55 protein-coding genes and 1 riboswitch (2 of these 56 running past the window's edge) are annotated in these 57671 nt (G+C 41.9%); of the genes, 23 read left to right on the top strand and 32 right to left on the bottom strand.

The features are described 5' to 3' along the window. Positions 1–694, top strand: partial view of a TIGR01777 family oxidoreductase gene (locus DVB69_RS16320; protein ID WP_116020171.1) — the 3' portion only. 206 nt of this gene lie to the left of the window's left edge; the window shows 694 of its 900 coding nt (coding positions 207–900); the start codon falls outside the window, past its left edge; the stop codon is at positions 692–694. Positions 695–750: 56 nt separating this feature from the next. Continuing rightward, entirely contained in the window at positions 751–1557 is an 807-nt protein-coding gene (locus DVB69_RS16315) for a polysaccharide deacetylase family protein (RefSeq protein WP_199562888.1), read from the top strand. A gap of 71 nt (positions 1558–1628) precedes the next feature. On the opposite strand, the gene DVB69_RS16310 is transcribed toward DVB69_RS16315, so the two are convergent. Then, positions 1629–2804, bottom strand: a complete 1176-nt coding sequence (locus DVB69_RS16310) for an MFS transporter (RefSeq protein ID WP_116020170.1) — start codon at positions 2802–2804, stop codon at positions 1629–1631. A gap of 64 nt (positions 2805–2868) precedes the next feature. Between DVB69_RS16310 and DVB69_RS16305 the strand changes: the two genes are divergently transcribed. From DVB69_RS16305 to DVB69_RS16300, 3 genes are all read left to right on the top strand, one after another. Next, positions 2869–3255: an OsmC family protein gene (locus tag DVB69_RS16305; protein WP_116020169.1), complete on the top strand. Its 387-nt coding sequence runs from the start codon at positions 2869–2871 to the stop codon at positions 3253–3255. Positions 3256–3551: 296 nt separating this feature from the next. Then, complete coding sequence (locus DVB69_RS17730; protein WP_199562887.1) at positions 3552–3716, top strand: SE1561 family protein; 165 nt, start codon at positions 3552–3554, stop codon at positions 3714–3716. Positions 3717–3970: 254 nt separating this feature from the next. After that, positions 3971–5875, top strand: a complete 1905-nt coding sequence (locus DVB69_RS16300; protein WP_116020168.1) for a heavy metal translocating P-type ATPase — start codon at positions 3971–3973, stop codon at positions 5873–5875. A 110-nt stretch (positions 5876–5985) separates the two neighbouring features. On the opposite strand, the gene DVB69_RS16295 is transcribed toward DVB69_RS16300, so the two are convergent. Together DVB69_RS16295 and DVB69_RS16290 are read right to left on the bottom strand one after the other, a co-directional pair. Then, positions 5986–7017: a YihY/virulence factor BrkB family protein gene (locus DVB69_RS16295; protein ID WP_233505442.1), complete on the bottom strand. Its 1032-nt coding sequence runs from the start codon at positions 7015–7017 to the stop codon at positions 5986–5988. Positions 7018–7045: 28 nt separating this feature from the next. Beyond that, a complete protein-coding gene (locus tag DVB69_RS16290) occupies positions 7046–7411 on the bottom strand; it encodes a YtxH domain-containing protein (RefSeq protein ID WP_116020167.1) in 366 nt (121 codons plus the stop codon). Positions 7412–7653: 242 nt separating this feature from the next. On the opposite strand from DVB69_RS16290, the gene DVB69_RS16285 reads away from it, so the two are divergent. Together DVB69_RS16285 and DVB69_RS16280 are read left to right on the top strand one after the other, a co-directional pair. Further along, positions 7654–9030, top strand: coding sequence for an alanine/glycine:cation symporter family protein (locus DVB69_RS16285; RefSeq protein ID WP_116020166.1), 1377 nt, complete (start codon positions 7654–7656; stop codon positions 9028–9030). 41 nt (positions 9031–9071) lie between these two features. Next, positions 9072–9293: a DUF1128 domain-containing protein gene (locus DVB69_RS16280; RefSeq protein ID WP_116020165.1), complete on the top strand. Its 222-nt coding sequence runs from the start codon at positions 9072–9074 to the stop codon at positions 9291–9293. Positions 9294–9361: 68 nt separating this feature from the next. On the opposite strand, the gene motB is transcribed toward DVB69_RS16280, so the two are convergent. Beyond that, entirely contained in the window at positions 9362–10120 is a 759-nt protein-coding gene (gene motB, locus DVB69_RS16275; protein ID WP_116020164.1) for a flagellar motor protein MotB, read from the bottom strand. After that, positions 10104–10919 (bottom strand): flagellar motor stator protein MotA, encoded by an 816-nt coding sequence (motA, locus tag DVB69_RS16270; protein WP_116020163.1) that lies wholly within the window; start codon positions 10917–10919, stop codon positions 10104–10106. Before motA ends, motB begins: the two co-directional genes overlap by 17 nt. A 180-nt stretch (positions 10920–11099) precedes the next feature. Between motA and DVB69_RS16265 the strand changes: the two genes are divergently transcribed. The 3 genes from DVB69_RS16265 to DVB69_RS16260 all read left to right on the top strand — a co-directional run bounded on the left by DVB69_RS16265 (position 11100) and on the right by DVB69_RS16260 (position 13257). Continuing rightward, positions 11100–12341 carry an aminopeptidase gene (locus tag DVB69_RS16265; RefSeq protein ID WP_370452999.1) on the top strand — a complete coding sequence of 414 codons (1242 nt, stop codon included), beginning with the start codon at positions 11100–11102 and terminating at the stop codon, positions 12339–12341. Between the two features lie 101 nt (positions 12342–12442). Continuing rightward, positions 12443–12583: a hypothetical protein gene (locus tag DVB69_RS17625; RefSeq protein WP_158541116.1), complete on the top strand. Its 141-nt coding sequence runs from the start codon at positions 12443–12445 to the stop codon at positions 12581–12583. A gap of 92 nt (positions 12584–12675) precedes the next feature. After that, complete coding sequence (locus tag DVB69_RS16260) at positions 12676–13257, top strand: beta-class carbonic anhydrase (protein WP_116020161.1); 582 nt, start codon at positions 12676–12678, stop codon at positions 13255–13257. A 139-nt stretch (positions 13258–13396) separates the two neighbouring features. On the opposite strand, the gene DVB69_RS16255 is transcribed toward DVB69_RS16260, so the two are convergent. Beyond that, positions 13397–13942 carry a GNAT family N-acetyltransferase gene (locus DVB69_RS16255; protein WP_199562886.1) on the bottom strand — a complete coding sequence of 182 codons (546 nt, stop codon included), beginning with the start codon at positions 13940–13942 and terminating at the stop codon, positions 13397–13399. Between the two features lie 209 nt (positions 13943–14151). Between DVB69_RS16255 and DVB69_RS16250 the strand changes: the two genes are divergently transcribed. The 3 genes from DVB69_RS16250 to map all read left to right on the top strand — a co-directional run bounded on the left by DVB69_RS16250 (position 14152) and on the right by map (position 16209). Continuing rightward, positions 14152–14886, top strand: coding sequence for a hypothetical protein (locus tag DVB69_RS16250; protein WP_116020159.1), 735 nt, complete (start codon positions 14152–14154; stop codon positions 14884–14886). 127 nt (positions 14887–15013) lie between these two features. Then, positions 15014–15379 carry a magnetosome magnetite crystal formation protein family gene (locus DVB69_RS16245; protein ID WP_158541115.1) on the top strand — a complete coding sequence of 122 codons (366 nt, stop codon included), beginning with the start codon at positions 15014–15016 and terminating at the stop codon, positions 15377–15379. A gap of 83 nt (positions 15380–15462) precedes the next feature. Continuing rightward, a complete protein-coding gene (gene map, locus DVB69_RS16240) occupies positions 15463–16209 on the top strand; it encodes a type I methionyl aminopeptidase (protein WP_116020157.1) in 747 nt (248 codons plus the stop codon). 42 nt (positions 16210–16251) lie between these two features. On the opposite strand, the gene DVB69_RS16235 is transcribed toward map, so the two are convergent. The 3 genes from DVB69_RS16235 to fbpA form a co-directional block, all read right to left on the bottom strand. Beyond that, positions 16252–17415 (bottom strand): DEAD/DEAH box helicase, encoded by a 1164-nt coding sequence (locus DVB69_RS16235; protein ID WP_116020207.1) that lies wholly within the window; start codon positions 17413–17415, stop codon positions 16252–16254. A gap of 58 nt (positions 17416–17473) precedes the next feature. Continuing rightward, positions 17474–18943 carry an amidase family protein gene (locus DVB69_RS16230; protein WP_116020156.1) on the bottom strand — a complete coding sequence of 490 codons (1470 nt, stop codon included), beginning with the start codon at positions 18941–18943 and terminating at the stop codon, positions 17474–17476. A 76-nt stretch (positions 18944–19019) separates the two neighbouring features. Further along, positions 19020–19169 carry a Fur-regulated basic protein FbpA gene (fbpA, locus tag DVB69_RS16225; protein WP_116020155.1) on the bottom strand — a complete coding sequence of 50 codons (150 nt, stop codon included), beginning with the start codon at positions 19167–19169 and terminating at the stop codon, positions 19020–19022. Between the two features lie 176 nt (positions 19170–19345). Here fbpA and DVB69_RS16220 point away from each other — a divergent pair, with 176 nt between their 5' ends. Then, complete coding sequence (locus tag DVB69_RS16220; RefSeq protein ID WP_116020154.1) at positions 19346–20566, top strand: carboxylate--amine ligase; 1221 nt, start codon at positions 19346–19348, stop codon at positions 20564–20566. Between the two features lie 54 nt (positions 20567–20620). On the opposite strand, the gene DVB69_RS16215 is transcribed toward DVB69_RS16220, so the two are convergent. Beyond that, positions 20621–21340: a YebC/PmpR family DNA-binding transcriptional regulator gene (locus tag DVB69_RS16215; protein ID WP_116020153.1), complete on the bottom strand. Its 720-nt coding sequence runs from the start codon at positions 21338–21340 to the stop codon at positions 20621–20623. Positions 21341–21506: 166 nt separating this feature from the next. Then, a riboswitch (TPP riboswitch) is annotated at positions 21507–21612 on the top strand. A gap of 80 nt (positions 21613–21692) precedes the next feature. Here DVB69_RS16215 and DVB69_RS16210 point away from each other — a divergent pair. From DVB69_RS16210 to DVB69_RS16195, 4 genes are read left to right on the top strand one after another with little or no spacing between them, the layout of a single operon-like run. After that, positions 21693–22688 carry an ABC transporter substrate-binding protein gene (locus DVB69_RS16210; RefSeq protein WP_233505441.1) on the top strand — a complete coding sequence of 332 codons (996 nt, stop codon included), beginning with the start codon at positions 21693–21695 and terminating at the stop codon, positions 22686–22688. A gap of 13 nt (positions 22689–22701) precedes the next feature. Continuing rightward, positions 22702–22992 carry a thiamine-binding protein gene (locus DVB69_RS16205; RefSeq protein ID WP_116020152.1) on the top strand — a complete coding sequence of 97 codons (291 nt, stop codon included), beginning with the start codon at positions 22702–22704 and terminating at the stop codon, positions 22990–22992. After that, positions 22989–23774, top strand: a complete 786-nt coding sequence (locus DVB69_RS16200; protein WP_116020151.1) for an ABC transporter permease — start codon at positions 22989–22991, stop codon at positions 23772–23774. The genes DVB69_RS16205 and DVB69_RS16200 overlap by 4 nt, the downstream gene beginning before the upstream one ends. After that, positions 23755–24489 (top strand): ABC transporter ATP-binding protein, encoded by a 735-nt coding sequence (locus tag DVB69_RS16195; RefSeq protein ID WP_116020150.1) that lies wholly within the window; start codon positions 23755–23757, stop codon positions 24487–24489. The genes DVB69_RS16200 and DVB69_RS16195 overlap by 20 nt, the downstream gene beginning before the upstream one ends. A gap of 241 nt (positions 24490–24730) precedes the next feature. Here DVB69_RS16195 and DVB69_RS16190 read toward each other — a convergent pair whose 3' ends face one another. The 5 genes from DVB69_RS16190 to DVB69_RS16170 all read right to left on the bottom strand — a co-directional run bounded on the left by DVB69_RS16190 (position 24731) and on the right by DVB69_RS16170 (position 32341). Next, the gene (locus DVB69_RS16190) at positions 24731–26458 is read right to left on the bottom strand and encodes an AAA family ATPase (protein ID WP_116020149.1); all 1728 of its coding nucleotides are present in this window, start codon (positions 26456–26458) and stop codon (positions 24731–24733) included. Positions 26459–27002: 544 nt separating this feature from the next. Further along, positions 27003–28865, bottom strand: a complete 1863-nt coding sequence (locus tag DVB69_RS16185; protein WP_116020148.1) for an ABC transporter ATP-binding protein — start codon at positions 28863–28865, stop codon at positions 27003–27005. Next, positions 28862–30586, bottom strand: coding sequence for an ABC transporter ATP-binding protein (locus tag DVB69_RS16180; protein WP_116020147.1), 1725 nt, complete (start codon positions 30584–30586; stop codon positions 28862–28864). Before DVB69_RS16180 ends, DVB69_RS16185 begins: the two co-directional genes overlap by 4 nt. A 1-nt stretch (position 30587) precedes the next feature. Beyond that, on the bottom strand, positions 30588–31667 hold the full coding sequence (locus DVB69_RS16175) for a sensor histidine kinase (protein WP_116020146.1): 1080 nt from the start codon (positions 31665–31667) through the stop codon (positions 30588–30590). Then, positions 31664–32341, bottom strand: coding sequence for a response regulator transcription factor (locus DVB69_RS16170; RefSeq protein WP_116020145.1), 678 nt, complete (start codon positions 32339–32341; stop codon positions 31664–31666). Before DVB69_RS16170 ends, DVB69_RS16175 begins: the two co-directional genes overlap by 4 nt. A gap of 508 nt (positions 32342–32849) precedes the next feature. Here DVB69_RS16170 and DVB69_RS16160 point away from each other — a divergent pair. Next, on the top strand, positions 32850–33725 hold the full coding sequence (locus DVB69_RS16160) for an alpha/beta hydrolase (RefSeq protein WP_116020144.1): 876 nt from the start codon (positions 32850–32852) through the stop codon (positions 33723–33725). 63 nt (positions 33726–33788) lie between these two features. Here DVB69_RS16160 and DVB69_RS16155 read toward each other — a convergent pair whose 3' ends face one another. The 6 genes from DVB69_RS16155 to DVB69_RS16130 form a co-directional block, all read right to left on the bottom strand. Continuing rightward, entirely contained in the window at positions 33789–34247 is a 459-nt protein-coding gene (locus DVB69_RS16155) for a nucleoside deaminase (protein WP_116020143.1), read from the bottom strand. Positions 34248–34280: 33 nt separating this feature from the next. Beyond that, positions 34281–35732, bottom strand: coding sequence for a cytosine permease (locus DVB69_RS16150; RefSeq protein WP_116020142.1), 1452 nt, complete (start codon positions 35730–35732; stop codon positions 34281–34283). Between the two features lie 93 nt (positions 35733–35825). After that, on the bottom strand, positions 35826–36995 hold the full coding sequence (locus DVB69_RS16145) for a tetratricopeptide repeat protein (RefSeq protein ID WP_116020141.1): 1170 nt from the start codon (positions 36993–36995) through the stop codon (positions 35826–35828). Positions 36996–37089: 94 nt separating this feature from the next. Then, positions 37090–38514, bottom strand: coding sequence for a YlbE family protein (locus DVB69_RS16140; RefSeq protein ID WP_116020140.1), 1425 nt, complete (start codon positions 38512–38514; stop codon positions 37090–37092). After that, positions 38511–40064 (bottom strand): acyl-CoA synthetase FdrA, encoded by a 1554-nt coding sequence (gene fdrA / locus DVB69_RS16135; protein WP_116020139.1) that lies wholly within the window; start codon positions 40062–40064, stop codon positions 38511–38513. The genes DVB69_RS16140 and fdrA overlap by 4 nt, the downstream gene beginning before the upstream one ends. After that, on the bottom strand, positions 40061–40942 hold the full coding sequence (locus tag DVB69_RS16130) for an oxamate carbamoyltransferase subunit AllH family protein (protein WP_116020138.1): 882 nt from the start codon (positions 40940–40942) through the stop codon (positions 40061–40063). The genes fdrA and DVB69_RS16130 overlap by 4 nt, the downstream gene beginning before the upstream one ends. Positions 40943–41244: 302 nt before the next feature. Here DVB69_RS16130 and DVB69_RS16125 point away from each other — a divergent pair, with 302 nt between their 5' ends. After that, a complete protein-coding gene (locus DVB69_RS16125; protein WP_116020137.1) occupies positions 41245–42939 on the top strand; it encodes a PucR family transcriptional regulator in 1695 nt (564 codons plus the stop codon). 291 nt (positions 42940–43230) lie between these two features. Here DVB69_RS16125 and DVB69_RS16120 read toward each other — a convergent pair whose 3' ends face one another. The 7 genes from DVB69_RS16120 to DVB69_RS16090 all read right to left on the bottom strand — a co-directional run bounded on the left by DVB69_RS16120 (position 43231) and on the right by DVB69_RS16090 (position 51095). Continuing rightward, the gene (locus tag DVB69_RS16120; protein WP_233505440.1) at positions 43231–44046 is read right to left on the bottom strand and encodes a Cof-type HAD-IIB family hydrolase; all 816 of its coding nucleotides are present in this window, start codon (positions 44044–44046) and stop codon (positions 43231–43233) included. A 68-nt stretch (positions 44047–44114) separates the two neighbouring features. Next, positions 44115–44969 (bottom strand): STAS domain-containing protein, encoded by an 855-nt coding sequence (locus DVB69_RS16115; protein WP_116020135.1) that lies wholly within the window; start codon positions 44967–44969, stop codon positions 44115–44117. A gap of 114 nt (positions 44970–45083) precedes the next feature. After that, on the bottom strand, positions 45084–45866 hold the full coding sequence (locus DVB69_RS17900) for a 3D domain-containing protein (RefSeq protein WP_304466160.1): 783 nt from the start codon (positions 45864–45866) through the stop codon (positions 45084–45086). Between the two features lie 188 nt (positions 45867–46054). Next, positions 46055–46723 (bottom strand): peptide-methionine (S)-S-oxide reductase MsrA, encoded by a 669-nt coding sequence (msrA, locus tag DVB69_RS16105; RefSeq protein ID WP_116020134.1) that lies wholly within the window; start codon positions 46721–46723, stop codon positions 46055–46057. Positions 46724–47518: 795 nt separating this feature from the next. Then, positions 47519–49075 (bottom strand): ABC-F family ATP-binding cassette domain-containing protein, encoded by a 1557-nt coding sequence (locus tag DVB69_RS16100; RefSeq protein ID WP_116020133.1) that lies wholly within the window; start codon positions 49073–49075, stop codon positions 47519–47521. A gap of 142 nt (positions 49076–49217) precedes the next feature. Continuing rightward, entirely contained in the window at positions 49218–50558 is a 1341-nt protein-coding gene (locus DVB69_RS16095; protein ID WP_116020132.1) for an Nramp family divalent metal transporter, read from the bottom strand. Between the two features lie 183 nt (positions 50559–50741). Further along, positions 50742–51095, bottom strand: a complete 354-nt coding sequence (locus DVB69_RS16090) for a winged helix-turn-helix transcriptional regulator (RefSeq protein WP_116020131.1) — start codon at positions 51093–51095, stop codon at positions 50742–50744. Positions 51096–51236: 141 nt separating this feature from the next. Here DVB69_RS16090 and DVB69_RS16085 point away from each other — a divergent pair, with 141 nt between their 5' ends. Beyond that, positions 51237–51839 (top strand): nitroreductase family protein, encoded by a 603-nt coding sequence (locus tag DVB69_RS16085; RefSeq protein ID WP_116020204.1) that lies wholly within the window; start codon positions 51237–51239, stop codon positions 51837–51839. A 59-nt stretch (positions 51840–51898) separates the two neighbouring features. Here the strand turns inward: DVB69_RS16085 and DVB69_RS16080 are convergent, their stop codons facing one another. Then, entirely contained in the window at positions 51899–53116 is a 1218-nt protein-coding gene (locus DVB69_RS16080; RefSeq protein WP_116020130.1) for a helix-turn-helix domain-containing protein, read from the bottom strand. Between the two features lie 132 nt (positions 53117–53248). Here DVB69_RS16080 and DVB69_RS16075 point away from each other — a divergent pair, with 132 nt between their 5' ends. Together DVB69_RS16075 and DVB69_RS16070 are read left to right on the top strand one after the other, a co-directional pair. Then, positions 53249–54541: an MFS transporter gene (locus tag DVB69_RS16075; RefSeq protein WP_233505439.1), complete on the top strand. Its 1293-nt coding sequence runs from the start codon at positions 53249–53251 to the stop codon at positions 54539–54541. 110 nt (positions 54542–54651) lie between these two features. Next, the gene (locus tag DVB69_RS16070; RefSeq protein WP_116020129.1) at positions 54652–55248 is read left to right on the top strand and encodes a hypothetical protein; all 597 of its coding nucleotides are present in this window, start codon (positions 54652–54654) and stop codon (positions 55246–55248) included. A 73-nt stretch (positions 55249–55321) separates the two neighbouring features. On the opposite strand, the gene DVB69_RS16065 is transcribed toward DVB69_RS16070, so the two are convergent. The 3 genes from DVB69_RS16065 to DVB69_RS16055 all read right to left on the bottom strand — a co-directional run. Next, on the bottom strand, positions 55322–56341 hold the full coding sequence (locus DVB69_RS16065; protein WP_116020128.1) for a TolB family protein: 1020 nt from the start codon (positions 56339–56341) through the stop codon (positions 55322–55324). After that, positions 56338–56985 carry a hypothetical protein gene (locus DVB69_RS16060; RefSeq protein WP_116020127.1) on the bottom strand — a complete coding sequence of 216 codons (648 nt, stop codon included), beginning with the start codon at positions 56983–56985 and terminating at the stop codon, positions 56338–56340. Before DVB69_RS16060 ends, DVB69_RS16065 begins: the two co-directional genes overlap by 4 nt. A 545-nt stretch (positions 56986–57530) precedes the next feature. Next, positions 57531–57671, bottom strand: partial view of an ankyrin repeat domain-containing protein gene (locus DVB69_RS16055; protein WP_116020126.1) — the 3' portion only. It continues 447 nt past the right edge of the window; the window shows 141 of its 588 coding nt (coding positions 448–588); its start codon lies off the right edge, out of view; it ends in the stop codon at positions 57531–57533.

Here is a 57671-nt window from a genome sequence, read left to right as displayed (position 1 = left end):
ATCCATCAATGAGGGTAGCTGGTCAGAAGATCATCAAAAAAAGATCTATGAGAGTCGGATGGAAGCGACCGATGAATTGTTGCGTATACTTGGGACCCTCAATCAGAAACCCGATGTGTTCGTAAACGCCAGCGCAGTAGGAATTTATCCAACTTCTGAAACTCATGTGTACACCGAAAACTCGCCGGAAGTCGCTCATGACTTCCTAGGGAAAACCGTACATGATTGGGAGCAGAAAGCATCCAATATGAAAGAATATGGAACACGAGTTGTCTATACACGTTTCGGAACAGTCTTTGGTAAAGGTGGCGGTGCTCTACCTCTCATTGCCCTTCCATACAAACTGTTTGCAGGTGGAACAATCGGTTCAGGACAACAATGGATTTCTTGGGTTCATGTTGAAGATGTGGCGCGGGCAATCTACTTTGCAATTTCCACTTCTTCTCTAGAAGGACCCGTTAACGTAACTGCCCCTGCCCCTGTGAGGATGTCTGAACTAGGCAAAGCGATCGGATCTGTCATGCATCGGCCTCACTGGCTACCAGTGCCGAGCATTGCCATGAAACTCGCTCTAGGTAAAAAGAGTAAATTGGTTTTAGAAGGACAACATGTATTACCTGAAAAACTGAATGAAAGCGAGTTCACTTTTACGTATCCTGCCATTCGTCCAGCACTCGCAAACATTCTTGACTAAACGATGTATAGAACCTTCACATCAGCACACTCTATGAAAAAAGGAGTGTGCTCGATATGATGGAACAACATGGTCCTGGTATCTTAATGGCAGCATTCGTGATTGTTGTCGGTCTCGCTTTCAACCCATTTGCAGCTCATGCAGATGAATTCCATTGGGGATTTAAGAAAGCAGTAAACGAAGAGCCGCCAAACGCTGGTGGTGCCCTTGAATCGATGCTAAATGAGTACGGAGCCATATACAAAGGCAAGCCCGACAAAAAGATTGTTTACTTAACATTTGATAATGGGTATGAAAATGGCGAAACTGAAAGTATTTTGGATACGCTCGAAAAAGAAGATGCACCCGCCACTTTCTTTCTAACTGGACATTACTTAAAAAGCGCAGCGCCACTTGCAAAACGCATGGTCAAAGATGGACATGGAATTGGAAACCACTCCTTTGATCATCCTAATATGGCGAAACTAACCCCCGAAAAGATGAAAGACGAGTGGACACGATTTGATAAATTGCTCGAGGAGACGACTGGTATCAAAAGGACGGTTTACGCAAGACCGCCAGAAGGAATTTTTAACGAACAAGTGCTCGATGTTGGGAATTCACTTGGGTATCGCCATATTTTTTGGTCAGTCGCCTTTATCGACTGGTATGCAGATAAACCGAAGGGCCGCGATTTCGCCTACAACGAGCTGATGAATCAGCTTCACCCTGGTGCTGTCATTCTCATGCACACCGTTTCTTCTGATAACGCACAAGCACTGCCAGACTTCATAAGAGACGCTAAGAAAAAAGGCTATACGTTCGGTTCACTGGATGAGCTCGTGATGGAATATGAAGATATTCAATTAGGACTTGCTCAGTGAAACCCAGTAAAACGTAGTATACCAAAAAACAGAGACACCGATTCTACAAACGGCGTCTCTGTCTTTTTCTTTTACAACGCAACTCGTTTCACCGATTTCATTCCTATCAATGTTAACAAAAACAAAATGCCTAGAAACAAACCATATATGTACAAATAGTTTTGTTGCGACACTTCTAACACGAAGCCTCCAAGTATAGGTCCAGTCAAACTTCCGAAGCTAAAGAATATTCCACAGAGCAAATTCCCGGTAGGTAATAGATGCTTCGGAGTAAGATCCGACATGTACGCAACTCCGAGTGAAAAAAGAGAGCCAGAAAATATGCCTCCTATAAAAAACATGACCATGATTGAGATGGAAGATGCACTTAGCCATGCTGCGCCTGTAAATGCAAGCATTCCTCCCCCTAATCCAATTAGGAGAACCGGACGGCGTCCCATTTTGTCAGACAGGATACCAAGTGGAACTTGAGAAATGATCCCTCCGAAAGCAAAGGAAGGAATAATGATGGCAACCATACTTAAAGGGATTCCATTTCGAAGTGCATACACAGGAAACATGGCATTTAATGAAGATTCCAAAAATCCATAACCAAATGGTCCAAGGAACGCGATCCAAGCAACGATCACTGTCGCTTTTGCACGTTTACCAAAATGGCCGGCGCTTGCAGTCCCTGCCATCACTTCTGGAAGGTCATTTTTCAACGTAAAAACTAGTCCCCATGCGCACAACGTCAGTAACGCAGAGACGATGAATGGTAACCCTTCATTAATTGATACAAGAGGAACAAACATTGGACCAATGGCAAACCCAAAACCTACCGATAACCCATAAATAGAAATACTTCGTCCTAGACGGTGTGGTGAAACAGTACTCGTTATCCACGTTTGTGTTGCAAAATGGAGGGCATGATCTCCAATGCCGATAAATAAACGAAGCACAAACCAAAAAACTACACTCTTCCATAAAGGGAATGAAAGAAGCGATATCATGACGATTAAACCACCTGCGATAATGACTGGTTTGTAGCCAAATCTCCGTAGTGGTGCTTCCATGAATGGAGAGACTAAAAGTGTTCCTATGTATAGTCCTGTAGCATTTAATCCATTTAAAGTTCCTGAAATACCATCTTGCTCAAAAATAGCAGAGATTAACGGGAGTAACATCCCTTGTGAAAAACCAGAAATTGAAACAATAACGACCAGCACCAAAAAACGATGTTGTTGCTGGTTTCTTAGAATAGCCATTCGCCAAACACCCCTTATTCAACAAAAACCTTTATAATGATAGCATACAAAGGAGTGAATTTTAATGAAATTCGAAATGACAGAACACGGCTTCGAAACTGAAACAGAATTCGGTAAGCTCGAAATTTCTTCTAATGAAGAAAAAGGATTTCGCCCCTACCAGCTTATGGTCTCCTCGATAGCAGCCTGCACCGGAGGAGTAATGCGTAAAATCCTTGATAAGAAAAGGATGCCTGCCCAATCCATTAACATTGAAGTGAAAGAAGTAATTCGATCACAGGATGATGCCAGTCGCCTTGAGAAAATCCATCTCCATATTTCTGTGAAAGCAGATGGACTGACAGATGAGAAGATGCCAAAAATTCTCGAGTTAACAGATAAGAACTGTTCGATGTACCAATCTGTTGCGAATTGCATTGATATAAGAAAAACGTATGAACTGCTGAGCTGATTTTTTGCACATAAAAAGACCCGGCCTCTTGTTCTCCAATGAGGGCCGGGCTTTATGTTGTAAGTAATTTGTTCATAGATTTACTGCGAATTCGCCAATAGAATATCCATTTCCAGACGTCTTCGAATCGCCTCCTTCTGTTATAAAAACTTGTTCAACTGCCCTCCTTTTTTGGATTACATGTATCATAACACATTAACTTTCAATTGTGAATAGTTAAAATCAAATTTCTTTTTTACTAATTGTACTGACCATCTATTTCCGTTAAAATAGGTGTACAGAAAGAGGTGTACATTATGCAAAACTCACCATCTAACCAAGTTGATGATTTAAAAAATCGACTCAATCAGTTTTTGGAAACGCTCGATACAATTGAGCCTGAAACAGCTGATCTTGAAGAAATAGATCGTCTCATTAGCCTTGTTGACGATTTAGAAGTTCGCATGGGCAAGATGAAATAACATTTTTAAATTGAATACTTGTTCTATAGCAGAGGTGTCCGTAGCCTCTGCTTTTTTGGATGCAGGAACTCAACACCCCCCCCAAAATGAAACAACCTGTAACACTTTTTTCTCAACTATGATATACTACTATTAATAGTCATTATAAAGTAGTAACAGATATTATTTAAGTCGGATTCCCCTATGGGAATCCGACTTTATGACTTTTATAAGCTAAATGAAAGTGAATCTCATTCTCAATTAGGAGGGGTATTATGACAACACATTCAAATACTGAGCTTCAAAAGTCAGTGAATTGGAAAGAACATATTGAACTCACTTTGGCAATTCTTTCAGGTGTACTCATTTTGGGGGCTTGGTTAATTAGCAATAATGGAGATGAACTTTTTTCCATAGGACTCTATGTAACTGCCTTTTTGATCGGCGGTTATGCTAAGGCAAAAGAAGGAATTGAAGAAACGATTAAAAACAAAGAACTTAACGTGGAGATGTTAATGGTTCTCGCGGCTGTTGGTTCAGCGATTATCGGGTATTGGGCGGAAGGTGCGATTCTAATTTTCATTTTTGCGTTAAGTGGTGCGCTCGAAACGTATACATTGAATAAAAGCCATAATGAAATTTCTTCCCTTATGAAATTACAGCCTGAAGAAGCTTGGCTCATTCAGGAAGATGGCAGTGAAGTGAGTGTGCCGACGTCTTCCCTAGCAGTAGGTGCTCGATTGCTCGTCAAGCCGGGTGAACGAATTCCTGCAGATGGCATTGTGCAAAGAGGTAGTACATCTGTCGATATGTCAGCTATCAACGGCGAATCAGTTCCTGCAGATAAACGTCAAGGCGATGAGTTATTTGCAGGTACAGTAAATATTAGCGGCGTAATCGAAATGGAAATGACAAAACCAAGTAGTGAATCATTGTTCCAAAAGATTATTACCATGGTGCAGAATGCTCAAAGTGAAAAATCCCCTTCCCAGCAATTCATCGAACGTTTTGAAGGGAGTTATGTCAAAGTTGTCCTGGTAACAGTGGCACTGATGCTGTTCTTGCCTCACTTCATATTTGGTTGGGATTGGACAACAACATTCTATCGAGCTATCGTACTTCTAGTCGTGGCTTCTCCTTGTGCACTCGTAGCTTCAATCATGCCTGCTACACTCGCAGCTGTCTCTAATGGTGCTAAACGCGGTGTCTTGTTTAAAGGTGGTGTTCACCTCGAACACTTAAGCTCATTACGTGCCATTGTGTTTGATAAAACAGGGACGCTAACGACTGGTAAACCCGTTGTGACAGATTTCATCGTACGTGAAGGGACTTCTGTTGAAGACGCATTGTCACTTTTAGCAGGGATCGAGTCTCGTTCGAATCATCCTCTAGCGATAGCTGTTACAGCGTACGCACTCACTCAAGAAGTCTCGATGCGACGTGACTTTGACATTGAAGAAGTTCCGGGTAACGGCTTGCGAGCGTTTCCACCTGAAGGAGAAGTGATCGTTGGAAGCCCACGATTTGTCGGGATTGATGATGCTAAAGCATTTCATAGTGGATCCGCTTTTGCTCTTGCTGAAGAGGGGAAAACCGTACTTTTCATTAAAGACCAGGAGGGCATTCTAGCAGCAGCAGCGCTGCAAGACGTTCTCCGTCCAGAGGCGATAGAAGCGATTCAAGAACTCAAAAAGGCTGGGTTGAAAACGATTATGCTAACGGGAGATAACGAAAAAACCGCAAAAGCCATTGCTTCACAAGCGGGGATCGATTCGTATACAGCAGAATGTCTTCCAGATATGAAAGTTAAGAAGGTCAAAGAGTTGATGGAACAATACGGTGCAGTTGGAATGGTTGGAGATGGGATTAATGACGCTCCAGCACTTGCTACAGCAACAAGTGGGATTTCAATGGGTGAAGGAACAGACGTTGCATTGGAAACAGCAGATGTCGTTTTGATGAAGAATGACTTGACGAAGCTCCCTTATACAATTAAGCTTTCAAGAAAAATGCAACGTATTGTAAAGCAGAATGTATTCTTCTCTATCCTCATCATCGCGATGCTCATCATTTCCAACTTCATGCAAATCGTGGATTTACCCTTTGGTGTAATTGGCCATGAAGGAAGCACGATTCTTGTCATTCTAAACGGATTGCGAATGCTCAATACAACAAAGTAAAAGCAATGCTACGGTATAAGCTAAGGCATTGCTTCAGACTGTAGACAAAAGGGATGGAAATCTAATCGATTCCCATCCCTTTTGTCTATAGTCTAAAGCAATGCTACAGATTATACCGTGGTATTGCTTTTTAATACTTTTATTCGTTCTGCCCGTTCTTTCGCGACTGCATTTATTTGCCCACCTATCATGAGAATGATTGCTGAGAAATAGAGCCATAGCATAAGAATTATGATGGTTCCTATACTTCCATAGGTATTCGCATAGCTTCCAAAATTGGAAACATAGAATGAGAATCCAAGAGTAGTAATAATCCAACCTATCGTCGCAAACAAAGCTCCAGGAAGCGCAGTTTTAAATGGCAGTTTCACATCAGGCACTAACCAATAGATGAGTGTGAATACAACAGCAATTAGAACAGGTGGTAATATGAATCGTAACTGATTCCACAATGTATTAAATCCGTCCTCAAATCCTAAATATGAAAAGATGAATGAACCGATCTGTTCTCCAAAGACAGGTAAACCGAGCGCCACTATCACGACAAGTACAAGCATAATAGTGAAAACTATCGACATACCACGCTGGACAACAAACGATCGCGAGTCTTCTTTGAAATAGGACCGATTTAGCGCTTTCGTTAGTGCATTCATCCCTTTGGATGCAGACCAAAGTGTTGCCAAAATACCAACGGACAACAATCCGCCATTTTTGTTAGCCAACACTTGCTCAAGAATATCACTAATCATGGATGCCACTTCTGCCGGGGCATAATCCTTGATGAACAGAATGACTTCCGCCTGGTCAAGATTCATATAGGGCAACAACGTGAAAAGGAAAATAAGCAGTGGAAACATTGAGAACAAGAAGAAATAAGAGAGTTCAGCACCAAGACCAGATACATCGACTGTTTTAATGCGCAAAATCAATTCCTTCATAAATCCATCTTTTGTTGTCACATCAAATGTATGTATGTCTCCTTCTTTAATGTCTGTTACAAAACCGCCTACTTTTGAATCCGAAAATTTGTTTCCGCCCTCATTGGAACGGTGCGATAGTTCGTTTATGTACGGTTTGTCCTGATGGGCCTTTTTGAGTGAAGGCGACCCATCGGACAACTTGTTGTTTTTTTCTTCTTTCAAAGCGGTTCACTCCTTTTCGCTTCACGGTTTACGAAGTAGCTGTTTGTGGGTCCTTCATAATGGTTTCATACTCTTCTTTCGAATCGACAAATGTCTCCTTTGTATCTGTTACAAATTCTTTCACTTGTGGTGTTAATGCCTTAAGTTCTTCTACTTGTTCCTTAATATAAGATACATCCCCAGATAGCTGTTCATAGGCAGCTTGGAATTTGTCTTTCTGATCAACCAATTTTTGTTTCAAGCTTTCAGGGTTCTTTGCATAGAACGTAATTTCGTTTGCCGCTTTTTTAGAAGTCCCTACCACTGTAGTACGTGTTGAACGATCGAGCAAAGCAGCGACACCACCTCTTAATGCGCCTAACAAGATGAATTTACCAAGTTTACTATTCCCCATAAAAATTACCTCCAAATAGATTACTTAATTGCTTACCGTATTATACCCCAGTAAGTAAAAAACAAACAAATCAGCTCAAGCTTTAAAAAAGTACTTGACGTACGCACTGAAGTTTCGCAATATTAGTACTTAATAAAGACAATTCGTTTAACTAGTTTGAATTTTCTATTTCGAGGAGGTGGATGACTTCTTATTACGACCTTTTTAGCATATGTTAGCCAAACAACAAGGGGGGAATTGGGATGGAACAAGCACAAGCATTTTTAGGTAAATTAAGCGATATCATTTGGGGGCCACCACTACTGATATTACTTGTTGGAACGGGGATATTTTTAACCTTCCGACTCACTTTCATTCAGTTTCGATTATTGCCGTACTCATTGAAACAAGTATTCTCTAGAAATCATGACAAAAAAGCAGACGGCGATATCACTCAATTCCAGGCGTTGATGACGGCCATGGCTGCAACGGTCGGTGTCGGTAACATTGTAGGGGTTGCCAGTGCTGTTGCAACTGGTGGACCCGGAGCTATTTTCTGGATGTGGATCGCGGGTCTGTTCGGAATGGCAACTAAATATGGAGAAGCAGTCCTCGCAGTTAAATACAGAGTGAAAGATGCTAATGGACAAATGTCCGGTGGACCAATGTATTATTTGGAACATGGTCTTAAACAAAAATGGCTCGGTGTCTTGTTTGCCATCTTTGGCGCATTTGCTGCTTTCGGGATTGGTAATGGAACTCAATCTAAAGCCATTGCAGATGCTATGCATAATACGTTCAACGTACCTTTCTATGTTACAGGAATTGCCCTTGTCATTTTTGGAGCTCTTGTAATTTTAGGTGGTATCAAGTCAATCGGTAAAGTAACAGCATTCTTTGTACCGATTATGGCACTATTCTATTTCATAGCTGGAGCAATTATTATTATCTTAAACTATGACTTGGTACCCGCTGCATTCGGTCTGATTTTCAGCGATGCATTTTCTGGTCAAGCAATTGCAGGTGGAGCAATTGGTACAGTCATACGTTTTGGAGTGGCACGTGGACTCTTCTCAAACGAAGCGGGTCTTGGATCTGCACCAATTGCTGCAGCTGCAGCAAAGACAGACATGCCTGGACGTCAAGCGCTAATTTCTATGACTCAAGTACTGTTTGATACATTGATTATCTGTTCGATCACCGGGATTACGATTGTCATGTCTGGTCAGTGGGACAAAGGCATCGACAAAGGCGCGTTAACAGGAGTAGCGTTCGGTGAGTTCCTAGGTGGAGCTGGACCTATGATCGTTACAATTGGACTGATTTTCTTTGCATCCTCAACAATCCTCGGATGGAGTTATTACGGTGAGAAGTGCTTCCAATACTTATTCCCGAGTCCTAAGGCTGCATTCGCTTATCGAATCGTTTTCGTACTCTTCATCTTCGTTGGAGCTACTGCAACTCTAGACGTAGTGTGGTCACTTGCAGATGTTCTCAACGGTCTAATGGCAATTCCGAATCTAATTGGCCTTCTCGGCTTGTCTGGTGTCATTGTAATGGAGTCTAAACGTTTCCACGCAAAAATGCAGGAAGAGAAACGTCTAAAAGCAGGTCTTCCTGTTGACAGTGAGACTAAATAATGGAATGATTAAGTCCTAGATTGCGAAAGGCGGAAAAAACCATGGACTTAACTCAACCAACTACTGAAAATGTCTCGTATATGATTAATCAAATTAAAGAAAAACTTCGTATGGTGAATGTAGATGCGATGAAGTCAGAGAACTTCAGCACATCCAAATATGAAGACCTTCATTACATTTACAAAATGGTAATGAAACGCGAGACGATTACACCAAACGAAATGCAAGCGATTGTTGCTGAACTCGGTTCACTTCGCGGCTAACTCATAATAGGTCTATAACAAAAAGCAGCAGCTCCCATTCCGTGGAGCTGCTGCTTTTTGTTTAGTTATTATTCAAATGCTGTACCATCTTTTAATACAAGCGGTTGAATCAAGACTTCAACCCGTCTGTTTTTTGCACGATTGGCTTCTGTATCGTTTGCTGCAATTGGACGGAATTCTCCATACCCTTTAGCACTGAACGCCATCGGATCCACTTTATCATTCTCAGCAATTATGGATAGGAAGTTGACTGCCCGCATGACGCTGAGCTCCCAGTTCGTTTTGTACTGACCGCTAACCATCGGCACATTATCCGTATGACCTGCAATTACGATTTGCCTCGGCTTTTCAAATACCAGCAATTTTGCAATGTCAGATGCAATTGAACGATATTGTGTATCGATTTCTGCACTACCTGTTTTAAATAGTACACTGTCACGTATCGTGACCAGCAGTCCCTCTTCCGTGAGCTTTGTATCAAACTGACCTTCCAACTCATTTTCAGCAATATAATCTTCTAGACTTTCTTGGATTTCTCCAAGTGATCGCTGGTCCTCTAAATAGGAAGAATTATCGTTTTCAGCTCCTAAGTCATCCTTCGGCACAGGCACCGTAGTAGGAGAAGAACTTTCCATAACACCTTTACCCCCGTCAAAAATTTCATTGAACACTGAAGAGATTTGACTGAATTTCGCCTCATCTACTGAACTGGATGCAAACAATACGATGAACAAAGCAAGGAGCAATGTTAACAAGTCTGAATAAGGCAGAAGCCAGGATTCATCAACGTGGCCATCATCTTTTTTGCGCTTACGCTTCTTCGGCAACTTCTCCCGCCTCCTTGCCTTTCGGGCTTTCGTTAGCAAGCTTACGACGTTCCTCCATAGATAGATATGAAGATAACTTTTGTTCAATTACGCGTGGAGCTTCTCCTTCTAAAACAGAAAGTATTCCTTCAATCATCATGTTCTTCTGCCGCACTTCTTCTGCTGATTTCCGCTTTAGTTTGTTAGCAAATGGATGCCAGAGTACATACCCTGTGAAAATCCCTAGTAATGTCGCGATAAAAGCTGCGGAAATCGCATGACCGAGTGCTTCGGTATCGTTCATATTCCCAAGTGCAGAAATAAGTCCGATTACCGCACCGAGTACACCGAGCGTAGGAGCATATGTACCAGCCTGCGTGAAAATAAGAGCACCGGCAGAATGTCTGTCTGCCATTGCATCTACTTCTTCACCGAGCACATCACGGATATAATCTGCGTTCTGTCCGTCAATGGCAAGTCCTAAACCATTTTTCAAGAAAGGATCCTCGATAGAATCGGTTTGCGCTTCAAGTGATAGAAGCCCCTCTCTTCGGGCTACATCCGCCCAAGATGAAAACATTCGGATAATATTTGAGTCTGAAGTAAGTTTTTGTTCTTTGAAAATCACACCGAACAATTTCGGTATCCGTTTAATCTCGTTCATCGGAAATGCGATGACTATCGCAGCTACAGTACCAACTATGATAATAAGGAAAGCAGCAGGATTCGCTAAGTTTGCAAGTGGCGCACCTTTTAGTACCATTCCAACTAATACTGCTGCGAAACCGAGAATTAACCCAAATACTGTTGATAAATCCATGTAAAGACCTCCATGTCTTTCATTCTTCTATTTATTTCGTCATAATCTGTGATTTCTTTAGACAATCCGGTCGAGAAATCTCAGTAATCTTTTCTTTTCTTGCTGTAAGCGGATTCAAGTCATTCTTTTTGCACTTTTCAAACCAAAGTTGGTACTATTAGTATACATTGTGAAAGGGGTATGAATCTATTGAATACATTTGAACAGCAATTACAAAATTACGCAGAACTTGCCGTTAAAGTCGGCGTGAATATCCAACCCAATCAAAACCTCTTTATAAGTGCTTCTACAGACGTTCGTGAATTTGTACGAATCATCGTTGAAAAAGCTTATGCTGCAGGTGCTCGTCAAGTATTTGTCGACTGGAGCGATGATGTCATCTCCCGGATCCGGTACGAACAAGCTCCAGCAGATTCATTCTCTGAATTCCCTTCTTGGAAAATTGCAGAGCGCGAGGAACTTGCGAAAAATGGAACTGCCTTCATGAGCATCGTTTCCCAAAGTCCTGACTTATTCAAAAATGTAGATCCTTCGCGTATTCGCGATGCACAAAAAGCGAGTGGACAAGCTCTTGATGGATTCCGTCAAATGATGCAAGCAGACAAATTCAGTTGGACGGTCATTGCCGCACCTTCAGCTGATTGGGCAGCTCTTGTCTTCCCTGATCTACCAAAAGCTGAACAGGTTAGCGCGCTATGGAATGCCATTTTTAAGGCAGTGCGAGCGAACACAGGCGATCCAGTAGAAGAGTGGAAACAACATGACAAGAAACTACATGAAAAAGTGGACTATTTGAATAACAAACATTATCACACACTGCATTACACAGCTCCAGGCACTGATTTAACAATTGAATTACCTGAAAAACACACATGGTGTGGTGCGGGTAGTGTAAATGCTGATGGTGCGACATTCATGGCGAATATGCCAACTGAAGAAGTATTTACAGCACCTTTAAAGACCGGAGTAAACGGTGTCGTTTCAAGTACAAAACCACTAAGTTATGGCGGAACAATCATCGATGACTTTAAGATTACTTTTAAAGATGGAAAAATTACAGATATTGCTGCTGGTCAAGGACAAGATGTTTTGGAAAATATGATTGAAGCTGATGAAGGGGCCAAATATTTAGGTGAAGTTGCACTCGTCCCTCATGAATCTCCAATTTCAGCGTCTGGACTATTGTTCTACAACACACTTTTCGATGAAAACGCTTCGAATCACTTAGCGATTGGTAGCGCGTATGCATTCAATTTAGACGGTGGTAAAGAAATGGATCGCAAACAACTTGAACAAAATGGTTTGAACCAAAGTATCACTCATGTCGACTTCATGATTGGATCCGGTGAAATGGATATTGATGGTGTCCTTGCTGATGGGACAGTTGAACCTCTCTTCCGAAGAGGGACTTGGGCATTCTAAACTTGAATTATCCACAAAGTTGGTGCAGTCCTCTTAATTTTTTCGTGTAAATGAGGTATAATGGTAGTAGTCACTGATTATCAATAGAGAGGAGACTAATAATGGCCTTACTAATCGTTACTATCCTCGGTTTTGCAGTTACCTTTGGTACAGCTGCGATGTTCATGATTCACTATATGGGCGATTCTCTAGTGTCGCACGACTGTGAAGTAATTGATCCAAAACCAGATGTCACCTACTAATCATAATCCTATATTGGGTTCTTGAGAATATTAAAAGGGCTGCCAACTGGCGCCCTTTTTCTCTATATACTATTAAAATCGGAGGAATTTTTATGACACTTCTTTCAACAATATTAGAGCATAACGACCAGTTCGTAACTGAACAGCAGTATGAAAAATATGCAACAACAAAGTTTCCGAACAAACGAATTGTTATCTTAACATGTATGGACACGCGTCTTACAGAACTCCTTCCGAGTGCCATGAACTTGAAAAATGGAGACGCTAAAATCGTTAAAAGCGCCGGTGCTCTCGTGGCCCATCCATTCGGTAGTATCATGCGTAGTCTACTCATCGCTGTTTATGAGTTACAGGCGGACGAAGTGTACATTATTGGTCATTATGATTGTGGTATGAGCTCTATAAATACAGATTCAATTATCGACAAAATGGTTGCTCGAGGGATTGACCGTGACCTATTTAAAACACTTGCTTATTCAGGAGTGGACCTTAAAGGCTGGCTTCATGGATTTAAAGATGTGACTGCTAGCGTTAAACAGAGTGTTGACGCAGTTCGCAACCATCCGTTAATGGATAAAACGGTTCCTGTACATGGTCTAGTCATCCATCCCGACACTGGAAAACTAGATATCATTGACGATGGTTATTCAGAAATCGCTACGCAAAACGACTGATTCCGTTTTATTTCCCGGGAAATAGACAATAAAAAACACATTTCCACCCAGCTTGTAAAAGCTTGTGGAAATGTGTTTTTTATTAATGAAACCATATCCGAAAACGACTTTTCAAAAATCGCCATGCGGTCTTACCCTTTCAATAATCGTCTTCAAGTTGTGCATACATATAATGATCTTCCCACACACCATTAATATATAATAATTTTCGATGTAAACCTTCGCGGTCAAACTTCGTTTTTTCGAGTACTCGAATCGATGCAACATTACGTGGCGAAACAAATGCCTCCACCCGGTGCAAGCCTGCGGTTTCGAATGCAAACTTCGTGACGAGCTCAAGGGCTTTAGTCCCCATCCCTTTTCCAGCAGACTCATGATCAATCGAATATCCGACAAAACCACTTGAAAAAGGCAAACGCTTTATGCTGTAAAGTGAAATTTGACCAACCAATTTGCTAGTTTCACTATCAAAAATACCGAAATTGTATTCCCGGCGGTCTCTCATTTGATAAAGAGACTCCCGAATTTTCTCCCTTTGCATCGGCACTGTATAATAGCTGGCATCGTGGCGGGGTTCAAATACAGTCCAATACTCTTTGTTGCGAGAAACCAATTCTGTAAAAATCATGGCGTCTTCTTCAGTTAATATGCGTAAATAGCATGTTGTTCCTTCAAGTAGTATCACGCTCAATTCCACCTTTGTACGGGTCGTTAGCCATTCCATTTTCTTACTCACACATATATGTTTATGTAATCATTTTCCTTAGTATACCATGTTCTTCCCTTAAGTAACGGTACTATACATATCAAATCAGGACAATTGTTGCGAAAACTTCATAATTACTTTTTCAAAAACTCCTATTTACTAGTATACTGGTACCAGGAGGATATTTCATGAAAAAACTGATTTTAGCTTTTGTTTTTCTTGTTTTAGCAACTGCCCTTACAATTTCAAACTCAACACTTCTCAACGGGATGACAACAATAGAAATAGCCCATAAACTTCCTATTCTTCTTATGCCTGCAGATTTCACGTATTTTATCAGACCCATTATTTTTCTATTTCTTGCATACTGGATTGTTAAATTCTATTCAAATGGATCACTTTCAATAAAAAGGATTTTGCTTTTCATAACCGCTTGTCTAGGAAATGCAGCGTGGTTTCCATTGTGGAATTATGGCTATTATGGTTGGGCCAGTCTCTTAACTACCGTTGGGTTGCTTTCCCTTTATGCGTTATATCGGACATATCCGAGCAAGCAAAATGAGTGGGGGCAACGGATCCCAGTTGCCTTGCTGTTTTCGTGGACCCTCATTGATTTTGTGATGAATGCCAACTACTTACTTGTTTTAGATGAATGGAACCGTTTAGGTCTGAGTTCTGTTCTATGGTCGATCATTAACTTAACCATCCTGACAGCCATTGCATTGCACTTTAGTTACCATCATCGAGATTGGGTCATCAGCATAGTTTTCATGTGGGTATATTTAGGGATCCTCGTAAATATTGGTTTTGAAGAACTTTTCGTCACCTTATCTACACTTTTCTTGATGGTGATTATGATCCTAGGATTGTTCATGTTCGCCCCTTCAACCACATCTAAAAAGATAAAAGTCACGTCGTCCTAGCAACTAGTAGTTGCTAGGACGACGTTTTTTCGTGTCTTTTTTCTGTATCCCTCAAACTCGTTGTGCTTTTAGACGTCCGTTTGGCAATACTGACTATACTACTTCTTCAGAAAGGAGAAAAATTATTTTGGATAACTCTAAATTACTATCATCGCTTAGTTATTTCAGTGTGTTTTTTGCGCCTTTGTTATTGCCCTTTATCGTTTGGATGGTTGCTGATAATCGTGATGTTAAACGTCATTCTAAACGAGCTCTTGTCTCTCATCTCATTCCAACCGTTTTACTAGTTGCTGCAAGTCTAATATCATTTTTTCAGTTCTTTTCAATCCGCCAAACTTCTACTGAATTTTTGAACTCTCCAAGTATGGTCACAGCACCTAATTCCATAGGCTTTTGGGGCGCGGCTCCAGTTCTTTTTATGATGATATACAGTTTTTTGTTCATGGTTGTTCTCGTATGGAATGTTGTACAAGGTGTGAAAGTATTTAGATAACCGCGAACCGTCTTTCCGGGTAGTTCCTTTTAAATGTGGTATAGTTAAAAGTGACAAAGAAAGTACAGAAAGAAGGATTTCACATGATTGCAAACACAGAAAAAGATATTGCTGCCTTGCGAAAAATCGGAAGAATTGTAGCGGAAATTCGTGAAGATATGAAAGCAGCAGCTACGCCTGGCATGACGACGAAGGAGCTTGACGAACTAGGTGGTAAACTTTTCGCTGAAAAAGGAGCAGTTTCTGCACCGATCGATCAATATGATTTTCCTGGATATACGTGTATCAGCGTCAATCATGAAGTGGCTCACGGTATCCCAGGTAAACGAGTTCTAAAAGACGGCGATCTCATCAATATCGATGTCTCTGGTTCTTGTGATGGGTACTTTGCAGATACAGGTATTTCATTTGTCCTTGGGACTGCTGATGAAGCCAAGCAAAAATTATGCGATACTGCTAAAAGTGCTTTTGATCGGGCAATGACGAAAGTGAAAGCTGGTTCCCGTCTCAACCAAATTGGTAAAGCCGTGGAACGCGAAGCAAATGACAATGGGCTGACAGTGATTAAGAATCTTACGGGTCATGGAATCGGAACTTCTCTTCACGAGGAACCCCAGCATGTACTTAATTATTACGATGCTTGGGAGCCTACGATCATGAAGGAAGGTATGGTCATTGCAGTTGAGCCTTTCATTTCAGAAAAGGCCGAACACATTATCGAAGAAGGCGACGGCTGGACATTCATCACACCTGATAAATCGCTTGTTGCTCAAATTGAACATACGATTATCGTTACAAAAGACAAACCGATTATTTTGACAGAACTTTAAACAAAAAAACGTACATCATGAGAGACTCATGATGTACGTTTTTTATTTTTTCTTCTTTTTAGGTTTTGACGGTTTTTGACCGCTTACGGTTTTAGAATTACCTTCAACTAATTTGCCGCTGTGCCATACTTTTTGAACAGGCTTATACCCTTTTGCGAGCTTACGATAATCCCGTTCTTCTGGATAAGACAATAAAGTTAGTACTTCCCCGTCAGCTCCTGCACGTCCTGTTCTACCTGACCTGTGAACATATTGCTCCACTGTATGTGGAACGTTGACGTGGATTACGTGGGTAAGTCCTTCAATGTCCAATCCTCGTGCTGCTAAGTCAGTCGCAATGAGGATTCGGATATCCCCTTTACGAAACTTGTCCAGCGTATCTTGTCGTTCGAATTTGTTCATATCTGAATAGAGCACTGCAATGGGTGCGCCTTCATAATGGAGTTTCATCTCTTTCATGCGCAACTGATCCACGTTGTTGATGAATGCCAATGCTCGGAGGCCCTGGATATGGGATAACCCGCGTAATAGATCGGTCTTATCTCGTTCTTCCGTTTTTACATAAGAGTGTACGACTTCTCCTGTTGCCGGCATTTCCTCTGCAGTCACCTTCAAACGAACTGGGTCGTTCATGAATCGGATTGCTACATCTTCAATGTCCTCTGTAATCGTTGCTGATACAACGGCTACTTGACGTGTGGAATGGGCAGACTCAATCATATTTTTCACTGCTACACGATTTTCGCGAGACAGCAACTGATCGCCTTCATCGAGAATAATATGACGGATTTCTCCCATTTTCAGTTTTTTGTTTTTGATCAACTCAGCAAGTCGCCCCGGTGTTCCGACGACAATTGTCGGTTTCTTTTTTAACTTTTCAATTTGACGTTGCATATTTGCTCCGCCAATCAGTTGCGTGACTGTCATTTCAGTCCCTGCGATCCATTCACGAATCACATTTACAATTTGCATGGATAACTCTTGAGATGGGGTCATGATCAAAACTTGTGTTTGCTGTTTCGTACTATCTGCTAGTTCCAGTAGTGGCAGCACATAAGCAAGTGTCTTCCCTGAACCTGTTGGTGATTCTGCAACAACATCACGCCCGGCTAACATTTCTGGAATCATTTGCTCTTGTATCGGCATTGCGTTTTCAAATTCCCATTTTTCTTTGACTTCTTGACTCATTCCTTCTAAAAAGGACATTTCCATCCCCACTTTCGCTCTCTTCCACTCAGTTTACCACAGTTTGTTATTAGCTCGCTTATTTCTTCTGTGCCATTCTGAACTTGTGACGTGCTTGCGTCTGTTGTTCAAATGCATATGCGTACCCAAGTAACGAAGGTTCAGAATAGGCAGATCCAGTTAATGTTAAGCCGAATGGCTCACCTGCACTTGTCACTCCTGCAGGTACCGTTATAGCTGGATAACCAGCAGCTGCTTCAAAACTGCATCCATGATTTTGAGGAAACGCCAAAATGTCAACGTCATTTTCCTCTAATGCCTTTCCCAGTGCCACTTTCTTTGCCAAGTGCCGATTGCGTAATAAGGCCTCGATGTAAAGTGGTTCGGTTAGCGTACCGCTCCGATCATTTATTCTTTTAAGCAGTTCTTGTCCATAGTGCAGCGTCTGTTCGGGGTGATCATCGTTGAAAGAAATTATATCCGTTATTGATCGGATACGATTGGTTGCTGGTGTTTTCCCTAAATAATGATTAAGTGCCGCTTTACATTCATGTAAGAGAACATTGTAGCCTAGATCATCTTCTTTTGTACCAAGATCGATGTCTGGGATGATTTTTGCGCCTAGTTGTTCTAATACGCTTAATGAACTTTTAAATAGTTGCATCCGTTCTTCAGACACTTCGTTTCTAAATATTGAACTTGCGACTCCGATACGTATTCCTTGAAGTGATTCTTGTTTTAAGCACCCTAACCAATCTATAGAATCATACTTTTGCGAAATAATCGATATGGGATCCTCTTTATCGTATCCAACTAATATTTGAAAGACAAGTGCGGCATCCGTCACGCTTCGTGTCATCGGACCCGCAGTATCTTGTGTCACTGATAAGGGGATAATACCTCTTCGGCTGATAGTCCCAACTGTCGGTTTCAGTCCTACGATTCCATTTTGTGAGGCTGGATGAATTATCGATCCGGTTGTTTCAGTACCGATAGATGCGACGGCTAAATTAGTTGCAACAGCTACAGCAGATCCTGAACTGGATCCACCCACTTCGAACTGTCCGAATGGATTAAGCACTTGGCCACCTCTTGAGCTCCAACCATTTGGCATCTCATCTGACATGAAATTTGCCCATTCCGTCATATTGGTTTTTCCAAGGAGGATGGCTCCTGCCTTACGGAGCTGTTTGATGAGAAAAGCATCTTCAGGGGCATAATAATTTTCCAATGCTAAACTACCTGCACTCGTATGCATGCCATCACTTGTATCTATATTATCCTTCAGCAAAATCGGGATGCCATGGAGCATAGAACGTTTGCCTGATGTCTTTCTTTCAAAGTCGAGTGCCTGTGCGATTTGTAACGCATGGGGATTTAACTCAAGAATCGCATTCGTCAGTTGCCCTTCTCTTGCGATACGATCCATGTAAAACAATACCAACTCTTCAGAAGTAAGTGTTTCGTCTTCTAATGCTCGTTGAATGGCGGGTATGGTAGCATCGATCACCCATTCCAATCGACTACGAATTGATTGGCTATCGCCCATTTCTTTTCCTCTCCTCACTATATTGAGTACTATTACAAAACCGGCTAAGGAAAATTTCCTCAACCGGCAATCGTCGTTACACGTACTTATAATATTCTTTCATTAATAGAAGTAATGGTAGTTCGTAGAGCTGTTTTCCTTCAATCTTGAATATACCTCGCTTCACCAATCTCTGGATGACATCCTCACGCTTCATATCCATTTTTGTTTCTTCAATTTTTAACATCGTGCTTGTTCCTCCTTGAAATAAACCTCTTTTTTCTATTCCTTTTTGGTTCCAACTATAAACCTGTCGCGCCGTATCCTTTATAGGCTATCTGTTGTAACCCAAAGTGTTTTCCATGTAATATAGAGGTTAGGACTTTTAGGAAAGACAATTCCATCGAGATTTAGGAGGATACTATGAACGCAAAAACACTTCCATTCTTACCCATCATAGTTGGTACAGATATGAACGCATACAACATGGCGATTTCTTTTCATGAAGCCTACCGTATTAATCCTGTATTGATCGGTAAAGAATCTTTATCATTTACACAACTTAGTACAATTCCTCACAAAATAGAGCTCAATCCAGAGCTATCTGACGAAAATAAGTTTGCAGATATTCTTATTGGAATCGCTAATAAGTACAAAGCTGAAGGGCGCGAACTATTACTTATTGGCACGAATGATTTGTATGTCCGACTCATCATTGAACATGCTGATCAACTAAAAGAACACTTTACTTTCAACTATATCGATCGAGAGCTCATGGACCATTTACAGATTAAATCCCACTTCTATAAGCTGTGTAAAGAACATGACATTGATACTCCTTTAACATTCTTTTACGACTGCGAAGCAGATGGAACTTTCAAGGAAGATATGAGTTATCCAGTCATCGTCAAGCCGAGCGATACCGTTGTCTATAACCAAAACAAGTTTGCTGGACAGCAAAAAGTGTACAAAGTGAATTCGCTTGTGGAATTGAACAAAGTCATTGAAACGGTGAAGAATAGTGGGTATAACGAAGAGCTCATCATTCAAGATTTCATACCGGGTGATGATACATATATGTGGGATTCCGTTATCTATTCAAATTCAGCTGGTCAAACTCAGCTCGTTACGTTTGCACAAGTCGTTCTGCAAGAACATACCGTGACTGCAATCGGAAACTATACAGCAGTGATTACGCGATTCAACGAAGAAATGATGCACAAATTAAAAAACTTCTTAGAGGCTGTAGGCTATAGAGGATTTGCGAACTTCGATTTGAAGTATGACCCTCGTGATAAGAAGTTCAAAGTATTTGAAGTGAATATCCGACAAGGACGTTCCAGTTACTACACAACTGCACTTGGGCATAATATGGCGAGCTATTTCGTGGACGATTTGATTTTCCATAAACCAAAGCCACTTGTGTTGCTCGATAAACCTTTCCTGTTCACAGTTGTTCCTAAAATTGTGCTCAAGAAATTTGTAACGAACAAGGCAGTCAAGAGAGATATTAAGCGTCTGTTGAAACAGAAGAAGTATGTAAATCCGTTGTTCTACAAGGGGGACAAGCATTTGAAGCGGAAGCTTTATTTGTTCCTAAGACAGGTCAATTATTATAAGAAGTATCGAAATAATAATTGGTGACAACTAGAAAAGCGACAAGAGCGTGTGACTGCTCTTGTCGCTTTTTTATAGATTTTATTCTCCGTGATCTACATTGTGGTAGACTTGTTGAACGTCTTCAAGGTCTTCAATTGCATCAATCATCTTATCGAATTGCTCTTCGGAGTCCGCGTCAAGCTCGAGGTCGTTTTGTGCAAGCATTGTCAGTTCAGCGACTGTGAAATCAGTGATTCCTTCAGCTTTGAACGCTTCTTGTACTTCATGGAAAGCGGTCGGATCTGCGTATACAAGAACCTGGCCGTCTTCTTCGCTAATGTCATTGACATCCACGTCGTGTTCCATCATCAATTCAAGAACGTCATCTGCTGACTTCCCTTCAATTCCAAAAACAGCCGTATGGTCAAACATGTAGGCCACGGAACCACTGACACCCATGTTCCCCCCATTTTTACCGAAAGCAGCACGTACTTCTGAAGCCGTCCGGTTGACGTTGTTTGTTAACGCATCGACAATAACCATCGATCCATTAGGCCCAAATCCTTCATAGCGAAGCTCATCGTAGCTCTCTTCGCCGCCACCTTTAGCTTTTTCAATTGCACGATCGATAATTGCTTTAGGAACACTATACGTTTTCGCACGTTCCAAGACGATTTTAAGCGCTTGGTTGGAATCAGGATTCGGTTCCCCTTGCTTTGCTGCTACATATATTTCGCGACCGAATTTTGCATAGATCCGGCTCGTGTTTGCATCTTTTGACGCTTTCTTTTCTTTAATATTGTTCCATTTACGGCCCATCGTGATCACTCACTTTCTGTTTGGATGAATCAGAGGTTAAAATCCTTTTCTTAGTATATCACGACTAAATTCATTGCGGAAAGTAAAAAACGCTGAAACTACGAGACTTGCTACTTACAGAAAAGTATGGCAAAGTAATAAGTGAACACCATACAACTTCATCACTGACAATATGTAGGGGTACCGGAGAACCGGTTGAGATGCATGCGACATGCAGACCCTTTGAACCTGATCTGGTTAACGCCAGCGGAGGGAACATATTCATTTCATAATGATTATGTGACGCGCGCTTCCGAAAATCGGGAGCGCGCGTTTTTTTGTTGCAGTGTGAAACTCCAGGAGGGGGATTTCATTGAAACGAATACTTACAGTACTGTTTGCTGCATCACTTATGACCGCATGCAGCGCAGACAAAGAATCAAGTACGTCAAGTGGCGACGACAAAGAAACTGTCCAAAAAGTCCACTTCGCACTCGATTGGACGCCCAATACAAATCATACTGGTTTGTATGTAGCACAAGAAAAAGGTTACTTTAAAGATGAAGGGCTCGATGTGGAAATCATGTTGCCCGGCGAGGCAGGTGCCGACCAGCTCGTTGCTTCAGGTAAGGCTGATTTTGGTATTGGCGCACAAGAGTCTCTTACAGAAGCACGTGTAGCGGGTATCCCAATCGTTTCGATTGCGGCAATCATTCAGCACAATACGTCTGGTTTTGCCTCTTTAAAAGAAACAGGCATAGAATCTCCTAAAGACTTCGAAGGGAAAAATTATGGTGGTTGGGGTGCTCCAGTCGAGCAAGCTGTCGTTGAATCTTTGATGGAAAAGGATAACGCAGATAGCAGTAAAGTGAAATACATCAATATGGGCTCCTCTGATTTCTTCACGGCGATTCAACGTGATATCGACCTTTCATGGGTATACTTTGGTTGGACAGGTATCGAAGCTGAACAGCGCGGAATGGAACTGAACATGCAATATTTGAAGGACTACTCCGAAAAGCTGGATTACTATACGCCTATAATTACAACAAATGAAAAATTAATTGAAAAAGATCCTGAGAAAGTGAAAGCGTTTTTGGCTGCCACTGTAAAAGGATATCAATTTGCAATTGACAACCCAGAAGAAGCTGCGGAAATCCTGACTAATGCGGTTCCTGATCTCGATCTCGAGCTCGTCAAAAAGAGTCAGCAGTGGCTTTCTCCTAAATATCAAGACGATGCTCCTCGTTTCGGGGAACAGCAATTGAAAACATGGGAGAACTATGCTGACTGGTTGGATGAAAACGGTTTGCTCGAAGGAGAATTCATTGCAAAAGACGCATTTACAAATGAGTTTTTACCGAAATAAGGAGGAAATGAACATGGCGAATGCACTTGTTAGTATTCAAATAATACCAAAGACCCCGAATGGCGAAGATGTCATTCCTTATGTAGATGCAGCGATTGAAGTGATCGCTAAATCCGGTGTACCCTATCAAGTCGCACCACTTGAAACAACGATGGAAGGCGAACTTGGGAATTTACTTAGCATCATCGAAAAAATGAACATGCGCATGACGGAACTAGGTGCACCCAGTGTCATTTCTCAAGTAAAAATCTACACCAATCCTAAAGGTGCTTCCATGGAAAAGCTCACGGAGAAGTACAGATGAAATCGGCAGTGAATAAAGGATGGCGGCCGCTTCTGGTCTTCATCCTTTTACTCGTTATATGGGAAAGTGCTGCGCGACTTTTCGATGTGCCAGGGTGGCTTCTTCCGTTACCTACTCAAATTGCCAAAGAAGCATTCACAGGCTATTCATTGTATGCTTCGCATATTATGTCCACACTCACACTTTCAGCAACTGGCTATGTTGTAGGAATCACTGTGGGGATTGTAGTTGCCATTCTTTTATTCAGGGTCCCATTCCTTCAACAAGCATTTTATCCGCTCCTGATCGTATCGCAAAACATCCCGATCATTGTACTCGCTCCGCTCCTCGTCATTTGGTTCGGGTTCGGGATGCTGCCGAAAGTTATTGTCATCGTTCTTGTTTGTTTTTTCCCTGTGACGATTGCGGCACTGGATGGATTCAGACAAACAGATCGAGATATGCTGTACTACTTGAAGATGATTGGCGCAAGCAATCGCCAGATTTTCTGGAAGTTGCAATGGCCCCATTCATTGCCTTCACTGTTTTCAGGATTAAAAATCGCAGCGACCTACAGCGTTATGGGTGCTGTCATTTCTGAATGGCTCGGAGCGAACAAAGGAATCGGTGTCTATATGACACTCGCCTCTTCTTCGTTCAAAACGGATCGTGTTTTTGTTGCCATCGTGCTGATCATTATCTTAAGTTTAACGTATTTTGGAATTATTTTAGCCGTTGAAAAAAGCGTCTTGCGTTGGCGTAGTAAAGGGGGAAACGAATCGAATGGGGCAACTCACTCTTGAAAACGTATCTAAATCTTATGGGTCCAATCATGTTCTTCAAGAAATTTCATTGTCCGTAAAAGAAGGCGAATTCGTTTCCATTGTCGGACCTTCAGGAAGCGGGAAAAGTACGATTTTCCAGCTCATCGGTGGGCTTTACACACCTGATTCCGGAACAATTTCCCTAGACGGTACCGTCCTGAATAATTCTCGTGGGCACATCAGTTATATGCCACAAAGTCCAGCTCTTTTTCCTTGGAGGACTGTCCTTCAAAATGTAGAGTTAAGTTCTGAAATCGCTGGTTCAAAACAGGATCGAGCTAAAACAATTGAGCTCATTAAGAGTGCAGGTTTGTCTGGTTATGAGAACGCCTATCCGAATGAGCTCTCTGGTGGTATGAAACAGCGTGTATCTTTCATACGCAGTTTAAATGCACCACAGTCCATCATTTGCTTGGACGAACCGTTCTCCGCTTTAGATGAATTCACGCGTCTTGAAATGCAGCAGTGGCTCCTGTCAATTTGGGAAACGTATAAAAAGTCAATTCTTTTCATCACACACGATATCGATGAAGCTCTGTTTCTTTCTGATCGTATCATTGTCCTATCCGATAAACCTGCCGTTGTGAAAGATGAGGTTATCGTTCCTTTTGAAAGATCCCGTTCTGAGGAGTTGTTGATGAGTGACCCATTCCTAACTCTGAAACGAGAAATTTACAACTTGTTACGGGGTTAGATATATGAAAATCCACTTACAGGTTTAAGATCCCCTTCAATACGGGAACAGAGGAGTATAACTTCTATTGAGGAGCGAAAAACATGAAAATTACCAAGGTCGTAAAAACAGCCATTAAATGGGGTCCCATTATTTTGCCTGTCGTTATGAAATTCGTAAATGATAAAAAGCAAAGTGATAAGATTCCTAACCGAAAAAGATAAAAGAGGGCTAGCCTACTAATTGGCTGCCCTCTTCTTTATTACGAACTTGGAACGAGTTCTTTTTTTACACCGCAAACAATATAATGCACTTCAGAACCGTCCAATGTTTCCTTTGTATACAATTCATTCACCAAATTCTCAAATTGGTCCGCATGCCCGCGGATCAATTCTTCAGTTCGCTCAATAGCCACTTTAAAGAGTTCTTTCATCTTGATTTCTTTTTCAGTCTTACTAAACGTTAAAGTAAACCCGTCTTGAAGTAATCCGGTATCGACCATCCGTTCGATGATGTCCTTAGCCTGTTGAACATCCCCGCTGACACCAATACTATGCTCACCCAGATAGATTCTCTCAGCAATCCCCCCGCCAAGGATCATACTAACTTGGTCCAGAAGTTCACTTGCAGTTTGTAAATGGAGCTCTTTTTGAATAGGCGCTACATAGCCAAGTGCTTGACCTCTAGGGATAATTGTCGCTTTTCGCACGGAATGAGGTTTTGTAATAGCTGCAATTAAGGCATGACCAGATTCATGGATGGCAACACGACGTTTAGTGATTGGATCATTCATACTTCGTGACGCATTTCCTAGAATGGTCCTATCAATTGCAAAATCCATATCGCTCGTGTCGATTTCAGCTCGCCCTTCTCGAATCGCACGTTTACTTGCCGTTGTAAACAACGCACTGATCTGAGCACCTGAAAAGCCTGATGTACTTTCCGCCAGCATGTCCAGTGACGAAGCCACGTTTGGCGCCAATGCCTTCCCTTTTGTATGGATGTCCATAATTTCACGTCGTCCTAGTGTATCAGGAAGCGGTACTTGGAATGAATAATCAATTCGGCCAGGTCGTAAGAAGGCTTCATCCAACATGTCTTTTCGATTCGTTGCAGCAATGAATAGAACGCCTTCATTATCCGCCCCACCGTCAAGCTGGACTAGAAGTTCAGTCAACGTTTTCTCAGATTCTTCCCCACCATGTGCTTTCCTTTTTCCAGCAAGTGCATCCACTTCGTCAATGAAAATGACTGCCATTTCCTGCTTGCGCGCATTTTGGAACATTGTACGAATTCGAGAAGCGCCAACACCGACGAATAGCTCAGTGAAAGCAGATCCGCTTGACGAATAGAACGAAGCACCGATTTCATGTGCAATTGCCTGGGCTAGTAATGTTTTTCCCGTTCCTGGAGGCCCTTCAAGCAAAATTCCCTTCGGTGCTTTTACACCAAACGCAACGGATCGTTTCGGATCTTTTATGATATCCAAAGTTTGGTGAATCTCGTCTTTCATCTCTTGTGACAATCCACCGATATCATTAAGGGTAATGTCAGGGAGTGGTGTTTCTTTAGACGCGCTATGTTTCATAGATGCAGCTCCTACACCCAATTTTCCTTTTTGTTGAAGTATGAGAAATGTGAGCAGCGCTGCTAACAGCAATCCTGCAATTAGATAACTCGATGTATTACCACCAGAATAACGATAAGAAACATTATATGTTTTTACGAGATGTTCTGCCAATTCGCTTTCAGGTCGTATATTCGTCACATATAGATCGTTCCCTGTTTTTAAATAGAGTGCGCCAGATGATGTTTCTTTCAAGGTCGCTCCCTCTGTTACCGTTGCTAGTTTCTGCTCTAACGCAGCGTACGACAATGGAGTTGCTATATGGGCATCACTCGTAATCCAAAACAAAAACGATGCCGCGCCAATGACTAGGAGGGACAGGACGACAAATGCCTTTGAAGTAAACGACTTGACTAACTTCAAACTCCCCAGCTCCTTAATTAAGATAACTCCATTATAAGGATTCTTTATATAAAAAGAAACTAAGTTCTCTTACAACCTAGTGTCTATCTCGTGAACACTATAGAGCAAAAATAATAGATCAACAACAAGCGTCATCCTCAGCCACCTCAAAGAAAAATACATAAAACAAGCGGATAGAGCCATATTAGCAATGTACGTCACAACTATGACTCGGGAGGTTTTCGTATCAACAACGGGAAACAAAAAGATGCAAACGGTAACTTTCAAACACTCTCTGCGGCAGAGGAAAAGTCGAACAAAATATTTGAGAAAATGAAAGAAGAAATTTCACTAGAGTTATCTGAACTCGGGAACTCGAAATCCAAACATGAGCCCATGACTCCTAACCAACGGGACAAATCTGAAAGCGAAAGATCCTATTGATAAAATAAGTTATTAAGAAAACCAGCGCCCTAAATGTTACGGGTGCTGGTTTTGCTTATTCATTATCGGTTAGTCGACGTAATTGGTGTTCAGTTAACTTATTATACGAACAGTGTCTAACTTACACTGCTGGTCTCGATGAAAACTGACTATTGTAGAGGTCTGCATAAAAACCATCTGCTTCCAATAGCTCATCGTGTGTACCTTGTTCAATCACACGTCCTTCGTCCATTACTAAAATTAGATTCGCATCTCTGATAGTTGAAAGTCTGTGCGCAATGACGAAGCTTGTGCGACCTTCCATTAAGCGATTCATCGCTTGTTGGATGAGCAATTCTGTTCTCGTATCGACACTTGACGTCGCTTCATCCAAAATCATGATAGAGGGATCCGCTAAGACAGCTCTGGCAATGGTGATCAGCTGTTTTTGCCCTTGAGAGATATTGGATACCGATTCGTTCAAGATGGTATCATAGCCGTCAGGAAGCGTTCGGATGAAGTGATCCGCTCGCGCAGCTGTCGCAGCCTCAATAATTTCTTCTTCAGTTGCTCCTTTTTTACCATACGCGATATTTTCTTTAATCGTCCCATTGAATAACCACGTATCCTGGAGAACCATTCCAAACGTTGTACGGAGATCCGTCCTAGACATCTCTCTTGTATCAATCCCATCCACCTTAATGGCACCGCCATTCAACTCATAAAACCTCATCAATAAATTGATAAGCGTTGTTTTACCAGCACCCGTTGGCCCGACAATTGCGACGGTTTGGCCAGGATGTACGTGAATGTTCATGTCTTCGATGAGTAGCTGATCATCATATCCGAAATCGACATGTTCAAATGCAACTTCTCCTTTTGCTTCTTTCAGTGTTGCATGGATCACTTCTGGGATTTCTTCTTCTTCATCCAATAATTCAAACACACGTTCAGCTGCTGCAACGGTAGATTGGATGATGTTCGCAATGTTTGCAGTTTGCATGATTGGTTGTGAAAATTGACGAGTATATGTGATGAACGCTTGAATATCACCAATGGAGATTGAGCGTTGTGTCACAAGGATTCCTCCAACAATACAAATCAGCACATACCCTAGATTTCCGATGAGTGACATCATTGGCTGAATGATTCCAGAGATGAATTGCGCTCGACGCCCTGCATCATATAGTTCCTCATTCACTTCAACAAATTCTTCAATCGCCTTTTTTTCGTGTCCAAACACTTTCACGACTTGGTGGCCCGTATACATTTCTTCAATATGACCATTCAATTGCCCTAACGTCTTCTGCTGCTTTTTAAAATACTTTTGCGAACGCTTTATGAGCGGTCGAATGACAAAAATAGAGAGTGGCAAACTGACGAGTGCGATTAACGTTAACCACGGACTAATCGTCAGCATCATCACAAGTATCCCGACCAACGTAATGATCGATGTGATGAATTGAGTGATACTTTGCTGCAACGTACTTCCAATTGTGTCAATATCATTCGTCACACGACTTAACGTATCCCCAACTGGGTGACCGTCGAAATACTTAAGAGGTAATTTTTCGAGTTTATGATTCACATCTTCTCTCAAATCATAGACTGTTTTTTGAGATACCCCTGACATGATGAACTGTTGTAAGTAAGTAAACACACTACTGAATACATATAAACCACCTAACAGAAGCAATATCTTGCCTAAGACATCAAAGTGAATCGCCGCTCCAGGAACACCTGTCAGTTTTCCATAAGCACCTGTGAATATTTCCGTAATGGCGTGCCCCATTATTTTTGGTCCCGCAATACTGAATAAGGTACTGAGTATGGCTGCTACAAACACAGCAATTAATTGATTTCTACGTGGTTTTAAATACCCCAATAGACGACGCAACGTTCCTTTGAAGTCTTTCGCCTTTCTTCCGGCCATCATCATGTTGCCGCCGCCAGGTCCCCGCATCGGTCCACCGCTGCGCCCTTGTTGTTGTCTCTTCTCACTCATGCGATTTCCTCCTCTGCAAGTTGAGATTCGACGATTTCTCGATACACGTCGTTCGTTTCAAGAAGCTCTTTGTGTGTGCCGATTCCAGCAAGTTGTCCCCGATCTAGTACAAGGATTTGATCGGCATCGATGACCGTACTAACCCGTTGTGCAACGATTACAACTGTCGCTTCTTTCGTTTCCTCTTTTAACGCTGCTCGTAAATTGGCATCTGTTTTGTAGTCCAATGCCGAAAAGCTGTCGTCAAATATATAAATATCTGGCTTTCTGACGAGTGCCCGAGCAATTGACAAACGTTGCTTCTGTCCGCCTGATAAGTTCGATCCGCCTTGTGTAATTTCAGACCCATATCCTTTTTCCATTTTAGAAACAAAGTCTTCCGCTTGCGCAATACGTGCCGCATGCTCAATTTCTTCTTCAGTGGCGTCTTCTTTTCCGAAGCGGATATTCTCTGCAATTGTTCCTGAAAACAGCGTTGCTTTTTGAGGAACGAAGCCAATCTTCGAACGAATTTCATCTTGAGAAGATTTTTTACTGCTGACTCCATTGACGCAAATCGATCCACTGGATATTTCGTAAAACCGGGGAATCAAGTTGATCAATGTCGTTTTCCCAGCCCCTGTACCACCAATTATTGCGGTCACTTCCCCCGCTTTAGCCTTAAAGCTAATATCCGAAAGTGCGGGTTCATCCGCACCAGGATAGTAAAACGATACATGGTCAAATTCCAAGGTTCCTGGCTCTTTATCCGCTTTCAACGTTCCTTCATCCAAAAATGTTGGCTTCATATCCAGCACTTCGTTAATCCGTTTAGCTGAAACTGCAGCACGCGGAATCATAATGAACATCATTGAAGCAGTTACGAGTGAAAACATAATCATCATGACATATTGGATGTACGCCATTAAATCACCGATTTGCATCGCTCCGCTATCAATGCGCAATCCTCCGAACCAAATAATTCCTACAACCGTCAAGTTCATGACGAGCATCATTGTCGGCATCATGAACGCCATCAATTTGTTTACTTTAATAGAGACATCCGTTAAATCCTTATTGGCATTCTGGAGTCGCTCTTGTTCTTCTTTCTCACGATTGAATGTCCGGACTACTCGGATTCCTGTTAAGTTTTCTCGGAACACTAAGTTGAGACGATCGATTCGTTTTTGTACAGTTTGGAATAACGGTACACCTTTTTTCAATATCAAGACGATTGTTATAATTAGCACTGGCATCGCCGCTACAATCATTAATGATAATTTCGCATCTTTTGACAGGGCCATAATTAGCCCACCGACTAACATGATTGGGGCACTAATGACCATACGAAGCATCATAATAACGACTTGCTGAATTTGCGTAATGTCATTCGTCGTTCTAGTAATTAAAGACGCCGTTCCCAGTTTGTCAAACTCTTGTAGTGAAAAACTTTCAACGTGACGAAATACTTTATGTCGAATATCGCGGCCCATTCCGAGCGCTGCTTTAGAAGAGAAATAACTAGCAACAATCGCTGCTAGTGCACTTACTGCCGTGACACCGAGCATCCCAGCACCGATTTTCCAAATATACGGGATATCCCCTGCAACTACCCCTTTATCGATAATGTCCGCCATTAGCGTTGGGAGGAACAAATCCGCCATCGATTGGATGAAGACCAATCCTACAATCGCAACAACGAGCCACTTATATACAGATAAATTCTTTAATAATTTTATCATTCTATTGACTCCCTACTTTATTTTCTAATTGCTCATTTGATATCGGCAAGTGAATCTTGAACATAGTTCCTTCATCATTTTCACTTTCCACTTCAATGGAGCCTTCGTGCATATCGATGATTTTCTTTACAATGGACAATCCTAGCCCACTACCGCCAAGAGCTCGGTTTCTGGATGGATCCGCTTTATAAAAACGTTCGAAAATGTGTTCCTGATGCTCCAAACTAATTCCGATACCTGTATCGGCAATCGTCACAACGGCGGATTCATTCTGTTTACGCAGAGTAACAGCGAGTGTGCCACCATCTGGTGTGAATTTAATGCTATTCGTAATAAGGTTCAGCCAGACTTGATCCATCAGTTCTTCGTCTGCACGCACGTCGAATTCATCTAAAGAGATATCCAACTGAAGTGTCTTTGCCAGCCATTGTGGCTCACAAGAAAGAATCACTTTCCGGATTTGCTGATCTAAACGATACGTTTTCATGTCAAAGGGATACCGATCTGACTCCATAGATGTTAGTTTCAGCAGATTGTCACTCAAATGAGCGAGGCGCAAGCTTTCCGTCTCTATGATATTCAAGTAATGAGCACGATCTTCAGGGGCTAATTCACTTCGTTTTAGCACCCTCGCAAAACCACTAATCGAAGCCAGCGGAGATTGAATTTCATGCGAAACATTGGAAATGAACTCTTGACGCATCTCTTCTAGCTCTTTCAGCTCCACAGCCATATCATTGATGCCTTCCACGAACTTTTCAAACGGATGATTTTTGGCATGACCAAATTGGTGATTCAGCTGCACATTAAAATCACCTGTCGAGATTCTTTTCATTGCATCGATTATCGTTGTTAGAAACTCTAAACGACGCGATGCGCCACCCAAAGAAATAAGCCAAATCGTCAGGAAAAATAGAATGATTGTTAGTGTTGTTTTGACAAAGCCCTCTGCTAAACTTGTGAGGTGGAAGTGGAACGCATCACTGACATACGGAAATCCGAAGTTCACAAGTGCTGAGTAAATAAAAACTATTATCCAAAAAGTACAAACCACTTTGAGAATATGGACAGTTTTTTTCATGCAATTGCCTCTAAGCGATAGCCTAATCCACGGACTGTCGTGATTTTTAAATCCGTTCCATTCAACGTAGGAAGTCGCTCTCGTAGACGATTAATATGAACGTCCACGGTTCGATCTGTTCCTTCATAGTCATATCCCCAAATCGCTTCAATCAACTGCTCCCTAGAAAATGTTTTACCCGGATAACTGGCCAACAGAAAAAGTAATTCAAATTCCTTAAGCGGAAGTTCCAAACGTTCTCCAGCTAGATCCACTTCAAAGGTTTTTCGATTCATGGAGAGACTTCCCACAATTACAGTTTGTGAAATCGCTATTCGATAACGCTTTAGCAAGGCTTTGACACGAACTACCAACTCAACAGGCTCAAAAGGCTTGACGAGATAATCGTCTGTTCCTAATTCGAACCCCTTCACTTTTTGTGTCATATCCCCTTTTGCAGTAAGCATGAGCAATGGCATATCATAAGATTTCCGTAATTTACGACATAGCTCCCATCCATCCATATTTGGCATCATGATGTCCAGGATGACTAAGTCCGCCTTGAATGACTCAAGTTTAGCCAACGCTTCAATCCCGTCGCATGCAGTGGCCACTTCAAATCCTTCAGGAAGTAAAAAGAGTTTGACGAGTTCCCTCATATGAGGATCATCGTCTACAATTAACACTTTTGCCATAGCCTAATCCCTCCTTCGCATTCATCCGTTACTGATGAATTCAATCTTCATCGGCTCACTTGGTTTTATAATAGTACACGATTGTAAACTCAGTATAAACTTTTTAAAACTTATCTTCCCTATTCTCGTCTTCGTCATCCGCGCACAAACATTTCCATTGCATTTCGTCTATCTTAGCAGTAAGATAAGTACATAAGCTGCATTGTTCGTATTCCCATAAAGTTTTAACCTTTAAGCTGTAAAAGGGAGTTTTATATAGAACTGGAAATGGCAAACCGATCATTTTATGGTCGGACAGACAGGAACAGTTCTGCGAACACCCACTTTGAGGAGTGGTGGTTTAAAACTTTCTATGAATTGTAGTACGGCAAAGGCGGCCATAATTAAAACGCACCTTCCCATGTGGAAAGTGCGTTTTTTTATGATAAAATCGAGTGGCGTCATAGCTCTGTTTTTGCACGTAACCATTTATTACTCACTCTCTGAAAAGATTGGATGTGGGCTACATATGAAAACTACTGTCAGTTATAAAAAAACGTCTGCCTTTGAAATCCAAGCCGACTTCTATCCAACAAATCGTCCTCATGCACCCGTCATACTGTATATTCATGGCGGAGGATTCATATGGGGCAGCAAGGCAGATCTCAGCGAGGAACTTCGGAATCTCTATACAGATGCCGGATTTGCAATATTTTCAATCGACTATCGATTAGCACCCGAATCCCATCTGACAGACATACTTGACGATGTCCGAGATGCTTTACAATGGCTAGTTCAAGAAGGACGCGAACAGTTTTCCGTGAATCCCGAACAAGTTGCCGTGGTTGGCAGTTCGGCCGGCGGATTTTTAGCTCTCAGTACAGGAACGTTTCCTATTAAACCAAAAGCCATCGTCTCGTTCTACGGATATGGGGATCTCTTCTCTGAATGGGCAAAGACTCCAAGCGTTCATTACCTCCAAAAAGACCTTGTGCCTGAAGCTATCGCCCGCACACAAGTGACATCGACGATTCCCACCTTAGGTACCGTACAAGAACGATTTTTGCTTTATCTTTACTGTCGACAGACCGGAAATTGGATTGAAGAAGTAACAGACCGACAAACTGCAACTAACAGGTCCGCCCTGCAATTACTGAGTCCGATCACTCAAATCGATGACACTTATCCACCCACCTTATTTTTACATGGCACAAAAGATACCGATGTCCCTTACGAGCAATCTGTCTTCATGAGGGCTGCACTTTTACAGAAGTCCATTCCTGCGAAACTGATTACGATCCCGAATGGGGAGCATGTATTTGAAAAAGACTTCCATGCGCCAATTGTCCAGAATGCTTTAAAACAAGTGATTGAATTTTTGAGAGAATACCTAAAGTGTTCCTAGTCGTTAAAAACAAAACACCTGACAAAATTGCGTCAGGTGTTCTTTTGAATCTATGGGTTCCAGTTATTCTGCAGATGCGCTCACTTGTTTGAAGTGTGTCCACAGGTGATCACAATCTTCGCGCTCGTCAACTTTAATCATCTGAACAACACTGTCGTTTTCCCCTTTTAAATAGTCACGTAAGTGCATATCTGAAAAGCCATTCTCCGCAGCATCTTCTTTCGTGCTGCAATAGTGCACTTCTTTCACACCCGCCCAGATGATAGCCCCCATGCACATTGGACACGGCTCGCATGTCGCATAGATCACGCAGTCCGACAAATCCATCGTTTCCAGTTTTTCGCATGCGACTCGTATTGCTACCATTTCTGCATGTGCAGATGGATCTGTATCTTTCATCATCGTATTACTGACTGCTGCAATCACTTCATCCCCACGGACAATGGTCGCTCCGAATGGCCCCCCGTAGTTCTTGTCCATTCCTTCAATCGTTGCATCTACCGCTAGCTTCATGTAATCCATAAGATGACCTCCCAATTTTTTTAATGATATCAGTTAGTTAACTGCTGGTTTCCAAACTTTACTGAGCAGTGTGTAAAGAACAAATGAGACAATTAAACCGGCGAAAAAAGCGAACTGATTAATGGATACTAAGAAAGGTACACTTTTTAGAAATGCACCCGACATTGGAATGACAAAGCTAATCGCCAATACTGTCATCGCAACGGGATTATATCCATTTTTGTATTCTCCATTATTACCAGGTGCTACGTAGATCGTATCTAAATTCAACTTGCGTCTCCGTTGAATGTAGAAACTAGAGAGCATAATTCCTGCAATCGGTCCAAACATGGAACCGATGAAACTATAGAAGTAAAACAGCGTGCTTGTACTTTCAACTAACTTCCAAGGCAAGATGATTGTCCCGATAATCGCTGTCAACACTCCTGCTGTTTTTACAGTAAAGATTTTCGGGAACAGAGAAGCCATTTGCATTCCTGCTGGGAACAAGTTTCCGTATACACAAAATGCAATTGCCCCAACATTCAACGCCAAGATAAGTACGACGACTGAAAACGTATTTTCAATTTTATCGATTGCAAATACGATGTTAAAAATCGCATCACCAAATGCAATTTCTGTTCCAGCGATCAATGCCACACACGTAACTGCAAAGAGAATGTAAGATAGGATGAATCCTAACGGCAATCCGATGATCATATCACGTGGACGCTTTGCCCGATGTGTAAAGTCAGACATGTTGACGACCGGCCCAACCCAGTTTGAAACAAGTGCACTCACACAAGCGATGAACACCCAAATGCTTGGGTTTGGATTTGCAGGCACGTAGTCTAAAATGGGACCGAATCCACCTGCAATATTGATACCCCAAATTGCGGCACCTGTAATGAATATGTAAACAACAGGTGATGACCAGTTTCCGAATTTCCCTAAGACATTCATTCCCACTAAGAAAAGAATGACGGTCACAGTCCAGAGTACTGCATACGAAATCATAGTAGGCGCAGCTAATCCAAATAGTGTGAAGCCATTGCCGATGGACATGTAATCAGGGATGAATCGAGCGAATATGACATTGAGTGATTCCGCCCCTACAACCGTAGTCGTACCAAAGAATACAACTCCAGCGATTAGTCCCCTCACAAGTGAAGGAATGATGGCGCCTTTGACACCGAACGAATCACGAAGCAACATGGCAAATGGCAATCCATAGAGCGATGCTGAGTATCCATTCAATACATAAAAGACAGAAACAATGACAGCTGATAACATAACAGCAAGTAAAACCTGTTTAGTCGTTAAGCCAAGAACAAAGAATCCCGCAACCGTTAAGTACGATAGAATATTATGAACGGCCCCCATCCAGAGGGTCACATAGTTCGTCATTCCCCAATCTCGTTGTTCAGGTGTTTTTGGTAATAGTTCTTCAGAATAGCCATAGGACTCATACGTTTTATAATGTTGAACTTCTTTTGCTTGCGACATGACCTACACTCCCTACTTCTTATAATATGGAAGAGCTTCATAGAATAGGTGCTTTGTAATCGATAATTTAAATTAGATCATCCGTCTGCTTGTCTACTCCCCTTGAAGTAATTCAACAGACTTTGCTTTGTGCGTTGTATATAACGGATTCGTTGGATCGTTGGCAATTGCATTTTCGATCGCGTCGATGGCTTCCTGATGTCTTCCTAGCGTGCGAAGACTGTTTGCTTTATGAAAAGAAAAATCATAGCGTGTTGGCTTAAGCTCAAGTAGCCGATTCATCACTTCCACAGCTTCTTCGTGTCGTCCGAATTCACGTAAGTAATTCGATTTGTGATACAAGAAGAACGTGTCTGTTGGTGCCAGCGCAATCGCCTTATCAAATTCGGCTAGTGCTAAATCTTGCTGCTTCTGTAGTCGGTAGCAGTTTGCAATGTAGAAATGGAATTGTAACTCCGACTGATCACTCTGCAATGCTTGATTGTACGCATCAATTGCTTCAGAGAATTGCTTCCTTTGTTGAAGGAAATACCCTTTATAATAGAGCAACTCTTCCATACTACGATTGTTGTCACTCAGTGCTGTATCGATTGTTGCGATCGCGTCGGATAAATGAGACTCTTTTGCAAATAATTTTGCTTGAAGAATCGCCTCGTTTTGAGCGACTTGCTCATTCTCGAGTATCGATAGGACTCTAGATTGTTCTTTATTTTTCGCATGTTGCATGGATGATACACGATCACGGTCTTGTTGGTGAGTATCCGCACCTGCACTAACAAGCGCTCTAATCACGTCGGTGTACAAGTAGCCGCCATCACCTAGAATTACAGCTTCAAGCAATGCTGACCAGCCCAAGTCATTGATGTGATTGACAGGAACACCTGCTTCAATACACAGTTCAACTGTTTTCAAATATCCTTTTTCACTCGAAGGTAAAAGAGCGGTTCCTCCGAAACGGTTAACACTTGCTAACTCTGCTCCCCCTTCAACCATCAGGGGAATCAGTTCATCGAACCCGTTTGCTGCAGCGCAAATGAATGGAGTAAGTTGTGTTATGTCACGCGCATTCACATCACTTCCTGCTGTGATCAATCTCGCTACCATCTCTTTATGATTCTTCTGTGTAGCCAACATCAGTGCTGTTCGACCTTGTGCATCACGGGCTTCCAGATTCGCACCCTTATCTAATGCAAGTTCGACTAAAGACAGATCGCCTTGTTTACAGCTTGTGAGCAGTTCATCAGACAGTTTGTCATTTACCATGTTTCCCTCTCCTTCCGTTCTTGTGTATCACATGCTTCACCTCAGTTGTGCATAAGAGGTGAATCATGTGTTAGTCAAACAAAGGAAAATGTTGTTATACGCGTTGTGCCAACTCTAGTAATGCTTTTTCAAATGACTCCATCGGTGGATGCGTAATTCCTGCACCAATCATTCCGATTCCTGCATCCTTATGGGCAATTGCTGTATTAATGATCGGCAGTACGCCAGATTGAATCACTTTTCGAACGTCAATCCCTGAAGGAATTCCCATGAAATCGAGCATAGGGATGGTGACATTTGGATTCTCGGCTGTTGTGATCTCTTTCATTTTTGTGGAGTAACCGATTGCGTCATCCACTGTTCCGCCTACGAGCGCAACGATTGCTGGAGCTGTAGCCATTGCAAATCCACCGACTCCGTACGTCTCAGTAATCGCACTATCACCGATATCCAATCCTGAGTCTTCCGGTTTGTACCCGGCAAACATGGGTCCCACCACTTTTTGAGCAGGGCCTGTGAACCAAGTGTTTCCTTTGGCGCCACTCACACGAATTCCGAACTCTACACCATTTCTCGCCATTGTTGTCACGATTGTGCTGTGCTCGATTCCGTGCGCTGCGTCCAATGCACACTTTGCCATCGCCATCCACGTAGGTCCTGAGAAGTAATCACTACTCAACACGAAGTCAAATACTTCTTTTTGCTGTTGGACTGTGTAACCTGTTTGAATGATGTATGGCGTTAACGCCTGAATCAGAAGTGTAGTTCCCGCTACATTACGGTTATGACACTCATCTCCCATATGCAGCGCTTGGGCGAGCATGAGTCGCAAATCGATTCCTTCAGGGTTAAGTTTCATCGCATCCCGTAACATCGGACCGAACAAATCTCTCATCCAAATTAAACGGTCGATTACACTTTCATCGTTAGCACCCATTCTGAGTATTTTCGACATCTGTTCACTTAAATTGGTATATGCGATATTTCCATAAGTTTTGTTCTCGACAATGTGCATGTACATGGAAGCAGACGTAATTCCAGCCATCGATCCGACGCAATTATGCTCATGACAAGGAGAGAATGTAATGCCACCAGACGCTGCAAGTTGTGCCGCTTCTTCTAAATTACTCGCTAAGCCTTCAAACACAATGGCACCTGTTACTGCGCCTTTCATCGGCCCATTCATCTTATCCCAAGTGATGGGTGGCCCTGCGTGAAGAATGGTCGTCTTTGTCATACCAGGTACGACATTGATGGCTTGGTCAAACCCAATGAGAACAGGTTGAGATTGAATAATTCGTTGAACCGCTTCTGCATTTGCTGCTTCAATTTTTTCTACAATCCCTGCCTCTTCCAACTTATCAAGTGCTGCAATCAGCTCTTGATTTCCCCCTCCAGGAGGAGCCCAATCTAGGTGCGTGACTGGTGTATTTTGCTGCTTGAGATCTTCGCTAAATGATTCAATTCCTACATTGACGACATTCAATTGTGTAGTAAACAATTCTTGAATTTTACTCATAGTTGTTCTCCTTTCACGACGAATTCTCTCGCTAATAGACCAGCATTCTGACTACTGCTCGCATGCGTTGCACCTGAAGCAAGTAGCTTGCTGATTTGACCTTCCAAGTTCTGACTATCTAATTCTGTTCCAAGGATGTATCCTATGACTTCCAAGTGACGTCCTTCTGCTTCTGCAGCTTGTTTTGCATCGATGATACTTGGAAGCATGACCCCCACCGGATCTTCGTGTGAACCATATCCAAGGACGAAATCCATTACAATCACACCTACTGAAGGATCCTTCGCTTCTTGTTTAAAACGCTCTATACGTGTCGAAGGATCGATCATTGGGTGAGGCTTACCTTGTGTGAACTGATCATCCCCGAAGTCGATGAACGTATGTGCTTCACTGACCGAGACATCTTTCAAACGGTATTCCGGATCTCTTTGAATATTGCTGTAGACATCTTCGAACTTTTCCATCACGATATGCATAGCTTCGTCACATAACGTTCCACCACTGAATAATCCACGAATGTATCGTTGCTCAGGCTTCAATTTAGCACGAACCTCATCTATTAGCGGCAGATTCAAAGCACGCTTATTCAATTCATCCTCATTTGCTCCTGCAAGAATAACTGCTTTCAACGCTGCTTCTTTAGACATTTTGGCGAAGTGGCCACCAGCCTGTTTGACTTTCTCTTCATCTCCACCAATAAACCACACAACCACTGGTTTACTGCATTGTTTGATTTGCGCAAGGACTTTCTCTTCCACACTTGGTGCAGGTGGTTTTGACACAACGACAATCACTTCAGTCGCTTCGTCTTCTTCAAGCGCTCGAATGCCATCGACCATCATGATTCCGCCTACCGCTTCACTTAAATCGCGTCCCCCCGTACCGATCAGCTGCGTAATTCCACCGCCGAATTCATGAATCCGGACACTGATTTCCTGACTACCCGTACCAGAAGCCCCTACGATTCCGATGTTGCCTTTACGAACTGTATTGGCAAAGCACAAAGCAACATTTCCGATAATCGCTGTTCCGCAGTCAGGGCCCATCATGAGCAACCCTTTTTCGTGGGCCAATTGCTTTAGCGCAATTTCGTCTTCAACACTGACATTATCGCTGAACATCATGACATGCAGATTTTGTTCCAATGCTTTTCTAGCTTCACGTGGTGCATATGAGCCGTTTACAGCGATGACTACCAAATTCGCTTCTGGGATATTCTCCACAGCGGCAGAAATGGTTGAATACGTAATTTCACTGTTCCCAACACTTGTTTCTTTTTTCTTATTCATCAACTCTTCAATTTCTTTAAAAGCACTTTCACACGCTTCCTCATTTGCTGCTTTTACAATAATCATCAAGTCGCTTGTTTTAGCGCTTTTCACTTCTGATGTCATAAGACCTACATTTGAAATCACTTCTTTATTCATTTCAGTTCCCATTGCAATGATCGCTTGCTCAATTCCCTCAACTTTGTTCGCCTTCGTAGATAAAGACATTAACGATACCGAGTCGATATACGTATTGGATTTCACGAGTACTTGAACAGTCATAAGTTACCTCCGATTTTCATAGTAAGTTCAATTGCTGCAACAATGCCTATGGCAATGTCTGTTCCTGATGAGGAACCGATTTTCAATACTTCGTCTACTGCAGGCAAGAGCTCTTCGTCACCTGTGAATATAAAAGTGATCAGCTGAGCGATGGATTGTCTTACTCTTCCAATGGATGCTTGCTCAATCGCACTATAGCTAATGATGTGGGTTGCTGTTCTTGCAAATACTTCGATACTTTCACCAAAAGTACGAAGCTCCGGAATCGGATGCTTGTTAACCATGAAGACTGCAATCATCCCGGTTAAATAATCATCTCCAGATGGTGTTAGTCCCGGCCCAAGTCCTAGAAGTGACTGAGCACATTTCAATGATTCTGCTAAGTCACCCGCTGCTAGATATGCGACAAGTGATTCGGTTTTCCTTGAAAGCATGACACTTACTTGTTCTTCAAATGGTGTTGCGTACTTCACAAGAGGTTTAATCCCACCGGCTTTGCCCACTTCACCAATTCTCTGTTTCACGTACTTTAGATTCTTCCTGAGAAGATCTGTATTATTTGGGTAGTCTGGTAGTTTCATTTCCCACGATTGTGTCCCTGAGAGCGAGATACCTTGAGAAGTTCCAATCCAAAGCACATATCCATCGGACCAAACGTGATCATTAACCGCAATTGGTAAGTTCTCCATAGTTAGACAATCAAGTAGTAATGTATTGGGTGCATTATCGATTTCTTTACAAGCAATTGTAAATAATTGCTCATTTTCCAAACAAACCATGTTAATCGTTCTCTTGAATATACTGTGGACGTATCCGGTCATTTTCCCTTCCTTCAAGTTTTGAAGGAAATGACGATCTCCAGATAGAGCAAAGATCATAACGTTTCCCCATTCCTGACAATGGATTCATACCGTTTTACTGTTTGAAGCACAACAGAAAGTACTGATTCTTATCAATGCCTCGCCCTCCTTTTAGTGTTCAAGTGTTGAGCACGTACTCATGCCTATTTAGGTAAACTTACAAAAGAATATCTTTTTTTAAATCTTTCACCTATACTGAACCTTACAATCCTCACTATATTCCTAAGCTTACAAACGGTCATCGTTTATTGAAACCAAAAAACGCTTCATCCACTTGTGCAACTTGCACAAGTGGATGAAGCGAGCAGGAGTGGAGCACAATGTTACAAGTTCAAGACTTACTGACAATCAAGGCAATTGATGGTTTAAAAGTAGTAGCAGGCCACGCTGGACTAAATAATGAAATCTCTCTGGTGAATATAATGGAAAATCCAGATGCCTTCGACTGGCTATCACCAAATGAGTTATTGCTATCTACTGGTTATATTTTCAAGGACGATGAAAATCTCCAAAACCGAATTATTCAGGAGCTCTCAGAAATCAATTGTTCAGGTCTCATTGTTAAAACAAAAAGATACTTCGAAAAGCTTCCTGATAATATGATTAAAAAGGCAAATGAATATGGTCTCCCTCTCCTTGAGTTGCCGTACGGTTATACGTTGTCCAATGTCATTTCAATCATTAACGAAAAAGCGTCAGGACGGTACGATTTGCTGAACCGCAAGACGTTAGATATTCATAATCTATTCTTCAAAACTTCTTTGGAGGGTGGGGGCTTATCTCTAATTTCATCAACACTTGCCGAAGCTATTGAAAATCCAATACTCATTGTAGATCAAGATTGGAGATACTTGACGAGTGCGGAAGCTAAGGGCAATCCAGAACCCATTGCTAACTATTTATCGTTATCCAAAAGCGCACCTCTATTTGACGAATCTTTCATCCGACAAATCCCTAAAAATTTCAGTTCGATGAAGCGATCGATTAAGCGGAGTTTCACATCTGACGACACGATGATTGTCTGTAGAATTCTACCCATTGCAGTTTCAAACAATGTATATGGTTATATCATTGTTTGGCAAACGATGCGGGATCTCCTCGAATTCGACTACATTATTTTAGAGCAAGCGTCAACGATCATGGCTCTCGAGCGCATTAAAGCAAAAGAAATAGAGGAAGTAAAGTTAGAAATCAGACAAGACTTTTTCGACGATTTACTTGCCGGAAAAATCAAATCCTCAACTACACTTCAAACGCTGTGTGACTTGCACGGTATGAATGCACAATATCGTTATTATTGTATGGTAATCAATATTAAACCAAGTGAAGTGGAACAATATGAGGATATGATTATTTGGAAATACAAGATGGAGAAGATTGCTAAAAAATGTGTAGCTGTTGTAAATAGTCAATCCTATAAAGCTAAAGGTGAAATCACTTGTTTCTATAGGAGTAATCGGATTATTGTTCTAATTGGTCAAAATGAAGATAACCCGGTGGACTCCATTACAGATATAAAAGCCTACGCCAACGGACTTCACGAATCTCTATCAGAGACTATAAAAGAACGATGTATGATTGGAATCGGACGTCAAGTTGAAGGAATCAGCTCTCTTTATAAGAGTTTTTCAGAAGCAAATGAAATGATTCGTCTGACGCAACAGCTTAATGAAAAAAATGAAGTCGCCCATTATGAGGACTACGCGGTATACCATTTATTAGATTCAAACATTAAAGAACATGCGTTGGTAGAGTTTTTTGAAAAGTGTTTAGGCCTATTATTTACACACGATCAGGAAAACGGAACTGCCTATATTGAAACACTTGAATACTATTTCACGAATAACTCTAACGTCACGGAAACCGCTAAAGCGATGTTCATTCATCGAAATACTCTCATCTACAGAATCGAACGTATTCAAGAAATCCTAGGCCTCGATATTAAGCATTCTGAAGACGTACTTCGAATTCAAATCGCATTAAAAATTTTCCGTATACTTGATAAAAACTTATGAAATCTTTTAGATTCTTAGCAACGTTCAGTTGGAGTTTTTCGGAACATTACTCAAAAATTAAATTGCCAGCTAACCGACGAGTTATAAAATCGTAAATTCATTGTACCTATTCATACCGCAGTAACGTTTTAGATACACTGAAGTGTTACGGTCATACAGAAAACGCATCCTCTGCATGTAGGATGCGTTTTCGTATAGTAATTCAATTTTATTCTGATACACCATTATTCTATATCATTGAAATCTGCGCCAGGTGTATATGCCCGTATGGTATCGTCACACTGTTCTAGCTTAGTAGTGATTGTTGTGCAAAGTAACTTCTGCTTCCTCCAACAACCCACAAGCAAATAGGCCTTTCACAATGCCGTCATTAGAACACGTATCCGTCACAAGATCTGCTTTTTCCTTCAACTCAGGAATTGCATTCCCCATTGCGATTCCTGTTCCAACGAATTCAATCATTTCAAAGTCATTCGGTCCATCCCCAAAAGCATAACTATTTTCAATGGGAATTTCGAGGTGTTCCATCATTTCACGGATGCCTACTGCTTTTGATGCGCCTTTTGGCAACATGTCAACTGCATTTTCATCCCAGTGAATAAAAACATAGTCCTCTTGATAGCGATCTTTGTACGACTGCATATCATCCATATTGCCATATAACTGAATTTGGTGGACAGGTGAATGAGCAAAGATTTCTGCATCCACTTCCGGATATTTCAGCTTCAGTCGGCCTAGACTTCCAGAAACAAGAGGATGTTCAGCTTCGTTTGCAGCGAACACTTCAGAATTGGAATATGTAATGCCATGTCCATTTTCTTTTGCTAGCGCGCTCAATTCTGTCAGGATTTCTGTGTCCATCGGATTGGAGAATAATTCGTTGTTTTCATAGACAACATGTTGGCCATTCATCGAAATATATGAATCGAACTCTAACTCGGTCAGTAGTTCTTGGAACATTCTCGGGGCGCGCCCTGTGCAAATGACGGTAATGATCCCTTTTTTACGAAGTGCGTGCAACGCCTCTTTGGTTGACGGTAAAATGGTTTTGTCGTGACTCATCAACGTCCCATCCAAATCAAAAAACACTATTTTTTTATTGTTCAATTCCATTCCTCCTAGCTGAGATGACTTAAGTACGTTAATGTACATTTCAAGTTCATGGTAGTAACCCTTTAGTCCACTTTCTTCACAATATATCGGTCTTTTAACGCTTGTTCCAATGAACTATGTGTTTCAATCGTTGAGAAATCCAATCCTAATTGAATGGATGTCTGCGCGATTTCAGGGCGAATCCCGGTAATTGTTGACTTCACGCCAAGTAAGTTGAGGACTTGGACAACTTCGTAAATTTGGTTAGCGACCATCGTATCGATTATCGAAACACCCGATAAGTCGATAAATAAGTTTATAATATCCGCTTCCATACATTTTGCGGGAATGACTTCCAAAATGGCTTTTGCACGATCGGTGTCGATGTCGCCGACTAGTGGTAAAATCCCGATGTTCTCGTTAATTTTAATAATAGGAGAACTCAGCTCTGCGATCAGACTTTGCTGTGCACTTAAGCGCGTTGTCATTAATGTGAAGTACATATCGGAGAAAGCTATCAGCAATTCGTCAAATGCTAAATGGATCGTTTCCCCCCACTGCAAGACAACCGTAACAGGAACCGTTTCAGTCTGCTGTCCCACAAAACGTTCAATTTGCCGCCAAAAAACTTTTCGTACACGACTAATGGCATCGACCACTTCAGATATCGACGTATTTGATGCAATCCGGCTCTTAGCAATCAATTCTGCCCATTCTGCTTTTTGCTCCTCAAATTCTCCTGAAGGACCTAACAAACTGCTAGCAATTGTTCGGTTCGTCATATTATTCTGATCCCTCAACGTTTGCTCAGTCAAAGCGCCTGCATCACTGGAGTAGATGGACTTCTTACCAGAATCACGAAGCGCGAGCCATTCATCTGTTATCGTATTGATAGTGTCCATCAAGTAGATGTTTAATTCCTTATTCCAATCCATCATCGTTTGTCCTACCCCTGTCTCTTCTTAAATGTACATGCTTACCCTATGTCCATCTTACATCAGTATCACATTTTTTGCAGAAAAAAACGGAGAGTCTCCTCTCCGGATAAGTACTTAGTGTAAAATTTTGACTCGAACCTTTTTAACTCCCCATGCCATGGCTGAATCTAAACCAGGTAGGAACACATCAATTTTATGTCCTTTAATCGCCCCGCCTGTATCTCCCGCTATCGCTTCCCCGTACCCTTCAACCCAAACACGAGAACCAAGTGGGATGACGGATGGATCTACTGCGATTACTTTTTGATTCGGGTTTGCACGTAAGTTAATACCAATTTTCGTTGTACCGGAACAGCCGTTGCAATATGCGGTATATGCCGTTGCAGTCATGGTAAGTTCACTTCCTGACTGCTTTGAAGCAGGAACGGATGTAGGAGCAGATGCCGTTTTAGTCGCAACCACTTGTTTTACTGCAGGCAAGGCATTCGATTCTTGCTTGGTGATAGGTGCAGTAGCAATGACTTGTTTCATCTTTTTCATATTCGTCGTTGAACCCGGTGCCTCTATGGAGACATTCAGTACATCTCCCGGATGAATGAGTTCGCTTGCAAGACCATTCCACTCGATTAATGATTGTACGGGAACAGAGTGTGCTAGTGCAATTCTGTATAAGTTATCTCCAGGCTGCACGTTGTACGTCAGCGAGGTTTTCTCTTCTAAAAGAGGATTATCCGCAACAAGTTCTGATCCAACTGCAGGTTGGAACGGATAAGCATTCCTACCCTCTGTAACTTCTGATTCATCTACTGAAACTGACTCGTTCGACTCGGCAACAACAGGTGCTGCTACCAGTACAATTGCCAACAGGAAAACAATTGCTTGTACAATCTTTTTCAAATGAGTTCCTCCTTCATTGATTAAAAATGCGCGCCGCTTCCATCATTCTTTCGACGCTGTTTGTAAGTATTACCACTCCTATACTTTTTAATCATTCATTTGATAATTGAAGAGTTTCTTAATTTAAAAACCAAAAAGTAGCAGACTCCCTTTACCTGGGAATCCGCTACTTTTTTAGTGGTTGTTTGCTAGCATTTCATATTCTGAAGTCTGTCTATTAATAGTTGCTGGGCATCACTGGTGATCGGCCACTTCTTCACTTCTGTGAGTAGATCTTGGCGCGTGCCAAACCCTTTTACAAACCCATTCAGACGCGCGGCAAACGTTGAGTCCACTAACATTCCTAGGTCAGGATACAAAACTTCGATTTGTTCGAGTGCCTTTGGATAGCGCTTGAGATAGTATTTTTGGTGACGTGGTTCTGCAAGGGTAAACGATTCGAACGGAGCAATTTCTGTTTCAATTCCTTCTCCTATAGAAGCTTCCATTTCCTTTTTGATACGCGTAATGTCGTGAAGTTGCTTTTCGTTACGATAGCGAAGAATAGACAAATATTGTCGTCCTTTATACGCGTCACGATTCGGATAATGATTGTTCCAAAATACTTTCAGTAGCTCTTCATAGGAGACAAGTCTAGGGTCAAAATCCACTTCCACCGTTTCCGTATGGTCGTCCAGTTTACGATACGTTGGATTTTCACTAGTCCCCCCCGCATATCCTACACGCGTCCTGAGCACAGCTGAAATTCCCCCGAACCTAGATTCCGGTCCCCAGAAGCACCCCATGCCAAATAACGCTGTTTCAAAAGGTACTTCGTGTACTCCTCGTTCTACCTCTACTATCGTCATTGGATCCATGATTTCACCCCATTTGTTTTACTGTACCCATTTTCAGATAAGGATTAATCCATAGTGGAATGAAGATGTGATCATAAATCTCGATTTCCGCTCATAACCTCTGGATTGTGATCATAAACCTCAATTTCCGCTCATAAACTCTGGATTGTGATCATAAATCTCGATTTCCGCTCATAACCTCTGGATTGTGATCATAAATCCCGATTTCCGCTCATAAACTCTGGATTGTGATCATAAACCCCGATTTCCGCTCATAACCTCTGGATTGTGATCATAAATCCCGATTTCCGCTCATAAACTCTGGATTGTGATCATAAACCCCGATTTCCGCTCATAAACTCTGGATTGTGATCATAAATCTCGATTTCCGCTCATAAACTCTGGATTGTGATCATAAATCTCGATTTCCGCTCATAAACTCTGGATTGTGATCATAAATCTCGATTTCCGCTCATAAACTCTGGATTGTGATCATAAATCCCGATTTCCGCTCATAACCAATAGAATTCATTCGCGTCTCAGAGGAGTTTAACTGTCCAAACCAAGAGCTTCACTTTAACAGGGCACTATCCAAGCGCTTTAAGGGATTAATTGGTAGCGCTTCGCTTCTTTCAGGATGGGCTAATCTTGCTGAGAAATGGAATCGGTCACATGGCGATAATAATTGGCAACGGGACACGATCCAGCATGAATAAGGGACTTCCTTGGTAGCGCTTCGCTTGTTTACCTACACGTTCTTAACACAAAAAACTGCAAGCACACCAAATTTCATTGGCATACTCGCAGTTTCTCTTATTAAAACATCTTTGTCGTCCATGTCTCGCCGTTCCACATTTTGTTCACGACACCTTCATAAAAATCAGGCTCGTGGGAAATGAGCAGGACACTTCCTTTAAACTCGGTCAGCGCACGCTTCAGTTCAGCTTTTGCATCGACATCCAAGTGATTCGTCGGCTCATCGAGCACAAGTAGGTTCGTTTCCCGATTAACAAGTTTACACAAACGCACCTTAGCTCGTTCGCCACCACTCAATACTTTCACTTTACTTTCAATATGCTTATTCGTGAGTCCTACGCGAGCGAGAGCTGCACGCACTTCGTATTGAGTCAGGTGGGGAAACTCACTCCAAATCTCTTCCAAACACGTTTTATTACTATCTGATTTCATCTCTTGCTCGAAATAACCAATAGCCAAATGTTCGCCACGTTCAACCGTACCAGTTAAGGCTGGAATTTCACCAAGTAAACTTCTTAACAATGTAGTTTTACCGATTCCGTTCGCACCTGACAATGCGATTTTCTGACCACGTTCCATTGAAAGGTCCAGTGGACTTGATAATGGTTCATCGTATCCAATCACGAGCTGCTTTGTTTCAAACAAATACTTGCTTGGCGTCCGCGCCATTTTGAAGTCAAACCGGGGTTTCGGCTTTTCAGAATCAAGTTCGATCATGTCCATCTTATCGAGTTTTTTCTGGCGAGATTGTGCCATCTTACTCGTCGCTGCATTTGCCTTGTTACGGGCAACAAAGTCTTTCAGTCCGGCAACCTCTTTTTGTTGCTTTTTATAAGCTGCTTCGACTTGTTGCTTTTTCATCTCATGAACGCGTAAAAAGTCATTGTAATCACCTGGATATCGTGTGATTTCCTGATTCTCCATATGGTATATCAAGTTTACAACACTATTTAGAAATGGAATATCATGCGAGATTAGTACAAACGAGCTTGGGTAGTTTTGCAAGTAATTGCGCAACCACTCAATATGCTCTACATCTAAATAGTTAGTCGGCTCATCCAGTAATAGAATATCTGGTTTTTCCAACAGCAATTTACCAAGTAATACTTTCGTACGCTGTCCACCACTTAAATCGTGTACGTCACGGTCCAATCCGAATTCATCCAACCCTAGACCATTTGCAACCTCTTCAACTTTTGAATCCAATATATAAAAGTCATTCTGTTCAAGATTCTCTTGAATTTGACCAGTCTCTTCTAAAATCGCTTCAAGTTCGTCTGGATCCACATCAGCCATTTTTGCAAACAGTGCATTCATTTCACTTTCCATGTCATATAAGTATTGAAACGCAGTTCTTAACACATCTCGAATTGTCATTCCTTGTTTGAGCGCTGCATGTTGATCTAAATACCCAATACGTGCACGCTTAGCCCATGTGACTGTTCCAGCATCCGGCTCTAATTTGCGCGTAATTATATTCATAAATGTAGATTTACCTTCACCATTAGCTCCAACAAGCCCAATATGCTCGCCTGCTAACAATCTAAACGACACATCTTCAAAAATTGCTCGATCCCCAAATCCATGACTCAGGTCTGTTACTGTTAATAAACTCATCTTGTACACCTTTTCTTTCTTTCCACATTCAAGGGAATCAGAACTATTACCAATTCGCATATATACGCTATCATACTAAAAACAGTGGATGACCGCCACCTTCACCATGAAAAAAACGTCTCTAAAAAGAGACGTTTTCCATTTAACCGAGGTCATGCCCAGTCACAACGATATATCCGATTAGGAACACGTTCAAGATAATAATGACGACTGTACTTGTCCATGCCAGAATTTTGATAGGCAATGAATTCGCAAACTCACCCATTTTCTCTTTATCACTTGTAAACTTCACAAGCGGAACTACCGCAAAAGGAAGAGCCAAACTTAAGATTACCTGACTCCATAACAGCAGTTCACCAGTACCTTTTGACCCTGCAATCCAAGTGACGATGAATGCCGGAATAACCGCAAGTAAGCGCGTAATGAGTCTGCGTAGCCACGGAGTGATCCGTAAATTAATGAACCCTTCCATAACAATCTGGCCGCTAATTGTTCCTGTAATGGTGGAATTTTGACCCGATGCAAGTAGTGCTACTGCAAACAACGTACTAGCAATACCGACTCCGATTGTCGGACTCAACAAATTATAAGCGGCTTCAATTTCAGTAACATCCAGTTTGGTTCCGTAAAACGCAGCAGCACCAAGAATTAGAATTGCTGAGTTAATGAGAAACGCAATTGTAAGGGAGAAGCCCGAATCAATCAGTGAAAACTTAATGGCTTCTTTTTTCCCAACTTGCGTCCGTTCATAATTACGTGTTTGCACAATGGAGGAATGTAAATAAAGATTGTGTGGCATCACAGTTGCTCCCAAAATGCCAAGTGCTATGAACAGCATGCTCGGATCCGTTAAGATCTCTGCTTTTGGTACATATCCAGCAAACAGTGCAGCTACTTCTGGTTTGGACGAAATCACCTCAAACACAAATATGACAAAAATAGTTGCCATTAACACAACAACAATGGATTCAATAATACGAAAACCTTTCTTCTGTAAATAGAGGAGGAGCAAAACATCCAATGTCGTAATCGCGATACCGACTAATAATGGAATCCCGAAAAGTAGATTCAAGGCAATCGCTGATCCAACGACTTCTGCAAGATCGGTCGCAATAATTGCCAACTCCGTAATAATCCATAAGAAGATGGACATCTTCCTACCAACCGATGCCCCAGTTGCCTGTGCTAAATCTTTTCCTGTTACAATTCCGAGTTTTGCAGATAAGGATTGCAACAGTACGGCTATTAAATTTGAGATGAGAATAACACTCAGCAATATATATCCGAAACGTGCACCACCAGCAATCGAAGTCGCCCAGTTACCTGGGTCTACATATCCAACTGCAACTAGCGAACCCGGTCCTGCAAAAGCAAAGAGTTTACGCCAAAACCCTTTTTTGTTTCCCACATCAATCGTGCTATTGACTTCTTCTAAGCTGACTCCATTATTCTCTCGAAGCCAGCCACCTTTCCTTTCGGTCATAAGTAACCTCCTAACTTTCTTTCCCTCGTGCAACTTTTTAGTTAAACTAGGACTTTTCCATTTAATGTTTACTAGCATAGCATGATTTTCCGAGAAGTAAATTACTTTGCTTGAATTTTAAAAATCTGAAAAAACTAAAAAAACCGTTCAGATTAGTCTGAGCGGTTCCTCTAACATTTATCCCTATTTAGCTTGTTTTTCAACAACTCCCATAGCCTGCTTGTGTACGACATGATTCGTCCCCCACTGATGCATCGCTTCTAATATTGGGCTTAGTGTTTTTCCATACTCCGTCATCGAATATTCCACTTTAGGCGGAACTTGAGGATAGACAACGCGTTGAATGATGTCTTCCACTTCTAACTCACGTAGCTGCTTTGTCAGCATCTTTTGCGTAATCCCTGGCATGCTTCGTTTCAACTCACTGAACCGTTTCGTTCCTTCGTGTAACAAATACAAAATGATGACTGGCTTCCATTTCCCGACTACAATGCCGAGCGCTTCTTCCACTCGGCATTGAGACACTTCACCTTCCATACTTACTCCCCCTTTCGGTATCTTTTTAGATACTATACCACTTTAAAGTGCGTACTTCCACACAAGAAGAACCCTGACTATACTAATAGAGAAGTGAAGTGGCGTAAGCAAAGCCCTTTACGCAAAACTAAGGAGGAATTCATCTTGTCTAACACATTTTTGAAATCCGTAGAAAACCGCCGTTCCATTTATGCCATTAATAATGAACCGATCCTTTCCGATGAAAAACTGGAGGAACTCATCCAACATGCAGTAAAACATACGCCATCTGCCTTCAATTCACAAACGGCACGTGTCGTTGTACTTTTCGGCGAACAAAGCAAACGATTATGGGAAATCACGAGCGACACATTAAAGAAAATCGTACCTGAGGAAAATTTCGAATCGACTGCACAGCGTATGACGATGTTCGGCAGTGGGTACGGAACCATTCTATTCTTTGAAGATATGCAAGTTGTCGAATCTTTACAAGAACAGTTTGAGGAATATAAAGATAACTTCCCTACTTGGTCACAGCAATCATCTGGTATGGTCCAACACGTCATCTGGACTGCACTTTCTGATGAAGGATATGGAGCAAGTCTACAACACTACAATCCATTAATCGATGATGCAGTGAAAGCAGAGTGGAACCTTCCTTCTTCATGGAAACTCATGTCACAAATGCCTTTCGGAAAAGTGGTAGCTCCTGCAGGCGAAAAGGAATTCCTTCCAATTGGAGAACGGTTGCATATATTCAAATAAGATCAGTCTCAAAAACAGAGAACGCATTGAACGGTGCATTCTCTGTTTTTGCGTTCTTTCTATTGCGCCGCTATGTGTTTGGCTGTCTCCTTAACAAACTGTGTATAGGGTGTCTCCGGCAACTGAGCCATATTGGAATCTGCTATTTCAGCGAGCTCACGGGCGGACGCCAAATCCCCCAGTTGCTCAGCACACAGTGCAGCATAGGCATCTTTTTCATAATAGATGGAAAGGTCGAAGGGATGATGCACATCTTCACTGATGACAACTTGTTTTAGCATGTGCAATGCCTCCTCAAAGCGACCCACCCCGTAGAGCGCCTTTCCGCTTTCTAGCGCAAAAAGATTTTGGAAGAACTCATGCTTTGGAATAGGGTCCGTCAGTTCTGAAAGCTTTTTGAGTGCCGTATCATGGTCATGCTGGAAGGAATTGAGCTGATGGATACGGATCAGTTTCGTGTACCAGACCGCATGATCATCTTCTGCAAATTCCCCGTATTGGAGCAGTTTCTTCTCATAGTAATCTAATTTTTCCTCGTCGTTGTCTATTAACGCTCGATAACCCGCCATCCGGTACAACTGCTCGACTTGGTAAAAAATCATTTTGTCTTTCGAATAGCTGATCGCCTCATTCATTAGCCGCGTCGCTTCAATCGTATCATTGACAGCAAAACGGAAAATCACTTCATATGTGTACAAATCCAGGCGTGTCAGCGGGTCGATGTAACCGCTGCGGCTTTCCACTTCAGCCTTCTCCTTTAACAGCCGTGCGAGTGCTTCTTCATACCGATGCTCCGTGAACAAGACCATCGCTCGGAAGATCCCTACTGCTGCGCGCCGCGGTACAATATTGAGCTCTTCGTAAATAGATGATGCTCTTTCTGCTATTGGCTTCCAATTTGAACGGCCTAGTAAATATGAAAACTTACTGTAAATTTCTAAAAGACGGCCAGCGGTGTAACCAGACAAAAGCTTTTGGAGGAATGGCTCTATCATTTCCAAAGCTTCCCCGTAGTTTTTTTTGTCTTCTAACTTAACGATTTTTTCCACTTCATCCAACAGCGCTTGGAGCTCGCTGCCACTCACTTCTTCCAGCAATTCAGATACTTCTACCTCGAGTCGCTTCGCTAAATAATTGAGATTCTCCATCGAAGGATTTGCTTTATTATTTTCAATCAGACTGAGCATGCCTTTTGTCATCTGCTCGCCTGCACAGGCCTCTAACGTCATTTTTCGTTCTTTCCTGAGCGCTCGAATCCGCTCTCCTAATGTCCTCATAACGCTTCACTCCCACTTTCACTTTCACTTTTACAAGTTAGTTTAATTATATTAAACTTTCACTTGAAATGAAAGAGTCTCCATGTTATTCTTTGTTTAATCCTATTAAACTTTCTGAATGGAGTGACTATTTTGGATGAAAACGTAATAAAGCTGAAGCGCGCTACCTACCACTTGTGGACTTTTGCTGCGAGTAAGATGATTAGTGCATTCGGTGCGCAAATCTATGCATTCGCCATTAGCTTTTACATTTTACAGTTGACCGGTTCTGCCACGAGTTTTGCAGCAAACCTGATTTGCAGCATACTGCCTCGCACACTTATGGCGCCATTTGCCGGATACGTTGCAGATACGTATTCTCGCAAAAGAATTGTCATTATTGCACAGATTGTCTCGTCCATGGCTATTCTTGGTCTGCTTGTCATTAGCTTGCCTAATGGGTTATCACTCCCCGCCATTTACGCAACGACCGTTGTTCTATCGTTAGCGTCAACATTTTCAGGAATCGCCTTCACGTCTTCCATCACAGGTCTAGTGGATGAAGAACGAATTCAAAAAGCGATGTCGCTGAACCAGATGTCTGTCTCTTTTGCAGCAATCGGCAGTCCGGCAGTCGGCGGCATACTCTATGGCGCTGTTTCCATGCCGGTCTTTCTCGTCCTCTATGCAAGTGCTTCAATCCTTGCCACTGTGCTTGAGTCGACAATGGATTTCAACCTGTTTGCAAAGCGGAAAGTGAAGGAAGAAGGAGCCGTTAAAGAAAAAATGCTCGACAGCATGAAGGCCGGGTTAGCCTATGCCCGATTGCAGCCGCTTTTGATGGCAATGATCTGGGTCGCCTTGCTCGTTAACTTCCTGTTTGGTGCAGTCACCGTCGGCTACTCGTTCATCCTCATTGAAAAGCTGAAGATACTTCCCTCCCATTTCGGACTGATTGAAGGGGGGATGGCGGTTGGCATGCTTCTTATGTCCATCTATATAGCGGCACGTAAACCGTTTTCCTCACCTCTGTCTGTATCCAAATGGGGGATTGTAGCCATGGGTCTGTCGATGGGTTTAATCGCAGTGCCACTTTTGATTTCCCTACCATACGGCAGCATATTCACTTTTTACTTAACGCTTTCTTTCCTCAGCGGAGCCTTGGGACCGCTCATTAACACCCCTATCCAAGTCTTCATGATGAAACTGATTGACGACGACTATAAAGGCCGTGTGTTTTCCATCTTGGAAACGATGGCGATGGCTCTCATGCCGCTCGGGATGATCCTCTTTGGATTTTTGTATGATATCTTGCCAGCGCCTTGGATTTTAATCACTTCTAGCATACTGTTAATCTTGACAGTGTTCATGCTGCTACGGGCTTCTGTCATCCGCCAAGTGACGGAGTCGAAGACTGATGAGGAACTGGAAACGGTCTCCACTTAAAGCTACGTGCAACCTGTACATTTATAAAAGCTCTGTTTCAGGACAGTCCCGCATATGCTCTCTAAAAGCTCCATCGTCTTTGATTACTTTTAGAGAGCGAGGAACCACGTTTGAAACGGAAACTTATCTTCGTCCTTATCCTAATTGTTATTGGAACGTTCGGTTATAAGAAACTAGCTCCGAACAAATCCTTGCTTGAAATATGCTTTCCTACTATTGTCGAAAAGACGGAAATAACCTTGCTAGATGCATATTTCATCAGTATGGAAAAGGCCAAGGAATTCGATTCGCACCCTGAACTCATTTTTATGAACAGCGTGAATGATGGTGAAGTGAGTGGAAGGGATGGCAAGCGTGGGAATTGGCAAGGTGTTATTGCATTGGTGAATACTCATCAACGGCTACTTTTCGTTATCGAGAAAGGGAAGTTAATCGATTATAAACTCTTAGACGGCACCGAAGAGCTGACGATCAAACCTTCCTCCATTAATGTTGATAGTACCTTGATTGTGAAATCGGCGATGAAAGAATTCCATCTAAAACCCGGATCCAAGAGCGATTCGTTTTCCAATGGTTTTCATTTCCACCTAATAAGGGATGCTGAAAATATATTCATTTCCGTGGATGGCTTGATCGACGGCAAGCAAGCAGAAATTTTTTATAACCCCGAAACCGGTGAATATTTGGGGAGAGGACAAAGCAATTAATTTATAAAAAAAGCAGATGCTCACAACTAAATGTGGCATCTGCTTTTTCATGGCTTTCAATTACAAACCAATTTTATTCCTCGAGTGATACTTCTTCTACACTGCTTCCATCTGGATTCATCCTGTATAACGAGTTTTCTGGATCTCTGCCACCAAAATCATCATCCACCATAAAATACACTTTTCCGTCTGCTCCATAGATCGGGTACTTTGCATATGCGTGTAAATGGGTAAGCTGTGTAATGCTTTGTGTCTCCCAATTATACGAGAACAGCTCGTATTCATAGATGCCCGCCGAGTTTGTGTTTGCTACGGCCTGGTACACGAGCTCAGAACGATCAGGAATGAGTACGAAATCATAGAGGTCTTGGGTATCTTCAGGAATACTGATCACCATTTTGTAGTCAGGGTTAGCCAATGGAATTTTAAAAACACGGCCTTTTGTTTCGAAGCCGTTCTCCTCCGTTTCCACATCCGCATCGTCATCCATTTGTATATAGATCGAGTCATCTTCACTGGAAACTTGAAGAGAGGACATACTGTATTTGTTCAACTCTGTATGCTGTTGATGCTTGTCGTTTTCCATCTGATAACTGTATACATCACAGTCATAAGGATACAAAGTTGCACCTGGTGAATAATTAGAAAACTTATTTGCTTGAATGTAAAAAAGTCGATTTTCATCTTTCGGATCAATCGCCAGTTCCGTCACGATTGCGTCTTTTGTGAAAATAATTTTATCTACACCTGACTTGATGTCAACTTGGTGGAGCGTGCTTGAACTTTCTTCGTCCAGCTCTTTGTCCGAATTTACGTACAGAACGGATTTTCCATCGGGCATAATAGCTAAATCTAAAATTGACTGATTTGAAGGAAGCTGTACGATTTGTTTGACCTGATTGGATTTTACGTGTAGGGTCGGTTTCCCTTTTTCATAGGTTACATACGCGATATTTCCATTTGACGAAACATCAAACTGCCCCGACAATCCTTGCTGTTTCTCTTCATCCGGAATGTTATAGGTGAACCCAAGCAACAAACAAATTCCTGTTACGAGCACAATTAAGCATGAAAACAGAATAGTTTTTCTCAAAGTCCTCCCCCCCCTGCTACTGCCCTCCATATCAAAATCAGTTCAACTGGTATTAGGAACTGAATGGCGGCTAAGGTATACACAATCCTCTTGCGCTGCGCCTTCAATACTTTCATTTGAATGAAATAGATGATTCCGTAAATCACAAGGGGAACAAACAACTTCCAAATCGCGCCATTTCCATCTTCACTGAACAATAATAATATGTATAGGAAGTACAACGTACCTAGTGTTAAAACAATGCCAATTGTAATGTTGAGAACATGTAACACCTTCACGTTAGTTTCCAGTCCAGTAGCAAGAGCAGTTTGATAAATCCCTAAGAACATACCTGCCAACAACAAATAGCCGATGATGGTGAGAATGGTTGAATACATTTGGTCCATATCTGATGCAAGATAAGTTCCACTGCCGACTACTAAGCTATTCATAATAAACAGCGTATTCTTCACCGCACGTTTGCTCATCCAACTTCTTGGATGTGCGCAGCTAAATAGAAGAGCGGAACTCATCAAGACACCAATGAGTAACCAACCCATATAGGCATCTCCTAGTGTAAATAACTGAACAAGATACACAGTGTATGTAAAGAGAAGTAAGCTGACCGATAAGCTTAACGGTAACTTTAGTAAATAAGATGCCATGGTTTGCCCCCTCACAATGAGTTGAACTATTTTTGTTTCAGATTACCATTATGCCAAGCGCGTGACAATGCCTCTTCTAGTTCAGCAGGTTATTAAACACGCAGTATAAAATAGAATCAAAGCCAGTCACTTTTTATCGCTAATTATCAATTTTCTTTTCAATTCTATTGAGTTGCTCTGTTAAAGTTTGTCTAATAAACTTTCTTACGACGACTCATTGTCTCTATTGTGAATTTTTTTGAGCGTCGTGTTGATGTTAATTAAAGCGATTAATATAAACCCAAGCATGATGAAAGTGACAATTTCACCTGTAAAAAAGGATACAATCCCCAATATTAAGGCGTATGTTCCGTACCACTTGTTATTCATAGACAACCCCTCTATTCCGTAAAAGTTCAATACATTTACTCAGTGCAAACATTATTGTAACATTTTTCTAAATACAGGTGAACTTCAATCTTCTAAATGACAGAGATCTATTGGTTGATTGATTTAAAAATCCCGTTCCACCTGAAGTTTCTAGGAGTAACGGGATTTCTAAATAATTACTGAACTGATTCCAGAATGTCCACGATTTCTAAATAACCTTTCTCCTTCGCATGTTGGAGAGGCGTGATGCCATCGTTGTCCGTGATTGACTGATCTGCGCCGTGTTTTAACAGGATTTTAATAATTTCTTGCTGCGC

The organism is Sporosarcina sp. BI001-red (assembly GCF_003384035.1).
Classification (GTDB): Bacteria; Bacillota; Bacilli; order Bacillales_A; family Planococcaceae; genus Sporosarcina.
Note: the sequence above shows the minus strand (reverse complement) of the source record. Positions and strands in the feature narration are given on the sequence as shown.

Coding starts and splice junctions, on each gene's coding strand:
- DVB69_RS16315 (WP_199562888.1), top strand. CDS start 751: ATGATGGAACAACATGGTCCTGGTATCTTAATGGCAGCATTCGTGATT.
- DVB69_RS16310 (WP_116020170.1), bottom strand. CDS start 2,804: ATGGCTATTCTAAGAAACCAGCAACAACATCGTTTTTTGGTGCTGGTC.
- DVB69_RS16305 (WP_116020169.1), top strand. CDS start 2,869: ATGAAATTCGAAATGACAGAACACGGCTTCGAAACTGAAACAGAATTC.
- DVB69_RS17730 (WP_199562887.1), top strand. CDS start 3,552: ATGCAAAACTCACCATCTAACCAAGTTGATGATTTAAAAAATCGACTC.
- DVB69_RS16300 (WP_116020168.1), top strand. CDS start 3,971: ATGACAACACATTCAAATACTGAGCTTCAAAAGTCAGTGAATTGGAAA.
- DVB69_RS16290 (WP_116020167.1), bottom strand. CDS start 7,411: ATGGGGAATAGTAAACTTGGTAAATTCATCTTGTTAGGCGCATTAAGA.
- DVB69_RS16285 (WP_116020166.1), top strand. CDS start 7,654: ATGGAACAAGCACAAGCATTTTTAGGTAAATTAAGCGATATCATTTGG.
- DVB69_RS16280 (WP_116020165.1), top strand. CDS start 9,072: ATGGACTTAACTCAACCAACTACTGAAAATGTCTCGTATATGATTAAT.
- motA (WP_116020163.1), bottom strand. CDS start 10,919: ATGGATTTATCAACAGTATTTGGGTTAATTCTCGGTTTCGCAGCAGTA.
- DVB69_RS16265 (WP_370452999.1), top strand. CDS start 11,100: ATGAATCTATTGAATACATTTGAACAGCAATTACAAAATTACGCAGAA.
- DVB69_RS17625 (WP_158541116.1), top strand. CDS start 12,443: ATGGCCTTACTAATCGTTACTATCCTCGGTTTTGCAGTTACCTTTGGT.
- DVB69_RS16260 (WP_116020161.1), top strand. CDS start 12,676: ATGACACTTCTTTCAACAATATTAGAGCATAACGACCAGTTCGTAACT.
- DVB69_RS16250 (WP_116020159.1), top strand. CDS start 14,152: ATGAAAAAACTGATTTTAGCTTTTGTTTTTCTTGTTTTAGCAACTGCC.
- map (WP_116020157.1), top strand. CDS start 15,463: ATGATTGCAAACACAGAAAAAGATATTGCTGCCTTGCGAAAAATCGGA.
- DVB69_RS16235 (WP_116020207.1), bottom strand. CDS start 17,415: ATGTCCTTTTTAGAAGGAATGAGTCAAGAAGTCAAAGAAAAATGGGAA.
- DVB69_RS16230 (WP_116020156.1), bottom strand. CDS start 18,943: ATGGGCGATAGCCAATCAATTCGTAGTCGATTGGAATGGGTGATCGAT.
- fbpA (WP_116020155.1), bottom strand. CDS start 19,169: ATGTTAAAAATTGAAGAAACAAAAATGGATATGAAGCGTGAGGATGTC.
- DVB69_RS16220 (WP_116020154.1), top strand. CDS start 19,346: ATGAACGCAAAAACACTTCCATTCTTACCCATCATAGTTGGTACAGAT.
- DVB69_RS16215 (WP_116020153.1), bottom strand. CDS start 21,340: ATGGGCCGTAAATGGAACAATATTAAAGAAAAGAAAGCGTCAAAAGAT.
- DVB69_RS16205 (WP_116020152.1), top strand. CDS start 22,702: ATGGCGAATGCACTTGTTAGTATTCAAATAATACCAAAGACCCCGAAT.
- DVB69_RS16200 (WP_116020151.1), top strand. CDS start 22,989: ATGAAATCGGCAGTGAATAAAGGATGGCGGCCGCTTCTGGTCTTCATC.
- DVB69_RS16195 (WP_116020150.1), top strand. CDS start 23,755: ATGGGGCAACTCACTCTTGAAAACGTATCTAAATCTTATGGGTCCAAT.
- DVB69_RS16185 (WP_116020148.1), bottom strand. CDS start 28,865: ATGAGTGAGAAGAGACAACAACAAGGGCGCAGCGGTGGACCGATGCGG.
- DVB69_RS16180 (WP_116020147.1), bottom strand. CDS start 30,586: ATGATAAAATTATTAAAGAATTTATCTGTATATAAGTGGCTCGTTGTT.
- DVB69_RS16175 (WP_116020146.1), bottom strand. CDS start 31,667: ATGAAAAAAACTGTCCATATTCTCAAAGTGGTTTGTACTTTTTGGATA.
- DVB69_RS16170 (WP_116020145.1), bottom strand. CDS start 32,341: ATGGCAAAAGTGTTAATTGTAGACGATGATCCTCATATGAGGGAACTC.
- DVB69_RS16160 (WP_116020144.1), top strand. CDS start 32,850: ATGAAAACTACTGTCAGTTATAAAAAAACGTCTGCCTTTGAAATCCAA.
- DVB69_RS16155 (WP_116020143.1), bottom strand. CDS start 34,247: ATGGATTACATGAAGCTAGCGGTAGATGCAACGATTGAAGGAATGGAC.
- DVB69_RS16150 (WP_116020142.1), bottom strand. CDS start 35,732: ATGTCGCAAGCAAAAGAAGTTCAACATTATAAAACGTATGAGTCCTAT.
- DVB69_RS16145 (WP_116020141.1), bottom strand. CDS start 36,995: ATGGTAAATGACAAACTGTCTGATGAACTGCTCACAAGCTGTAAACAA.
- DVB69_RS16140 (WP_116020140.1), bottom strand. CDS start 38,514: ATGAGTAAAATTCAAGAATTGTTTACTACACAATTGAATGTCGTCAAT.
- fdrA (WP_116020139.1), bottom strand. CDS start 40,064: ATGACTGTTCAAGTACTCGTGAAATCCAATACGTATATCGACTCGGTA.
- DVB69_RS16130 (WP_116020138.1), bottom strand. CDS start 40,942: ATGATCTTTGCTCTATCTGGAGATCGTCATTTCCTTCAAAACTTGAAG.
- DVB69_RS16125 (WP_116020137.1), top strand. CDS start 41,245: ATGTTACAAGTTCAAGACTTACTGACAATCAAGGCAATTGATGGTTTA.
- DVB69_RS16115 (WP_116020135.1), bottom strand. CDS start 44,969: ATGATGGATTGGAATAAGGAATTAAACATCTACTTGATGGACACTATC.
- msrA (WP_116020134.1), bottom strand. CDS start 46,723: ATGGATCCAATGACGATAGTAGAGGTAGAACGAGGAGTACACGAAGTA.
- DVB69_RS16100 (WP_116020133.1), bottom strand. CDS start 49,075: ATGAGTTTATTAACAGTAACAGACCTGAGTCATGGATTTGGGGATCGA.
- DVB69_RS16095 (WP_116020132.1), bottom strand. CDS start 50,558: ATGACCGAAAGGAAAGGTGGCTGGCTTCGAGAGAATAATGGAGTCAGC.
- DVB69_RS16090 (WP_116020131.1), bottom strand. CDS start 51,095: ATGGAAGGTGAAGTGTCTCAATGCCGAGTGGAAGAAGCGCTCGGCATT.
- DVB69_RS16080 (WP_116020130.1), bottom strand. CDS start 53,116: ATGAGGACATTAGGAGAGCGGATTCGAGCGCTCAGGAAAGAACGAAAA.
- DVB69_RS16060 (WP_116020127.1), bottom strand. CDS start 56,985: ATGGCATCTTATTTACTAAAGTTACCGTTAAGCTTATCGGTCAGCTTA.